The 57671-nt window shown below is 37.7% G+C and carries 56 protein-coding genes and 2 pseudogenes (1 of these 58 running past the window's edge); 4 read left to right on the forward strand and 54 right to left on the reverse strand.

The window, feature by feature from the left end; translation table 11 throughout:
* From NST05_RS00005 to NST05_RS00165, 33 genes and pseudogenes are all read right to left on the reverse strand, one after another.
* Positions 1-697 (reverse strand): ParA family protein (locus NST05_RS00005; RefSeq protein ID WP_340742851.1); only part of this gene is annotated, 697 nt, incomplete at its 3' end.
* A 144-nt stretch (positions 698-841) separates the two neighbouring features.
* Positions 842-1426: a hypothetical protein gene (locus NST05_RS00010; RefSeq protein WP_003045971.1), complete on the reverse strand. Its 585-nt coding sequence runs from the start codon at positions 1424-1426 to the stop codon at positions 842-844.
* Between the two features lie 12 nt (positions 1427-1438).
* Positions 1439-2776, reverse strand: coding sequence for a CHAP domain-containing protein (locus tag NST05_RS00015; protein ID WP_300976337.1), 1338 nt, complete (start codon positions 2774-2776; stop codon positions 1439-1441).
* Between the two features lie 12 nt (positions 2777-2788).
* On the reverse strand, positions 2789-3082 hold the full coding sequence (locus tag NST05_RS00020; protein ID WP_340742852.1) for a hypothetical protein: 294 nt from the start codon (positions 3080-3082) through the stop codon (positions 2789-2791).
* Positions 3083-4332 (reverse strand): annotated as a pseudogene (locus NST05_RS00025) (ISL3 family transposase).
* A 155-nt stretch (positions 4333-4487) separates the two neighbouring features.
* A complete protein-coding gene (locus tag NST05_RS00030; protein ID WP_003045965.1) occupies positions 4488-6437 on the reverse strand; it encodes a hypothetical protein in 1950 nt (649 codons plus the stop codon).
* A gap of 9 nt (positions 6438-6446) precedes the next feature.
* Positions 6447-7091, reverse strand: a complete 645-nt coding sequence (locus tag NST05_RS00035; protein ID WP_003045963.1) for a hypothetical protein — start codon at positions 7089-7091, stop codon at positions 6447-6449.
* A complete protein-coding gene (locus NST05_RS00040) occupies positions 7091-7396 on the reverse strand; it encodes a hypothetical protein (protein WP_003045960.1) in 306 nt (101 codons plus the stop codon). Before NST05_RS00040 ends, NST05_RS00035 begins: the two co-directional genes overlap by 1 nt.
* Positions 7397-7536: 140 nt before the next feature.
* On the reverse strand, positions 7537-7821 hold the full coding sequence (locus NST05_RS00045) for a BRCT domain-containing protein (RefSeq protein WP_003045958.1): 285 nt from the start codon (positions 7819-7821) through the stop codon (positions 7537-7539).
* A 5-nt stretch (positions 7822-7826) separates the two neighbouring features.
* The gene (locus tag NST05_RS00050; RefSeq protein ID WP_340742853.1) at positions 7827-10004 is read right to left on the reverse strand and encodes a pLS20_p028 family conjugation system transmembrane protein; all 2178 of its coding nucleotides are present in this window, start codon (positions 10002-10004) and stop codon (positions 7827-7829) included.
* A 117-nt stretch (positions 10005-10121) separates the two neighbouring features.
* Entirely contained in the window at positions 10122-10601 is a 480-nt protein-coding gene (locus NST05_RS00055; protein ID WP_193838266.1) for a hypothetical protein, read from the reverse strand.
* A 99-nt stretch (positions 10602-10700) separates the two neighbouring features.
* A complete protein-coding gene (locus NST05_RS00060; protein WP_340742854.1) occupies positions 10701-13850 on the reverse strand; it encodes a VirD4-like conjugal transfer protein, CD1115 family in 3150 nt (1049 codons plus the stop codon).
* Positions 13843-14100, reverse strand: a complete 258-nt coding sequence (locus tag NST05_RS00065; RefSeq protein ID WP_003045951.1) for a hypothetical protein — start codon at positions 14098-14100, stop codon at positions 13843-13845. Before NST05_RS00065 ends, NST05_RS00060 begins: the two co-directional genes overlap by 8 nt.
* A 284-nt stretch (positions 14101-14384) precedes the next feature.
* The gene (locus tag NST05_RS00070; RefSeq protein WP_003045947.1) at positions 14385-14795 is read right to left on the reverse strand and encodes a hypothetical protein; all 411 of its coding nucleotides are present in this window, start codon (positions 14793-14795) and stop codon (positions 14385-14387) included.
* 123 nt (positions 14796-14918) lie between these two features.
* Entirely contained in the window at positions 14919-16064 is a 1146-nt protein-coding gene (locus NST05_RS00075) for a glycoside hydrolase family 3 protein (protein WP_081587250.1), read from the reverse strand.
* A 103-nt stretch (positions 16065-16167) separates the two neighbouring features.
* Complete coding sequence (locus NST05_RS00080) at positions 16168-16602, reverse strand: single-stranded DNA-binding protein (RefSeq protein ID WP_340742855.1); 435 nt, start codon at positions 16600-16602, stop codon at positions 16168-16170.
* A gap of 95 nt (positions 16603-16697) precedes the next feature.
* Complete coding sequence (locus NST05_RS00085) at positions 16698-20969, reverse strand: SspB-related isopeptide-forming adhesin (RefSeq protein WP_340742856.1); 4272 nt, start codon at positions 20967-20969, stop codon at positions 16698-16700.
* Positions 20970-20999: 30 nt separating this feature from the next.
* Positions 21000-21782, reverse strand: a complete 783-nt coding sequence (locus tag NST05_RS00090; protein ID WP_003045938.1) for an LPXTG cell wall anchor domain-containing protein — start codon at positions 21780-21782, stop codon at positions 21000-21002.
* Between the two features lie 19 nt (positions 21783-21801).
* Positions 21802-22875 carry a hypothetical protein gene (locus NST05_RS00095; RefSeq protein ID WP_340742857.1) on the reverse strand — a complete coding sequence of 358 codons (1074 nt, stop codon included), beginning with the start codon at positions 22873-22875 and terminating at the stop codon, positions 21802-21804.
* A 10-nt stretch (positions 22876-22885) separates the two neighbouring features.
* Positions 22886-23233, reverse strand: coding sequence for a TrbC/VirB2 family protein (locus NST05_RS00100; RefSeq protein ID WP_000791789.1), 348 nt, complete (start codon positions 23231-23233; stop codon positions 22886-22888).
* A gap of 92 nt (positions 23234-23325) precedes the next feature.
* Positions 23326-25170 (reverse strand): ATP-dependent Clp protease ATP-binding subunit, encoded by a 1845-nt coding sequence (locus NST05_RS00105; protein ID WP_340742858.1) that lies wholly within the window; start codon positions 25168-25170, stop codon positions 23326-23328.
* Between the two features lies 1 nt (position 25171).
* Positions 25172-26920 (reverse strand): type IA DNA topoisomerase, encoded by a 1749-nt coding sequence (locus NST05_RS00110; protein ID WP_003045929.1) that lies wholly within the window; start codon positions 26918-26920, stop codon positions 25172-25174.
* Positions 26921-27101: 181 nt separating this feature from the next.
* A complete protein-coding gene (locus NST05_RS00115) occupies positions 27102-27290 on the reverse strand; it encodes a competence regulator inhibitor paratox (protein WP_003045927.1) in 189 nt (62 codons plus the stop codon).
* 142 nt (positions 27291-27432) lie between these two features.
* The gene (locus NST05_RS00120) at positions 27433-32562 is read right to left on the reverse strand and encodes a PBECR4 domain-containing protein (RefSeq protein ID WP_003045926.1); all 5130 of its coding nucleotides are present in this window, start codon (positions 32560-32562) and stop codon (positions 27433-27435) included.
* Positions 32563-32580: 18 nt separating this feature from the next.
* A complete protein-coding gene (locus NST05_RS00125; protein ID WP_003045923.1) occupies positions 32581-32838 on the reverse strand; it encodes a hypothetical protein in 258 nt (85 codons plus the stop codon).
* 121 nt (positions 32839-32959) lie between these two features.
* The gene (gene mobP2, locus NST05_RS00130) at positions 32960-35293 is read right to left on the reverse strand and encodes a MobP2 family relaxase (protein ID WP_398577107.1); all 2334 of its coding nucleotides are present in this window, start codon (positions 35291-35293) and stop codon (positions 32960-32962) included.
* Between the two features lie 56 nt (positions 35294-35349).
* A complete protein-coding gene (locus NST05_RS00135) occupies positions 35350-35805 on the reverse strand; it encodes a hypothetical protein (protein WP_003045918.1) in 456 nt (151 codons plus the stop codon).
* A 9-nt stretch (positions 35806-35814) separates the two neighbouring features.
* On the reverse strand, positions 35815-36606 hold the full coding sequence (locus tag NST05_RS00140) for a DNA/RNA non-specific endonuclease (protein ID WP_003045916.1): 792 nt from the start codon (positions 36604-36606) through the stop codon (positions 35815-35817).
* Positions 36603-36953 (reverse strand): hypothetical protein, encoded by a 351-nt coding sequence (locus tag NST05_RS00145; RefSeq protein WP_003045915.1) that lies wholly within the window; start codon positions 36951-36953, stop codon positions 36603-36605. Before NST05_RS00145 ends, NST05_RS00140 begins: the two co-directional genes overlap by 4 nt.
* Positions 36946-37278: a hypothetical protein gene (locus tag NST05_RS00150; protein ID WP_003045913.1), complete on the reverse strand. Its 333-nt coding sequence runs from the start codon at positions 37276-37278 to the stop codon at positions 36946-36948. Before NST05_RS00150 ends, NST05_RS00145 begins: the two co-directional genes overlap by 8 nt.
* 429 nt (positions 37279-37707) lie before the next feature.
* Positions 37708-37974: a hypothetical protein gene (locus NST05_RS00155; RefSeq protein WP_003045911.1), complete on the reverse strand. Its 267-nt coding sequence runs from the start codon at positions 37972-37974 to the stop codon at positions 37708-37710.
* 121 nt (positions 37975-38095) lie between these two features.
* Positions 38096-38932: a hypothetical protein gene (locus NST05_RS00160; protein ID WP_003045909.1), complete on the reverse strand. Its 837-nt coding sequence runs from the start codon at positions 38930-38932 to the stop codon at positions 38096-38098.
* 26 nt (positions 38933-38958) lie between these two features.
* On the reverse strand, positions 38959-39963 hold the full coding sequence (locus tag NST05_RS00165; RefSeq protein ID WP_222357231.1) for a hypothetical protein: 1005 nt from the start codon (positions 39961-39963) through the stop codon (positions 38959-38961).
* A gap of 78 nt (positions 39964-40041) precedes the next feature.
* On the opposite strand from NST05_RS00165, the gene NST05_RS00170 reads away from it, so the two are divergent.
* The gene (locus NST05_RS00170) at positions 40042-40998 is read left to right on the forward strand and encodes a hypothetical protein (RefSeq protein WP_003045905.1); all 957 of its coding nucleotides are present in this window, start codon (positions 40042-40044) and stop codon (positions 40996-40998) included.
* On the opposite strand, the gene NST05_RS00175 is transcribed toward NST05_RS00170, so the two are convergent.
* From NST05_RS00175 to NST05_RS00260, 18 genes are all read right to left on the reverse strand, one after another.
* Entirely contained in the window at positions 40991-41239 is a 249-nt protein-coding gene (locus tag NST05_RS00175; protein WP_003045903.1) for a hypothetical protein, read from the reverse strand. The two genes, NST05_RS00170 and NST05_RS00175, sit on opposite strands and share 8 nt — an antisense overlap.
* A 9-nt stretch (positions 41240-41248) precedes the next feature.
* On the reverse strand, positions 41249-41479 hold the full coding sequence (locus NST05_RS00180) for a hypothetical protein (RefSeq protein WP_003045901.1): 231 nt from the start codon (positions 41477-41479) through the stop codon (positions 41249-41251).
* Entirely contained in the window at positions 41454-41918 is a 465-nt protein-coding gene (locus tag NST05_RS00185; RefSeq protein ID WP_003045900.1) for a hypothetical protein, read from the reverse strand. Before NST05_RS00185 ends, NST05_RS00180 begins: the two co-directional genes overlap by 26 nt.
* Positions 41918-42328, reverse strand: coding sequence for a hypothetical protein (locus NST05_RS00190; RefSeq protein WP_003045896.1), 411 nt, complete (start codon positions 42326-42328; stop codon positions 41918-41920). The genes NST05_RS00185 and NST05_RS00190 overlap by 1 nt, the downstream gene beginning before the upstream one ends.
* 25 nt (positions 42329-42353) lie before the next feature.
* Positions 42354-42557, reverse strand: coding sequence for a hypothetical protein (locus NST05_RS00195; protein WP_003045893.1), 204 nt, complete (start codon positions 42555-42557; stop codon positions 42354-42356).
* Positions 42558-42731, reverse strand: a complete 174-nt coding sequence (locus tag NST05_RS00200) for a hypothetical protein (RefSeq protein ID WP_003045891.1) — start codon at positions 42729-42731, stop codon at positions 42558-42560.
* A 113-nt stretch (positions 42732-42844) separates the two neighbouring features.
* Complete coding sequence (locus tag NST05_RS00205) at positions 42845-44338, reverse strand: primase C-terminal domain-containing protein (RefSeq protein ID WP_003045889.1); 1494 nt, start codon at positions 44336-44338, stop codon at positions 42845-42847.
* Complete coding sequence (locus NST05_RS00210) at positions 44325-44513, reverse strand: hypothetical protein (protein WP_003045888.1); 189 nt, start codon at positions 44511-44513, stop codon at positions 44325-44327. The genes NST05_RS00205 and NST05_RS00210 overlap by 14 nt, the downstream gene beginning before the upstream one ends.
* Positions 44514-44613: 100 nt before the next feature.
* On the reverse strand, positions 44614-45108 hold the full coding sequence (locus tag NST05_RS00215; protein WP_003045884.1) for a hypothetical protein: 495 nt from the start codon (positions 45106-45108) through the stop codon (positions 44614-44616).
* 38 nt (positions 45109-45146) lie between these two features.
* Positions 45147-45335 carry a hypothetical protein gene (locus NST05_RS00220; RefSeq protein ID WP_003045882.1) on the reverse strand — a complete coding sequence of 63 codons (189 nt, stop codon included), beginning with the start codon at positions 45333-45335 and terminating at the stop codon, positions 45147-45149.
* A 252-nt stretch (positions 45336-45587) separates the two neighbouring features.
* Positions 45588-45986, reverse strand: coding sequence for a transcriptional regulator Spx (gene spx, locus NST05_RS00225; protein WP_002949058.1), 399 nt, complete (start codon positions 45984-45986; stop codon positions 45588-45590).
* A 176-nt stretch (positions 45987-46162) separates the two neighbouring features.
* Positions 46163-47302 carry a recombinase RecA gene (gene recA / locus NST05_RS00230; protein ID WP_011680606.1) on the reverse strand — a complete coding sequence of 380 codons (1140 nt, stop codon included), beginning with the start codon at positions 47300-47302 and terminating at the stop codon, positions 46163-46165.
* A gap of 35 nt (positions 47303-47337) precedes the next feature.
* Positions 47338-48609 carry a competence/damage-inducible protein A gene (locus NST05_RS00235; protein ID WP_100262628.1) on the reverse strand — a complete coding sequence of 424 codons (1272 nt, stop codon included), beginning with the start codon at positions 48607-48609 and terminating at the stop codon, positions 47338-47340.
* A gap of 95 nt (positions 48610-48704) precedes the next feature.
* On the reverse strand, positions 48705-49259 hold the full coding sequence (locus NST05_RS00240; protein ID WP_014621014.1) for a DNA-3-methyladenine glycosylase I: 555 nt from the start codon (positions 49257-49259) through the stop codon (positions 48705-48707).
* 6 nt (positions 49260-49265) lie between these two features.
* Positions 49266-49856, reverse strand: a complete 591-nt coding sequence (gene ruvA / locus NST05_RS00245) for a Holliday junction branch migration protein RuvA (RefSeq protein WP_011680603.1) — start codon at positions 49854-49856, stop codon at positions 49266-49268.
* A gap of 151 nt (positions 49857-50007) precedes the next feature.
* Positions 50008-50229, reverse strand: a complete 222-nt coding sequence (locus NST05_RS00250) for a hypothetical protein (RefSeq protein ID WP_011680602.1) — start codon at positions 50227-50229, stop codon at positions 50008-50010.
* 129 nt (positions 50230-50358) lie between these two features.
* Complete coding sequence (mutL, locus tag NST05_RS00255; protein ID WP_011680601.1) at positions 50359-52302, reverse strand: DNA mismatch repair endonuclease MutL; 1944 nt, start codon at positions 52300-52302, stop codon at positions 50359-50361.
* A gap of 51 nt (positions 52303-52353) precedes the next feature.
* Positions 52354-52659: a hypothetical protein gene (locus NST05_RS00260; protein WP_014621013.1), complete on the reverse strand. Its 306-nt coding sequence runs from the start codon at positions 52657-52659 to the stop codon at positions 52354-52356.
* A gap of 223 nt (positions 52660-52882) precedes the next feature.
* Between NST05_RS00260 and NST05_RS00265 the strand changes: the two are divergent.
* Together NST05_RS00265 and NST05_RS00270 are read left to right on the forward strand one after the other, a co-directional pair.
* A pseudogene (locus NST05_RS00265) lies at positions 52883-53274 on the forward strand (LytTR family DNA-binding domain-containing protein).
* Positions 53271-53726 carry a DUF3021 domain-containing protein gene (locus NST05_RS00270; RefSeq protein WP_084828414.1) on the forward strand — a complete coding sequence of 152 codons (456 nt, stop codon included), beginning with the start codon at positions 53271-53273 and terminating at the stop codon, positions 53724-53726. The pseudogene NST05_RS00265 and the gene NST05_RS00270 overlap by 4 nt, the downstream one beginning before the upstream one ends.
* Before the next feature lie 33 nt (positions 53727-53759).
* On the opposite strand, the gene mutS is transcribed toward NST05_RS00270, so the two are convergent.
* The 3 genes from mutS to argR are packed head-to-tail and all read right to left on the reverse strand — an operon-like array spanning position 53760 to position 57098.
* The gene (gene mutS / locus NST05_RS00275) at positions 53760-56318 is read right to left on the reverse strand and encodes a DNA mismatch repair protein MutS (RefSeq protein WP_084828413.1); all 2559 of its coding nucleotides are present in this window, start codon (positions 56316-56318) and stop codon (positions 53760-53762) included.
* Positions 56311-56670 (reverse strand): YlbF family regulator, encoded by a 360-nt coding sequence (locus tag NST05_RS00280; RefSeq protein WP_011225277.1) that lies wholly within the window; start codon positions 56668-56670, stop codon positions 56311-56313. The genes mutS and NST05_RS00280 overlap by 8 nt, the downstream gene beginning before the upstream one ends.
* Entirely contained in the window at positions 56670-57098 is a 429-nt protein-coding gene (gene argR / locus NST05_RS00285; protein WP_024704313.1) for an arginine repressor, read from the reverse strand. Before argR ends, NST05_RS00280 begins: the two co-directional genes overlap by 1 nt.
* Positions 57099-57252: 154 nt before the next feature.
* Here argR and argS point away from each other — a divergent pair, with 154 nt between their 5' ends.
* On the forward strand, positions 57253-57671 hold the start of the coding sequence (gene argS / locus NST05_RS00290) for an arginine--tRNA ligase (protein WP_084828412.1). The gene runs 1273 nt beyond the window's last position; 419 of the gene's 1692 nt are visible here — the first part of the coding sequence; the start codon lies at positions 57253-57255; the stop codon falls past the right edge of the window.

The raw sequence follows: 57671 nt of genomic DNA on the forward strand, positions 1-57671 counted from the left end.
TCTGGTTAATAACTAAACTCTTAGCCACTAACTCCTTTTTCTGAATAGATCCTAAATAAGCCTCATCTTCCTGAACCACATCCAAGAATTGCTTGCAAGTTTCTGTCACATTATTGCCGTAAAATTCAATCTTATTGCCAATAAGATAAGCTTCTGCCTTAACATAGCTTTTCTTTGTAATCACTTCTACTGCTTCACTCTTGATATAATCTACAAATTTTTTGAGAGCTAACCAGGCACGAAAACCGTTAGTAGAAGCATCCGTTACCCCCAGGACAATATCAGATACAGCAATAAAATTCGCTGTCACTAGACTTTCATCATTGTGCGTATCAATTAATATAATATCAAATTGTTCAGCTAGTTCATCGTAGTGCTCACTGAACCACATAAATAACTGAAGATACTTATTGTTTCGACTGGATAAGTCTAACTGTTCATCTGTCAGTCGCTCATCTCCACGGATTAAGCTAAGATTATCATTTATACGGCAGATTTCATACTCACCTGTTGTGAAAATATCATAAATTGTCTTTTCACTAGTCACATCAAAGGAGTGCGTTAAATTACATTCTCTTGCCCCATCAATTAGCAAGACACGCTTATTTTTAACACGTGATAACCAATCTCCTTCATTGTAGGTATGACTACTTTTTCCGCCACCACCTTTATCAAGGTTTGTTGTTTGAATCTTCATAAAAGCACTCCCATTCTTATATAATTAGTTGGATAAAAAGTTATATAACTTTTTATATATCTATTTTAGCTTATTATTTATTTTATGTCAACTAAAAATGCACAACTTGTTATATAACTTTTTGTGCATTTGTTTTCTTATTTACTATCCAAAAGAACCTCCAATATTCCCACCAACATAGGCTTTCAACTGAATCTGATTAACCGTTGTATTAAAGTTTCCTACAAAATAACAGTTATCTTCTCCCTTCTTTGTCAGAACAATCAAAAATTGAACAACATCCTCATTTTCAGATGGCATAACTTCTAGCTTACTTGATTGATACTCATATTGATTTACCAGGAGTGCCATCGCAAAGGTTTGAACCATTCCATCTTGACTCATTGAAAGATGATTTTCTAGTGTACCACTAACATTTGATAAATGTTCTGCTTTCTTAATAGCATTGATAGCCTCTTCAAATGCTTTAAGTACCTGTTGCTTATGTTCTTCACTACCTTCTGTATAAGGGTGCTCTAGCTTCAATTTTGCTGTCCGATAGTTCTTTTCATCAACTGTTTCTGGAGTTGATTGTGATACATCATCCTCCACTGTCGTCTCCGTCTGTTCGCTTTTAGGTTCCTGTGGTTTGCTACTGGTTAGATTTCTATGAATTGCAAATCCAGAGAAAATTAGTAATAGTCCAACCACGATAACATAAATCATATTATCTTTTATCCATTCTTTCATTGATTTATCCTTTTACTTTCCAAGTTTTGGTTCTTTTCCATCTGGATAAGCAAAGGTAGTAATTTCTGCCTTTTGTTGCTCTGGTGTCCAGATACGATAGTTCCAGGTATAAGATTTTTTGAAATAATCTGCCCCTGAAAGTGGTGTATTTTGCTCTACAATCAAAATTGAACCATTTTCAAAAACATGGCACACAATACCAGTATGGCCATAACCACCACCCCCGTTTTGTGTAGAAAAGATAGCTCCTTTTTTAGGAGTAGTTTTGACAGAATTGCCAAATATGCTAGCCCATGCTGCTGCTTGGTCTTTACCGTTTCCAGTAACCGACCCTGAATGTCCCCAAAGATGGTTTCCCACGCTAATTGTCAAATTAACACATTGACCAGCTAAATAATCACTACCTGGATTAAACCATCCAGAAGAGCTTGCATAGGCCATGCCAAGCGATTTAGGATCAATGATATACTGCTTTAGACTCTCTGGTAAGTTATCAGGACTATATCCCCAGGCTGTCGCATCAGCTGGAACTGTTCCTGTACCATCATTGGCACCACCTGAAGAAGAATCGCTACAATCTTTACTATTGCTTGTAAAAGTATCAGATGGGCCAGCATCTCCAGCTGAAGCTGTGACTGCTTTATAAGGTTTATCACCATGAGCGCTGATAGCTTCCTTATCCAGCCATTCATACTTTTTGCCAAGCGTATTGTACATGTCAATAAGCTTAGTTTTATAAGTACCGTCAGTAGCCCAGCCACCGTCTGCAATAGCACTTAGAGTCGCTATGCCATCCGTATTATTGATAGCCTTAGTATAGAGTGTTTGGTGAGCCATAAACTCTGCTTTACCAACAATGCCAGCATCATAACTGGAGAACCAGGTGTAAGCTCCACCTGTACCATCTCCTACATTAGCTCCTGGTTTCGTTCCTGTTAGGTCAACACTATCTTCACCATAAGTTGCTAGAGTAACAGGGAAGTTGCTCTTGCTCGAAGTTTTAACACCACCCATATTGTGTGCTTGCCAAAATGAGGTGCCATTAGGATTAGAGAAATTGAATCCATTTTCAATCATAGTCTGCGTGATCGATGCAGACGGTAAGAACCCACCAGCTTTCCAAGACCGGATATAAGCCTCTTTGTGTTCCTTAACAAATGAATCAATTGAGCCATCACCTGAAGAAATAGAGGATTCTGTAGAGGTAGAAGTTGCTACTTCAGTTGTACAATTCGTTTGAGAACTACTAACAGCCCCCAAAATACCTGCTAGTATGGTTACACCAATACTAATTAGAAACACAAGAGAAATAAGTGGTGCTAGTATCTTAAATAGAACTGCTTTTTTCACATATTCTCCCTTCTACCAAAGACCAAGAATTGTCTTTAGAATAGCGTAGAACACTAAGAAGACAATGAAACCAACACCAAGTTTCCTTAAACCTCTTAAAAATTCTTGATCACGTGCTTTCTGAGCTGCTAAGCGTTCTGGATCAGACTCACCATCCGAGGCAAAATAATCTCTAATTTCCTGACTCTTAATTTTTCGTACGGTCACATAGTTATTGATTGCTTGCTTCCGTCTTTCAATTGGTCCAAGTTTATTTGGATTTTTATGGCTCTTTGTCAACTGTAGTGGGTGACGAAAAGCTAACATCTAGAGAGGACCGGATAGGTCCTCTTTTTATGTATGTTCAGTGTGATGAAGACACGTTTCTTAAAGTTGATGAAGTTTCTAAAACCGAAGCCCAAGCGTTTAATGTCTTTAATTAACTTATTAGTCGCTTCAAGTTTTGCGTTTGAATAGTCTGTTTCTAGTGCATTTTGGATGTATTGCTTGTGTCTAAGAAAAGTCCTAAAGACCGTTTGAAAATAGTGATTGACCTTGCTTCTATTTTCCTCTATCAGGTCAAAGAACTCACCTACTCTCTTCTCCTGAAAGTGAAAAAGCAAAAGCTGATAAAGTGTATAGTAGTCAGTAAGCTCTTTTGAAAAGACTAGTGTCTTCTTAACAACTTCATGTGGTGCTAAAGTTTGGCGGAAAGTCTTTGAATAGAAAGAGTTGAGAGATAACTTACAGCTGTCCTTTTGGAAGAGTCGCCAGTGATTTTTCAAGGCTCGATAGGGTAGTGACTTCTTATCGAACTGGTTCATAATTGCAATTCTAGTCTTTAAAAAGGCACGTCCAAGGTGCTGGATGATGTGGAAACGATCAAGAACGATTTTTGCGTTTGGAAAGAGCTTGCGAGCCAGTGGAATATAAGCTCCAGACATATCCATCGTGATAAACTGTACCTGTTGCCGGACTTTCAATGGATACTTCAAAAAGTAGTTTCGTATAGTAGTTTGGCGGCGATTATCAAGGATGGTTATGAGTTGGTTTGTCTCATAATTCTGCGCCACAAAAGCCAATTCCCCTTTCTTGAACCCAAACTCATCCCAGGACATAACAGCAGGGAGTTTGTCATAATGTTCCTTGAAAGTGAACTGATCAAGCTTACGATAGACAGTGGACGTCGACACGCGAAGTCTTCTTGCAATATCAGTTAGTGACACCTTCTCAGTTAGAAGCTGTGTAACTTTTTGTCGGACTAGATTGGAGATTTGGCAGTTTTTCTCAACGATAGATGTCTCAGCTACCGTGACTCTTCTACAACTTTTACACTGGAAACGACGTTTTTTCAGACGTAGTAGAGTTGGCGTTCCCGCTTGCTCGAGAAGAGGGATTTTAGAAGGCTTTTGAAAGTCGTACTTGATCATCTTTCCATGGCAGTGAGGACATGATGGTGCAGGGTAATCGAGTTTTGCTTGAATCTCGATATGAGTATCAGTTTCAAAAACAAGTGAAATCTTGATATTTTGGTCTTTAATTCCGATTAATTCTGTGGTATTCTTAATAGGTCTCATAAGTTCTTCCTAATGGTAGTTTTGTCACTTTTCATTATAGTTCTTATGGGACTTTTAGTGTACACTCAAAAAGCTCTATAATCTCTACAGTAGTTTTACCCACTACAGAAATTATAGAGCCATTTTTATTTGACATATCCGTCACCTTTCTATTTCTACTGAATACCACCATATCTCTGTACTTCTGGCGTTAATAACTGCTGGTTAAAGACCAGATTGCCTACCCCAGCAATATTCATAAATAATTGCCCTTTTACTAAGCGTGGCAATGTTTCCAGCTCTGATTGATTCATAGAGCCTACCAAGGCATTAGCAAGCAAAGGAATACTTGTTTCATCAGTTTGAGCAAAGACACGGTACTGCATCAATCCAAAGATACGCTGAACAGCTGTGACATACGGATCTTTATGACTACCTGCTCCTGATTCAAATAAAATTCCTCGTAGAGAGTTAACCGATAGTACCACACCTGCAAAGTTCTCTCCCATCGAGTCAATCATATCAGCTAGTAGTTCAACGCTGCTTTCATACTTAGGATTAATCAATGTTTGAGCTTCACTGATATTAACAATATAATGCTCCATATCCATTTCTGTTAGATTAGGATTAGCTTTTAATAATTGCTTGCAGCGTTTACCATTATTGACGATATCAGCTGAAACCAGGGATAGCACTGAAAAGATTTGTGCATTAAGCAAGTGAGGGGTTCCTTTAAGGCCTGAGAAGTCAAAAGTAACAACTTGCTCAGACGAAATATCCTGGAACTCAGTTGTGCCTTCAAAGATCTCTGAGTTTGTTGTTAGCAGTTCATCAAAAGTATTATGAATACGGTTAACAGATTTAATTTCAATTTCATCTGGTTGACTTTGTGCCAATAAACTACGCTTATAGTCTTCCGCAAAGTGGATAAAATCTGTTAGGACTGGATACTCCTCATTTACTAAATCAGTCGCTTTTAACTTCTCTGGATTCAACTTGGGATTACGTGCCCACAAACCTTCTTCAATATAAAACTCATTGAGCATCTTACCGAAGGTTGTTAAATCATCCCCTGTTACTTCACTATTAAGTAGTTTCAAGATACTCTTTAATTTCTGAATATGTAGATTATAGGATTTCTTCTTATCAATCTCTGTTCCATCTTCATTTGTTACTGTTGGGAACACTTGGAAAATATTGATACGGTTAGCTTCACCTGATAAATCAAGAATCAGACCATGCTGGTGTCTCGTCTGATCGAGAAATGTCCCATTTGCATCAAAGTTACGAATATAATTTCCTTTGGCATAAAGGCCATCTGTATGCTTCAACAGAAAAGAACGCTGCCCCATCTTAGGGTTTCCTGAAATAATCATAAAGGAACGAGTTCGACGTTGATCACGTTGCAAAAAGTTGAAATTAACGGCTCCTTTGGTGGGTGTCCATCCCATGTAAACACCTTTAGAATCTTCTAGTTTGGTGTGATTGAAGAAATACCCACCGGCCAAATCATGCGCCCTAATAGGAATACCTCGTCTATGGTTGGGTAAATCAATTTGATATTGGGCTGGTATGAATGGAGCATGATATTCAAAGTCAAGTTCACCTGAAAGGATAGTTGACTTAAAGTTAGAAGTCTTGTCTTTAATATCCTCTACTTGCTTGAAGAGAGCTTCTTTAGTTGATGCAGAAGAATAGTTCCGAACATACATTCCTAGCATCGCAATATTCTTCTTGGTAATGTCTCTATCCAGTTGAGTTAAGTCTTTGATTTCATCTAGTTCTTGTTGGTTATCAACTATCTTACTGTTTCCAGTAATACGAGTTGATTTTTCCTCAATAGCATCTTTGATTTCTTGCTTCAGCTCTTTGTTATTTGCTCGGTAGAGAGACAAAAACGAACGTGTGCCTGGAATCAGCATTAAATCTGATAACCAGAAACGGTCTAAATCTTCTGAGGGGTATTCGTAATAATGAAGTGCTGTATGATAACCGTCCCCACTGATCCAGGAGCGATCATCCTTTTTGAAATCAATGTTACCTTGTGGTTGTATGCGACTGAGAAAAGCAAGATCATAACCTTGCGCTTTTAACTGTCTTTGTCTGCGTTTTGAAAGTTCTGGCATGTTATCCTCCTATACTTTTTCGTTCATGTTATTGAATTGCTTGATAATTTGTTCTTTCTTAACCCTGGTTATTTCTTGAGGAACAAAATCATTATTCCCATAAGACTTAGCCTTACGTACTAGGTCATCTAACTCCGTTGTAGTTGGTGCAAAGAGCCACAAAATAAACTCTGTATTGTAGATTTCTTGTTGAATACTCTCTTCAACTTGAATCTCATTGATCAGTAAGGCCTCACGATCAAGAAGCTGTAAGTACCGACGTGAATTAGGTAGTAATTTTGCCTTTTCTTGCCGAACGAGGCTCAAATGATGACGAAGATCCATAATCTGAGTATCTGTATTAGTTGGCAAGGTTGTTGTTTCAATCTGAATATCAGTGTTAAAGTCAGTCAACCATTTCTCAAAATTATCAATTGTTCGTCGAATTTCATTATAGGAAAGTGATCCTAAGTCTTTTCCTGGTATTTCCATCAACTGAAGATAACCGTAATCAACTAATTGAATGTAAGCTTGACGATTATCAATAATTGACTTTACATCAAGCAATTCTACACATGAATGAAGGTCAAAATATTCTTGACTGTGCTTTTTTTCCTGCTTACGCCCTAATTGTCGTTTAACTTCAGGCTGCTTTTGATTTTGTTTAATAGCCATTAACGTTTCTCTCCTCTCTGATAATTCAAACTAATGTATCGTTTCCGTCGTCTCCTGAAAAAGAGAAGCATGCTATGCCAATTTTTCTTTCCGCCATTGGCTGGTAAAACTAGATAGAGACACATAAGCGGTGTCAAAATAATAAAGGCAAGTAACTGTGCCCATTGACTCGTTGGGAATATCTTGGTTCCAATAGAAACCGCAGCAACCGCTGAGCCTCCTACAAAAACAATATCGGCCATGAATAGTCCTATGATTTTTACTTTGGCATAGATGTCACGTGGAACACCGTATTTTTCATCCATTTATCTAACTCCTTTCTTGTATAGTTCCATCATAAGAGATAATGAAAATTCTTGCGTTAAGCGGACAAATGGTATCATCTTAAACTGAAGATCCGTTTTTATACAAAAAGTTATATAACTTTTTACACAAAAAAGAAGCCTCAAGATTGAGACTTCTTAACCATATTGAAGAATGATTCTTCTGACAAAATTGTGATTTCTTGCCCTTCTGCTATTCTGGATATTGCAGCTTCATACTTTTTAGACCGTCTATCTGGTTCAAAAAGATCTAGTTGTTTATGACCTGCAAGAAGAATATTTGTTTGAGCAGAGACATATCCTTGAACGATTGCTCCCTTTTTCTCCAGGAAGGTAATCACATCTTGTCGGCTCATTGGTCGTAAACTTCCTGTAATCACAACAACCTTACCTGCAACATCACACATAGAGCTTACTCTTCACTTTCATCAATTTCAGCACCTCTTATATGAGATTGTCCTTGCATACGCTGACCTGCTTGTTGCATTTGTTGGTTCATGTACTGCATTTGGTTCATTGATTGTTGGAAGTTACGTTTAGAAACCGTTGAGCCTTCAGTTTTTTTGGGTGCTTCATGGGTAACATTGGGAAGTGGATTATTTTCAATAGATTGAGGAATGTCTCTAGCTGGTGGAGTTGGATCACTAATGCCACCGAAGGCCTCGCCAGACGGTTCTGCTGGTGTCACTGTTGGATCTGTAATACCACCACCACTTGGGCCACTATCTGTATTTTCAAATGGGCTAGGCTCATCTGATAATAAACTTTCCCCTCCATATTGTCCAGAAGGATTTAAGGTAAATTCTGCATTTGGATTGATTGTTGAATCAAATCCTGCACGTGGCGGAACTGCATCATTTTTCATGCCTTTATAAACAGCATCATGGGCAGCCTGCTCTTTTTGACCTAAGTTATCTGCTATACCACCTGCAAAGTCTTTCGCTTTACCGACAGCCTCTTTACCTGCAAGGTCAGCAGCACTATACATGTTACTCAAGCCACCTTTAACTGCATTCAATGCACCTTGATCTTTAGCAGCATTGAAAGCACCTCGAATTCCACCACCAGTTGTTGCCAGACTATTTCCAAGAACTTTACTTCCTGCTACCATTGCTCCAGGAGCTTTCTTAGCCATATCAAGTCCAAAGCCTCCCATAGCCATTGCTCCGTTACCGATAGCTCCAGCACCTGTCGCAAAGGCATTACCCATCATCATCGCTCCAAGCAGTTGTTGGGCTGTATCACTATGACCAGTAGAAACGCCAAGCCAACGTTCAATCATTGATACCCCTTGCATAGCAGCAAAGAAGACACCAATATAAACAAGTGAAGCTGCAAGACACTGTTCCCACATATTCAAACCATCAAAGAAACCGCCTGATAATTTTGTAACAGCTGATACTGATAACGTTGGTAAGTCACGTAGGATTTCCAGCGTCACACGCATAATCACCACTTCAAAGAAAATACCTGCAAGTGCTCCTCCTATTGTTCGTAGAAGTTCTTTATACTTCTTGGAATTAGACAAGGAAGAGTATCCTTGAAGTGGTGAAATCATAGTTTCTATCACGATATCAAAGACTGATTTAACCAACTTGATTGACATAGAAATCAATAGGACAATCAAGATAATGTATTGCATGAACATTCCTATCCAATTGACCTTATATCGCATATAAACTGGTTCAAAGGCATTTAATTCACCTACAATTCGATGCTTAGTAATAGTTTCAACACCATTTTGATTTGCATTTAGCTTATGCAGGAACAAACCTTCTAAACCTTTTTGCTTATCCTCCATTTCTTTTAATAAATCTGCATTTGAAGCTCCATAGGTTGCCCCAAAATCAATTCGTGTCGCAAAGTCAGTAGTATCTCTCTTGTCAATGCTATCTGTAATATTATTGACTGGTGTTGATCCTTCTTTAGGAGGCTTGATATACCCATAATCGTCCAGCGGAAAAAGCTCTGTTGAAAAATCATTATCTATCAATACTTTTAGATCCACTATATTATTCTTCATCGGTTGAATCGCTAATGATGAATAGTGTTCAGTTCCATCAGGTGCTTCACTAGATACAGTTTGAATATTCATTGCATCTTGAGCAATCACCGATGAAACAGATGTTAAAGCTAAAGGCAACACAGCCGTAACCATCGTTACTAGAAGGAAGTTAGTTATCACCCCTTTGTATTTGACTGGCTTAGTAAAAACACCAGCTATAGCTGAAACAACCAGAATCAAGCTAAATAGCGTTGTTCCTATAACCTGAAACCAGAAGAAAAATTGTCCGATAACAGTGTTGTTATCTCCTAAATATCCGAATAGTCCAAAGAGCTTAAACATATTATTAAAGACATGTTCTAGACTCGCTGTAATGGAATATAGAGCTTTGGCAATGGCACCTGGTATATAGGCTAAAAAGGAGAGAAAGGCTGGGGTTGAATCAAGATAGTTGCTCCAATATTTATAAAAGGAAGCCATCTTCTCCGCATTCTCTCCTGTGATATTCCCATTAGTCGCACCATTCCAATCTAGAAAACCAGTTTCTAGGTCATTAACTAAATCGGAATAAGTATCATATTTCACATAAGGTACCTACTTTCTTTATAAGATACCTCCATCATAAGGGATAATGAAAATTCCTGCGTTAAGCGGACAAGTCACAGGAAATATAAAAAGCCTCGCTTATGCGAGACTCTCTCATTATTTAGATGTTCCTGAAAAATCATAATAACCAAAACTTCGTTGGTCTCTTCCTAACTCAAAAATACGGATACTTTTTCCCTTGTCTGTTAACGCAATTTGATAAACACCTTCAGAATCTTTACGTGTCGGATTCTTTTCACGACTAACAATTATGGTAAAATTATCAGTTCCCTTTAATTCAGATTCTAACTCATCAATAGTATTTTTAATTCCTGAAGGAAGTTCCTGATCAGAAATAACTGAAAAATATTTCATATTCCCATAGCTATTAGTAATTGAATTATCTTTTTTATTAAAGGTTAATACATCATCACCAGCTCTAAATGGATAAATGCCACCTGGATTTTCTGAATACCCTGTATAACTGTTTTTTAATTCTGTTTTGATAATATCTTCAGCTGACTTTTGACCACAGGCTGCTAAAAGAATAAGCGCAAGACCTAACGTCAATAGACTAAACAATTTTTTCATTTTCATAACAACCTTCTCCTTGTTTAAGTTGATTTCATTATATCAGAAATATGGTTCTCAGACAACAATTTGTATAATTTGTTATATAACTTTTTATCTATCTTATTATATCACATCATCTACAAAGAAGATATCGTCTTCCTCTTCTTCATTAAAAACATCTGCAATAATAGCATGTGTAAGTTCATCTGGAGACGTGAACTGAGCTTGAGATAAAGGTTTTGGTTGCTGCTTTCTTGTAGCTAATTGAGGAGGTTCTCCGTTACTTCTCATACGATCAGTTAGTGCTGTACGCCAATCAATAATTTTATTAAAAGTGCTTTGTGCTCCTACTGCTATATCTTGAAGATCAAGCTCTCTATGCTCACTATTTACTGGAATATCAGCCAAGGTCATAGAGTGATCAAACTCATCTTGAAGGAACATATAACGGTAAGGAAGGCTGGTCTTCTCGTGCAAGAAAATTGGATCTGTCGTTACCTTACGACCAACGTTATCTCGACCTTTAACCCCACGTAGAATAACCGCTTCTCCTTCCTGGAGTTTGGCTAATTGTGTAGGTGTTAGCAATTCTTGCTTAGGATTTTCAATAGACACGTTAGGGTTAGCTTCATCTAAGATATTGCTAGAACGTCGGCGACGTGTGATTGTCCGTGTTCCTAAATCCTTACTGAAGCGTTCATTAGTTTTATTAGAGGTAGATTTAACATAGATTTTAAGCGAACAGTTATCTTGAATAGTTGCTGCGATATTTTCACCATATTTATCGGTCAATTGCTCCAGATTTTGAATCCAGAGATAGTATAAAATGTTTTGACCAAGCCCAATAGAAATCTTAGTATCCATATGAGGAACTGCTGGTATGTTTGTGAACTCATCCAGGATATGAAGAATCCTGTTAACGCACTTACGGCCATTTGACAGAGCTAACTCATAATTGGCATTAAACAGCTGATCCAAGAACAGCGACACAATACTATTATATTCAGTACGGTTTGGTGGTGTTACCAGGTAAATAACTTTAGGATTGTCTGAATAAATCAAATCAATATCTTCTTCTTGGAGAAGGTTATCATCTTGTTCATTGAGAACAGTAACTTTGATATAATCCAAAATAGGTTTCCTAGTGTATTCATCCAGCGCAATGATTTTACCACGCTTCTTATAGACTTTCTCAGCTGAGAATTGGAAGGTCTTGTTACGGATAGCTGAATCACCATTATTTTCATGGTTGAAATCTATCGTTACTATGAACCGATCAGGAAGTTTTGGTTCAATCACATAGGTAAGATAACCTTCACCATCTATCAAAGCCGTTGCAGCATCTACGTGAATAACTTGTCTAGTTGTTTTACCCCAAGCCGATTGACTGGTAATTGTTACCTTAGCAGTCTTATGAGCGTATTCGTTACGCATAGCTACATTAGAACTTGAACGAAACTTAACCGATAAGCGACGTGGGAAGCCAACTGATTCTAGGTCAATAGAATTTTTAGACGTGAGTTTAGCAATGTTATCTTGCAAGAACAGATTAATACCAGACATCATACTAGAGAATACGTTTCCTTTTGTTTCTTCTGAAGCAAAGTCAGACGACCTAAAGTTAAGGTCTGCCATATCTCTAAACTTAGAAAACTGTTCCTGATTGATTTTACGCAAGTTATCAAAGTAAACCGTGATTTTAGATTTCTTCTTAACTTGTTGCTCTCGATCTGGATTCTCAACGATTTCTCCAAAGTCATTAACAAAGACTTCTTCAGAACCCAAATCGGTTAAGAATTTGGCGATATTTCGAACTGTAACCGTGTCCCAGGCATCCTTTTCTCCATTCTTGAATGTTTCATTAGCTCGGTCAATGAGAGCCATAGCAATCGCATTAAAGAGCGAAATAGAGGTATCTTCCCAATATTTGGCATTTCCGTTGCCAACACCTGGTTTCGTTTTACGATAAATTGCTTCAGCAACCGCATTAACCCTTGTCTGTGTCATTTCATAGTAACCTTTCTTGGCCGCTGCTATTGCAAGAGCTAGAGGGTTATAAGACATAGACCAATCCATATTCTGGAAAGATAGGACATTAACATCATAGCCACGTCGGCGCATGGTTTTATATGATGACTGATAGTGTTCCCCTTTTGGATCGGCAAGAACCATCGACGGTTGAATTTCTGCACGACTATTGATATCAATAGTCGTTGTAATATGCCCTTCGCCTTTACCAGAACGTGTCATACCAATACCAAGCATATTAGTGGTGCTGTCATCGATGTAATAATCACCTGAAGCTTTCGCATAAATCCCTAAGACTCTTTCAGCATTCGTCAGATATCGGCTAAAAGTGCGGTTTTGCCAAAGCATTTGAGAACCTAATGTTAAACCTGTAAGATTCGTTCTCGTCTCATGTAGGACTGGTACACCACCTTCACCTGGATAAGTTTCTGTTTTATTGGGAACTTTCTTATACTGTTGGTGAATTTCCTTGACTGTCGCAAAGCGGTCATCACCTTCCTCATTATGGTTATAGTCACGATATTGTTCAAAATTGACCCAAGCTGAACGCCAGGCAATGATTAAACCAATGATAAAAATTGGTACTGCTAGAATCGGTGCTACCAGAAATACTCTAGCATTAAATAAATTCTGAATCAGTAAGCTATCAACATTAAAGACGACAACTTGACTGCTATCCCTCAACGTTATGAGTGAGAAATAAAGGAAGCGGATAGCTGCCCTTAAAACAGTTACCAAATAGTTCGTCAAAATTAAAGCAATAAAACTGAAGCCCAAACCCATGAATACAAAACTACGGTAGTTTTTGAAGTAGAGCAGAGGCTTCATTTCCTTGTCAAATCGCTTTCTGTCTTGCTTCACAAAGGGCAATTTATAGATAAGACGGAAGAGAAGGTTACCAATCAGCAAGAATAAAAATGAAGGAACAACTGTCATAAGTCGCTTCATAAGATTCCAGAACTGTTTACTCTTAACTTTACCAGCTGACTTCCAGTCAATTTCATGACGATTCTTCAAGATATGAGCTAATTCTGCACTCCTATTTATGAAACGTTCCCTGAAAAGTTCTCTATCATCTATCAAGCCTCTTATCAACCGGAAAAGATTTCTAAGTGGTTCTCTCACAACTTTTATTCCCTGATAACCCAGATAGCCTACAAAACTAACTAGGAGGAGAGCATTGAACCTATTGACTTTGGCTAATTGAATAAGCGTGTAATAAATGGCCTCTATCCAACTATACATACCGTTCACCTCTGATTTCTTCTAAGAAACGCTTGATTTTCTCACCGTAGAAACTTGAAAAGAGGAATATTTTAAATTTTAATTGAGGTGATGCAAGCTGGTATCTTTCCAGATAGGAATTTATCCCCTGCTCAATTCCTAATTGAACGGTATAGCGATGACAACCTCTCCCCTGTTTCAGATAGTTTTCCACCTGAAGAGACTCAGCCATCAATTCATCTGATTGATCATCTGTTTGTTTTCTTTCCATAAACAATTATCCTTTCTGATGTAATTTTGAATACACTATTAGTCTAAGGGATAATTGCTTTTTCTGCGTTAAGCGGACAAATTAGGAAGTTGTATAAAAAGTTATATAACTTTTTAGCTCTCATTCTAAGAGCATTTCATAAAGAAATACCCACAAAACAAGTTGAAAACGTCTTAAAATTAGTATATTAGCAAGCCTTATGATATACTTAAATAGGCATAAAGCTCTAACCAAAAATAGCACGTGAACTAATCTCACGTGCTATTTTTGTCTATTAAATCATGTTATCGGATATAACGTTCTTTCCAGCTATTCAAAATAGCATTAAAATCAATTTGTTTTAAATCATACAAAAAATCACCTAAATGTTGAACTGCTTGATTACTATCGTTAGTTATCTCTAAATGCTCTCCAGAATCGTTAGAGCGCTCCAATCTTAAATCATTAAGTACTTGTCCAACAAATAAGTGAAATTTAGAAATACCAATATGATATCCACCATCAAATGTTAAATTCATTGAAATAAATTGATTGCCACTACCTAAAGTCTTCGATTCCACAAATGGATATTGAATATCACGCACACTCAGCTCATTCAGTGTTGTTAAAATGGACTCATGATTAGCTTGGATAATGGCGAAAATTTCACTTCTAAGAGCATCTACAGTTGAATTAATGATTGTTTGATCTGCCATATTTCACCTCTTTGTATATTATGTATTTATTATAATTATATCATACTGTCCCAGTATTTCAGTAAAACTACAATTCTTTTTTGACTTTTTTTAATAGTGACATAATATTGCCAAATATTCTCTTTATTTCTCTAGAGTTGATAACAATCCCAATTCATATTTCCATGATAGGATTCGTTTAACAGATTCATCAATCCGTTCTTCAGATAACTCACCTGAGGAAACTTTCTCTAGTAGGTATGGAATTTGCGTATGGTAAGAAGAACCTAGGATCAAATCATTTCCAGCTGAAATCACCTGATGAGCTGCTTCATCCTGATTAACAAAGTTAGCTAATCCTGCCATATCCAGATCATCTGTCATGATAACACCATTGAAGCCTAATTCTTTTCGCAGGATCTTATTGATTTTAGGTGAGATTGAAGATGGTACATTATCAAGCTTAGATAAGATATTATGTGAAACTAGAACACTATCTGCGCCAGCAGAAATCCCAGCTTCAAACGGTAAGAAGTCCGATTGGCGCAATGCCTCCAAAGAACGGTCATCTCGAATGATGGCTGTATGGCTATCCCCATTATTTCCGTAACCTGGGAAGTGCTTTAGGGTGGAACCAACCTGATTTTTATCAAGTTCTTGAACAACAGATTTGACATACTTAGCGGTTGTTTTGGCGTCTTCTCCAATTGTCCGGTTATAAATAAAAGCTGATGAATCCGTTGCTACATCCGCAACTGGGAATAAACCAGCATTGATTCCAACTGATTTTAGTGTCTCTGCTTTCGTTTTAGTGTCAGCAACAACAGCCTCAAGCCCTCCACTTTGATACAGAGACATTGGCGACTGGAAAGGAGCGTTTAGGATAGAACTGATACGTGTTACTGTTCCCCCTTCTTCATCAGATCCAATTAACAGTGGAATTTCAGCAGCTGACTGGTAACTATCCGTTAGCGCCTTAATACCTTCCAGTGATTGCCCCTCAAAATCCTTACCAAATAAAATGTACCCCCCTAAGTGATAGGTCTGAATATCCTCTATTTGGTTGCCATAAGGTACTCTTGCCCAAAATAGCTGACCTATTTTTTCTTCTAAAGTCATAGCTGCTAATAAATTCTGAACGACCTTAGTTTTTTGATTTTCTTTATTGTTTTTAGTTGTTATCACATTCTTTTCTGTTCGTCTTTCTGATGTTACTTTATTCTGATGGTTCGCAAATATCAGTCCACCTATTATAAACAGGAAGAATACATAAACAACAATAGGTTTCAATCTTCTTCTCATAACAAATCCATTATATCATGTATCTGGCCACAAAAACACACTTACAAAAAATAAAGCACTCAAGGTGAGTCCTTGAATGCTTTACCATTATTTAAAAGGGTTCATCTGCATCCATTGGTTCTGGATGAGCCGACGTTGGTTGAGGTGCTACCTGAGAAGTATTAAAGTTTCCTTGCTTACGTCTTTGAGCCGCTTCTTTACCTTCTAAGAAAGTAATGCCATTCTGCTGATTTGGAGCAATGTATTGATAGCTGCGACGTTGTCCTTGTTCAGTCGTATAAGGACGCTGAACAATTTCTCCGTTAACTAAAATTGGAGAACCTTTTGATAAGCTTTGTGCCATAACTTCAGCCTGTTTACCATAAACTTGCACGTGGAAGAAACTCGTCAACGGTTTTCCATCATTCCCCTTTAAGCTAGAATCACAGGCAAAATCAAACTTAAAGCTGACATGCCCATTAGCTGTTCTACCAACTGCATCAGATGGAATATCTGACACTCGCCCTTGTGCAATAAATGCTTGCATGTTATTAACCTCCTTGATAATAAAAGGCCACAAGTGTATAACGTATTCTTCTTGTGGCCAATTTTTGTTATATACGAGCTTTTCAGTTACCTGAATTAGTTTTCTTTACGTTTACGAACGCCTGCCAAACTTAATCCAGAAAGCAGGAATCCACCTAATACTGTAAGAATGCTACTTGCTTCACCAGTTGAAGGAAGACTAGCTTGTTTAACTGGTGTATTTGGAGCTGGTGGAGTTGGTTTTGGTGGCTCTGGAGTGTGAGTTGTGACTTTTGCAGTCATCTCTTTGCCATTCACAATATTTACAAAAGTATTTTCAACGTCACCTGCTGCAATACGTTCTACTTCTAGGTAGAAGTCTGCATCGAAGGTTCCCTCTACACCAAGTGAACGGAGAAATTCCTCATCAATGCTGTATGCCCATTCACCTTTTTTATCGTCCCAAGTTACTGTTACAATCTTCTTGATAAAATCGTTATTAGTATCTTGGTCAAATTCAAAGGTAAAGGCATACTTAGAACCAGATTTGATAGTATCACCAGCTTTAACAAGTGTCCCATCTTCAAGCGTTACATCATAGGTTAGTACGAGGTCTTCTTTAGCTGTATATTCAGTTCCTTTGATAATACCTTTCCAATTACCAGTATAGCGGTCATGTGCAATGTCAAGCTTATCTTTACCATCATATTGCCACAACGTATCATGTTTCACTGGAACAGTTACACCATCAAGAAGATAACGAATGTACTCACCAATTTGAACCGTTTGATCATCTAAGATAATGTTATCATCTTTTTGATCCAAAGCGTGTTTTTCTGGGGTCACATCTGGTACTTCAACAGTAACAAGATTAGACTGATAGCTGTTTCCAAAATCAATTTGGTAGAAGTCATTTTCAACTACTTCTCCTTCTGGAACAAGTAAACGTGCTGGAAGATCAATTGTGACGTTCTTAGCTTGTTTAACATAGTTTGCGTAGAAGCTAGCTGGATCTTTAGCTACCCAGAGATAGAACTCTCCAACTGGAGAAAGATTAGCATTGTCCAAGATAGCTTGGATAGCTTCTGTACGAGCTTCATCTGAAAGAACATGATACATGGTAAATAAGTCTTTAACATCTGTACCATCTGTAGCTGTTGCAGTAATACCATCTTCATTTACAGTAAAGGCACCATCTTGAACATCATCCATAATCGCAAAGCCCTTAGCAATCGCAAGAGTTGAGGCTGTTACTTTCGTGTATGGGCTGTAGTCTGTAGTCAAATGGAAGTTAACGTTACGGTCAAATGTTTTCGCACCATTAATGTCTGCACCAGAGTTATCAGTAATTGATTTAACTGGATCTGGAGTTGGTGGGGTATAAGTCGTTACTGTATTTGAAAAGGCCTCATAATCATTCTTGAACACTTTATAAGTGTTATCATAGAATGCTTTATCGTAGATAGGAACCCATTTAATCGTTGGTGCCTCAAGTTTTTTACCTTGGTAAACAGCTGTGTAAGTGTAAGTTTCTTGAATTTCATCGTAGTTGACTGTCCAACCTTTTGCCTGAGCATCAGCTTCATTTTCAGCAACAACTGGTGTAGCACCTGCTTCCAAAGGATCCACAATAGTGATAGTATCTCCAACTTTGATATTAGCATAGATATTATCGTGGTCTAGAGTATAAACTTGCGGAGTATTTTTAGCAACTGTTGCACCATCTGTATTTTTCTTATCAGTGTCCGTAACAGTCTTAGTCACCGTCGGTTTATAGGACAATTTGTAATCATGATAAGCAACGGATACTTGTTGATTTTTAGTATCAGCTAGTTTGGTTAATTCAAGAGTCGGTTTCTCAGGATTTTTAGCTTTAACCAATTCAGCTGAAACTGGATCAGGGGAAACAGGGTCAACCGTTGTCTTAACAATGGAAACGTTAACTGGTTTAACCTCAGAAGGTTTAACTGTTGTTTTAATTAGTGAAGCACTAATTGGTTTAACTTCAGTTGGTTTGACCGTAGTTTTGGTCAATCGAGCACTTGTTGGTGTTTCAACAACTGGTGCTACCACACGAGTATTAATCGCAAACCAGTAAGTTTGACCTGCTGGATCAGCTGGCCCATCCCATTGCACAAATTCAGTCGTAAAGCTTGAACCTTGAGTGAAGACACCAATCGCAGCTCCTTTGTATTGGTAAGCGGAATCTGTTGTGTCCCAGTTAAGTCCTGTTTCTTCTTGACGGTTATAGTTGTCAGAATATGCAAATTGGTCACCATGAACGCTAACCGTTGAACCGTTAATTTCAACCATTGAACTTCCATCACCTGTTGCACGTGCCCCCTCACGACCAATTGGGTTATTATTAAGTGATGAATAAGTTAAAGTAATAGGTGTGTCTTGTGAGGCTGAGTACACAACTTCTTTTCCATTTACAGTGTAGTAATAAGAATCTGTAACAAGGAAATTCATATAATCTGAATAACTGCCTGTACCATTGTTACGTGCTACAATGAAACCTTCCGTTGGATCGTTTGGAATATAAACATCATTTAAGCCTGTAGCTCCAGTATTTACCAGTTGGAAAGTACGGTGGATACGTGAAATATCATGCTTTTGACCATCAGTTGTCGTAACAGTTAAACCTTTAAGATTAGTGTAATCAATTTCTGTTGTCCAACCTTTGTCAACATTCGCATACTTGAAAACTCCAGTTGAGTCAAGAATACGTCCATATCCAGAACTTCCTGTTGTAGAGCCAATATCACGAGTACCTACAATTTGAGAACCAGCAGCAGAAGAGCCATGTGTTGCCTGTGGGTTTGATGCTGATAAATCTAGTGCTTGAAGAACAACTTGTTTTGTATAGCCTTCTGTGCCTGTTTTAGATTGTAGTTCATCATATTTTTTCTGCCAATCTGCTTGTTTCTGTTTTGCTTGATCATAAGCAGATTTATTTTGAGAAGTAATTTTTTCTGCTTCTTCTGCTGAAGAAACTTCTTTTGATGAAGTCGTTACGACAACCCCAGCACCTTTAAGCTCATTAACTTTAGCTTCGGCATCCGCATTTGTGGTATCACTAGCTTTTTTAGTTTTATTATACGCTTCTAAAATAGCATTATCTGAAGTGACTTGCTTTTCTGCTAAAGCAACGGCATCTGCATTTTGCTTACGGATAGATTCAGCTTCTTCTGCTGAAGAGACTTCTTTTTCAGCAGTTGTTACACTAACGCCTTTACCTTGAAGTTCTTTAGCCTTAGTATCGGCATCCGCATTTGTAGCATCACTGGCTTTTTTAGTTTTGTCATGCGCTGCTAAGACGGCGTTGTTTGAAGCTACCTGGTTACCTGCTGAAGTTGCTGCTGCTTCATTTTGTTTACGTAGTGTTTCAGCCTCTTCAGCTGAAGAAACTACTGTTGTAGTTACATTTACTGTAACACCTTTTTCTTTAAGATCTGTAACTTTGCTATCAGCATCCGCATTTGTAGCATCACTGGCTTTTTTAGTTTTGTCATGTGCTGCTAAGATGGCAGTGTTTAGGGTAATTTGTTTTTCAGCTGAAGCAATCGTTGCTTCATTTTGTTTACGTAGTGTTTCTACTTCTGCAACCGAAGTAACAACTTTTTCAGTTGTAGTTACTGTAACACCTTTATCTTTAAGAGCATTAGCAGCTGATTCTACTGCTTGATTTAATGTTTTAGCTTCTGCAACTGTCGCATCATAAGTGGCTTTGTTTAATTCGTAAGTTTTAACACTTTCTTGGTTACCTTTTAAGGTTTTCTTAGCCACTTCAGTAGCCTGTTTATTTTTGGCAGCTGAACCATCTGTGGCTGTTGAACCATCTGTTGTAACAGTTACCGTAGTGTCTTTTTCATGCTTACCTTTTGCATCTTCTACAAAATCATTATTTGCATCGATAGCACCTTGTGCTTCACTATATGCCGCATTATTGTCAGCTTGTGTTTGTGTAGCTACTTTAATCTCTTTAACTTGCTTTTCTTGATCTGACTTAATATCAGCCTTAGAAGCGTCCAAATCAGTGCTATTTGTATCTGTACCTTGATCAACGGTTGCTTCTTTTGTGACCGCTACTCCTGTTTCTGTAGCAGTTTCTACAGCTGCTTCAACAGTGCTATTATCAATAGCTACTGGTTGAGTTCCAGTTGACGTGTTTGCTTGTGCTGCATAAGCATTATTATCATTAGTGCTTTCTGGTTGTGTAACAACTGTTGTTGCTTCAGATTCAGTCACTGGCGAAGTCACTTCATCAGCTAAAACTGCACCTGATGAGAAGGCTACTGCCCCTGCTAGAGCAATTCCTGATACAAGACCTTTTGCCCATTTTTTCTTACGGAAGTAACCATGTCCTTTAGTATTGTTTGTTGTCATTTTATTTTCTCCTATTTCCGTTTTAATTTATTAAACTAATTTCTTTTTGAAAAGAAATCCTACCAAGCCCAGCAAACCAGTACCAACGACCGCTAAGAAGCTTGCTGCTTCACCTGTTTCAGGAAGTGTCGCTTTCGTACCATCTGCTTTAGTTACGGTGATTGTTTTATCAGTATTAGTCACTGCTCCAATCGCTTCAGGGGCAACAGTAGAGCCATCACTAAGAACAACTTGACCATTTTGTGTGCTAACAATTGAGGCACCTGTGTTAGTTTGTACTGGGGCATCAGGCGTAACATTTTGCACGACCTGACCAGTGGAAGTTGAAACAGTTCCTACTTGAGAAACTCCTTGTTGGTTGGCTTGCTCTGTTGTCTTTGGTTGTTCTGATGGCACATCTAGGTTCTCTCCTGCATTGTCCTTACCTTGTTCACCTGAAGGAGCTGGTTGTTCTCCTTGACTTGGATCAGTAACTTCCAAGTTATCACCTGCGCTATCCTTTCCTTGAGGCGCTGGTTCTGGAACATCTACGTTATCGCCTGCATTATCTTTACCTTGTTCATCTGAAGGTGGAGTCACTTCAGTTGATGGAGTTGTGGGATCAACTGGTGTTGTTTGTTCTGTTGTTGTAACATCTACTGGCACAGTTGTATCTGTTGTAACTGCTGGAGTAGAAGGTTCTACTGGAGTTACAACTTCCGTTGAAGGCGCTGATGGATCAACTGGTGTTACTTCATCAGCTGATACAAATCCAGCTTGAGCTAACGCAAGTGTTGATAAGGCAAGTGCTGATAATAATTGTTTCTTTTTCATGTTTTTTTATTCCTTTTCTTTATTTGATATAGTCTGCTTCTTTAGGTTCAGTTGTCACAACAAAACCATATTTTGCAGAATCAGATTTTTTAGCAGTAAAACTTAAACGAATACTTCTAGCTTTATCACCTTCTTTAACTGATAGAACGTAAGTCGGCTGATATTCTTTAGTTTCTGGTTCATAGGTCAGTTGTTCAAGAATAACTGACTGTAAAGTTCCTTCTTTGGGAACAGTATATTTGGCATCTCCATCAGAAAGAAATTCCTCAAGATTTTCTTTCTTACCAGAATAATAATTTGGTAAGAAATAACGACTGAACACATCAATCTGATGTTCTTCATTAATGACATTCTGAGTATTCTTCAGTTCTTGATAAAGATAAGTAACTTGCTCATTTTGCTTAGTTAGTTGCGTATATGCAATAACAGATGAAACGATTCCTCCAATAGCTAAAGTTGCTAAAAGCCCCATCAGCAAGTAAACCTTTTTCAGAGATTTCTGATCAGCAACATTTACTACTGCTTTTGGAGTAGCACCAACATTAATATTAGGTACTTGTTGATGTTGAGTAAAGGGAGCCAACACTTGCTCTCCTTCTTCTGGGAAAAGGGGTAAGGCTGATTCCTGAATTCCTAAACTTGCTTTATAAGCTGGGTAAATTTGATTAACAAAATACTCACGCTTTTCTTGATAAGTATAGTTTTGGAAATCTGAACCTGTCATAATAGATTGAATCAGCGGTAAGAGTAAATTCTGATACCGTTGATCAATGATAAATGGACTGGCAAAGACTTCTCCTTCTGAGATAGCCTCTTTACCCTCCAAATGACAGATAGCCACTTTTTTCAATTCCATGTGCCCATAAGCATCTTTTAGCGCTTGAAATAGCAATTCTGCTTGATAAAAGGTCACATAAGGCAATGATTCTTCAATTGTATGATCAAAGTCCAGGTACTGTTGATCCAGCCCATCAATAATGCCAAGCAACTCACTATCATCTTCTGGAGATTTCCCTTCTTCCCAAGTTACCTCAAGAAATAGATCATCTGTTACTAAGCATTTATTGCTTTTCTTAAAAGGGATAAATGCCATAGCAACCACCTTAACCTTTCACAAAGTTAAAGCCCCATTCAACAATACTTGGACCAGCAGAAACAGCAATAATTGCCACTGCGATTGCTACCCAGTGTTTTTTGATTGCAGCTTTAACTTCACGACCACCGAAACCGTAGATTAAACCAGTGACAACAACGGCTAATCCCAAAGTTACAATACCAATTCCTTGAACTTTAGAAATACCTTGTTGAGCTAGTGCATCTGTTTTGGCAAAAGGATCATCCGCATAGACGGTATTCGTCAGGACTCCTGATAAAAAGAGCGATAAACTAAGCAAATACCCTTTGCTTTTAGTCCTCACTTCACTGATAAAATTTGTTAACTTGTTCTTCATAGAAGACCTCCTTTATTTTATTGACATTATTAGTGTAAGGGATAATGAAAATTCCTGCGTTAAGCGGACAAGTCATGGGAAAAAAGTTTTTTTCAGCTGAAAAGAGCATCAACTTCTTCTCCAATTTCTCCTTCAACATCTAGCTGAATTTGTCTCAAATCTTTTCGATGTTGGCTATCTGGTGCCTCTCCCTCAACCCATAGATGAATATTGTAGGTTTGCCTACTTTTATCTAAAGAAAGACTTTTAGCTGAAATAGGGGCTAAAACTTTTCTTTTAATCAAACGCTCTAAGGGACGTGCGCCATTTTTTACATCGGTTCCAACATCAGATAAATACTGAATTAAACTAGGCTCATATGAGAGTGTCATATTTTGACGCCTCATTCTATCTTCAATTTCAGACAAGTTTTTTTCTGCTATCTTTTCAATAATTTCTCGTTCCAAAAGATTGAAGATAAGCTTATTTTCAATACGATTAAGGAACTCTGGTCTAAACTCAGTTTCAAGTTCACTAATCATTGACTTCTCAAATTGTTGCCTATCACGTTCTGTTAAATGCTGGAAACTCCCCTTCAACTCCCATTTATTGATAATCTTTTTGGCTCCAATATTAGTGGTCATTATGACAATAGTATTTTTGAAGCTAATCAAACGTCCTGAACTATCTGTTAAACGACCATCATCTAGCACCTGAAGAAAAAGATCCAGAACTTCACCATCAGCCTTTTCAACCTCATCTAGTAATACAACGCAATAAGGCTTTTGTTTTACAGCCTGTGTCAGCTGCCCTTTTGTTTTCGTTGCACGATTACCAATCAGTTTAGCTGCATCTTCTTTCTCTTTGAACTCAGACATATCAAAACGAATCATAGCATTTTCATCATCAAAGAGCGCTTCAGCTAAAGCCTTTGATAACTCTGTTTTACCAACACCTGTTGGGCCCAGGAACATGAATGACGAAATCGGTTTATTCTCATCTTGCAATCCAGCTTGAGCAATAGTGACAGCATCCACAATAGCATCAATAGCATCCTCTTGCCCCTTGACACGATTCATTAATTTTTCCTTCAGACCATCTAAGCGTTCCTGATCACCTTTTAATATTGTAGTGACAGGAATACCAGTTTTATCCTTCAAGACCTGGGCAATATCCTCTTCTGTAATACTGTCTTTTCCTTCAGCTGAAGCAATGGTTGCTGCTTCATCAATCAAATCAAAAGCTTTGTCTGGCAGAAAGTGATCTGTTAGATAACGAACAGATAAACGTACAGCTTGTTTCACAGCTTCAGAAGAAATTTGAATCCCATGAAATTTCTCATAAATTATTTTGGCCTGATCAATAATGGATATGGCTTGTGGAATGGTGGGCTCTTCTACCATGACTGGTTGCATCCGACGTTCCAAGGCTCTATCAGTCTCTACATAGTCATGAAACTCATCTAAGGTAGTCGCACCAATAAGCTGAATATCCCCACGTGCTAAAACTGGTTTAATCACATTTCCTGCATCGAGGGCTTGACCATCTTGGCTACCTGCACCAACGATAGTATGAAATTCATCTACAAAGAGAAGATTACGGCCACGTGTCGCAACCATCTCTTCAATAATCTTCTTAAACTTGGCAATAAAGCCACCATCTTCTTCACTCATCAAGCTAGAGAGTTCCAGAGAGCGAACTGTTAACCTTTTTAAAGGTTCAGGAACTTGACCACGCATAATAGCAAGCGTTAGGCCTTCCACAATAGCTGTTTTCCCAACTCCAGCTTCTCCTACCAAGATAGGATTATTTTTAGTTCGTCTGAGAAGAGAGATAATGACCGCTTTTACTTCCTTATCACGGCCATAAACTTGGTAATCATCTGATTTTTTAGCAACCTTAGCTGACAAATTATCAGTGTATTTATCAAGATAGGGGGTCTTCAATTCATCGTCCACTTCAATCACTCCTTTCCTTTGCAGCAGCAACCTGGTTCACCAACTTTTCTTTTATGGCATCGACAAACTCACGTGGGTTAATCTTACCCTCACCAATTTGAGAGAGAAACAACTCCCATCCTCCTGTCGTTTCAGGACTAGCAAATTCATTATCATAAAGGTAATGAATCAAGAGATAGGCTTTATTTGTTGGGAATAGCTGACCTGTCTTTTTATCTTTGGTCACATAACCTCTATCCTGAATTGTTTTTAGCATAGCAGCTCTGGTTGCTTGCGTGCCTAATCCATACTTCGGCAAAATCTCACTAATCAGTTGACTCTCAGTAATTCTCTTAGGAGGCTTAGTCACTCCTTCTACAATGATTGTTTTAGTTTCAATCTGATCTCCTACGCGGTAATCAGGTAGCTCAACATCTGCTTTTAATTTTTGCTGACTATAAGCGACCCACCCCAAGTCAATCATTTGTCGTCCAGTCGTTTTGAAAACTAATTCTTGATTTTCCACTTCAACTGTTGTCGTTAAATAACGACAATCTGCCGCAAACATCAGAAGAGTTCTGCGAACAACTGCTTCATAGATTAACCGCTCATCTGGCTTCAAAGTCACTAGATTAGGAATGTTTTCAGTTGGTATAAGAGCGTAGTGGCTTGTTTTATCCAATTTTTCTGGATTAACATAATCTTCCCTAGGATTTAAATTTACTGCCTCAAAAGAGCAATTAACAACCTCTTGATAGCTCTTCAAATAGTTTTTCAAGTAGTCAAACTCATCTTCCGTGATAAAGCGAGTATCGGTTCTAGGATAGGACAGATATTTTTTTAGATAGAGACCTTCAATCAAACTTTCTGTTTTAGAAGAATCAAATCCCCACTGTTTAGCCGCTATCCCCTGAATATCCGATAAATTAAATAATGAGGGTGCTGCCTCCTGATTTTCTTCTGTTTCAACTGAAGAAATGGTAGAGACAGATTGAAGTTGTCTTGAAGTTGATAAGACAATATCACTATCAGAATATTTCTCTTTATTTGAAAAAGTAATTCCTAAATCTTTGTCCTCTAAACGAAGCTTCCAATATGTTTCTGGTCTGAAGTTTTGAATAGCCAATTCATTCTCACAGATTAAACGTACTCCTGGTGTTTGAACACGGCCAACGGATAAGCTATTGCCTTTTCCTTTAGGAAGTCTCCCTTTATTTTGTAATTCTAAGGTGACTAAAGGCGATAGGTTCATCCCGACCAACCAATCTGATTGTGCACGTGCCTCGGCCTCTAGATAGTAGTTATAAGTCTCTAGCGGTTCCCTTAGATTTTGAAAGGCTTTTTGTAGTGCTCTTGTTGTCAATGAATTGACCCATAAGCGTTTGGTGACTTTTTTCTTTCCATCAGGAATATGAGACAGAATTGAGTAAGCAATCCGCTCTCCTTCACGGTCTGAATCCGTACCTATAATGACTTGATCAGCTGATGTCACTTCCTGGTAAATCTGTTTGAAGATATCTTTAGAAGTTTTATCTTGTTTCAAGGTTTGCTTAAAAGAAACGTCAATCAGGGGCAATTTTGTTAAATCCCAATTATCTTCTGGTAATCCGTATTCAAATAAATGCCCTTCAGCAGCAATAATGTGAACTTCATCTGAAAAATAAGGGGTTTGTTTAACAATGTGTACTTTACCTTTTTTACTAGCCGAACCAAGGCTTTCCGCATACGCAGCAGCTTGATTTTCTTTTTCAGCTAGAATAACTGTTACCATATTTTCTCTCCTTTCCTGTAGTAATTTCATCATAAGGGATAATGGCAATTCTTGCATTAAGCGGACAAAGTATCGGATAGGTATGCCAACTCAAAAAAAGTTATATAACTTTTTGTGCCATTTTATGTACAATAAAAGGTACTCTCAGATGAGAGTACCTTACAAATGTGAGATACCAGAATTATTCAGACTCAGAAAGCTCAGACAGAACTTCAGATAAGGATTCTACTGTTACAACTTCCCACGGTCTCACAGGTTCATTTGGTAAAACATAATCAAAAATCTTCCCTTCTTTTCTGACCACACTAACCTCATCCCCTTTAACATAACCATTATCTACAGCCTGCTTCAATTCATCATAATGTAACATACTTTCCACCTCCTTACTTAATTATTCGTAAAGAAATTTTTAAATACAGCAGGAAATTTCAAAATTGTTAAACACAGCACAAAAATACCCTCAGCAATTGCTAAGGGTATCTGATACATAGGGAATCTTTTCCCTGATTAGATTACCGACTAGGCCCTTTGGTTGGAGCTTTAGGAAAATTTGGCGCTTGTCCTCTATTTTTTCCTACTTGATGTGGTTTGGTATGAGATTCAACTTTCTTCAACATTTTAGAAACAGTTTTATGAACTCGTTTCAACGAATCAGCTAGTTGTTTATCATCTAAAGCTTTGAGATTATTTGTCCAACCTGCCATATAGTCAATAGCTTTTTCAGAAGTATCTAGCCCAAAATGTTTTGAAAGCAGATGACTTGTCATCTCAGCTTCTAGTTCTTTTTGATCTAAAGGAACATTTTCTTTATACTGCTCGGTCATTTTAGGATTATGCAGCGTTGCATGGGCTAACTCATGTATGGTAGTTGCAATTTTTTCTCCAGGTGTGTTATCTGGATTGATTAAAATAATCTGTTCATCTGGGAAAAAGGCACCTTTGGCATTTCCTAAAACATGAGCTTCATCTTTCATCATCTTAACACCAATACTATCAGCATAGTCACACAAGCCCTCAAGTACCTCTTTAGTCTTAACTTTATCCACGTTGAAGTTATAGTGACGGTTTGGCATTGCTTTAGGATAACTTTCTGGTTTAAGTGTAGTTTGTGATAGTTCAAAAACCTTGTAAGTGGTAAAACGAGGATACCCTGTTTTCGGATCCCTTTCTTGGAATTGACGTACAGGAAGTTTGCCCTCTTTCACAAGAACTTTTTCTTGTGGCGTAGCATCAGACAATTTTTTGTACTTTGGATTGCCTTTATCATTTTTTAGCTGTTGGCCATGTTCATCTAGAACTGGAATCATCTTAGCCATAACTGGCCTAAAAAGCGTAATTTTAGACTTCTCGCCTGTTTTAACTGACAGTCCTTGGTGTACAATTTCTTTCGTTTCACCAGTCCTCTTGTTGGTGTACGTCGCTTTTGTCTGGATAACATCGTCTGGTTTAATACCTAAAGTTTCTCCCATAGCTTGCCACTGATCATAGGTTGCAACAGCATTAGCACCGTTCCACTGCTCATGAATTAAGGCAACGTTTCTAGGAGATAGCTGTGGGAATTTACTCATGAAATCCATATACTCCATTAAATCTTCAGGTGACTGTGTGTATTCACGAATTTTTTGGAAAGCATGTTCACTGATTTCAAAAGCGGATGCGCTGGTATAATCAAATGGTTCATCAGATGTCACAGGATGCTCCTGCTCATTTTCTCTGACTGGATTTTTAACTGATTCTTCAGCCATAATCTCTTCAAGCCTTTGAGCTAAACTAACTTTCATTTCTTGATTAGGAGATTGGAAATGTTCTCTAGGATTATTTGTTTCATCTAAAAGAATGTCTGGCATCTTTAAATTCTGCTCATTAGCTTCAGTTGCAATTTCCTGATTCACTTCTTGCTTTTCCAGCTGAGAAAGAATCTTTTCGTCGATGGCTGCTAACTCAGGCTGTCCTTCTAAACGACGATAGCCTAGCCCCAACAAGCGTGAGATAGGTTCCGTTTCATCACCAATATCATAGCGGATATTATCTTTGATTAGTATGCCTCCAGGAGCATACACGTCAAATTTAACTTTAGTAAACGGTACATAATCTGCTTGATTTCCTGTTGCCAAACTTTCTTGATGACTGTCGTATAAGGCTCTATTCTGCTTGTAAAGCTCTTCAGCAAATGTTTGATACTCTACAAGCTCTGTTTCCTTAAATGGAATCTGAGGGCCATCTGGCCATATTTCAGACCATTGAAGACGTACATGGTAAGTTTCATTATAGATACGGTCTTGATGCCACTCTTGATAGAAATGTGACGATTTATCAACTAGCTCTTGCTGGTCAGCTGCTGCAATCACAGCAGTAAAGTTTCCATCATGACCATCAGAAAGTTCATAGTAATGCTCCCATGCAGCTTTTGACTCTTCAGGTAGTTCTGTTCCCAGTTGTCTAGGATCTCCTGCATTATATGCAGCATCTAGCACCTGTGTGAAAAGTTCAGCTGAGATAGTATCGCTTTGAACAATTTCTTGACTCGGTTCAAGAGCCTCTTCATATTGCTTATTTTCTAAAATTGATAACATTTCTTGACCACCATCTTTGACAAACTCTTCATTGATTGACAGTTGATCAATTTGCCCATTTCTTTCTCTATAAACACCCAAAATAATGTTTTCGTCAGCTGATTGTGCTAACTGATTTTTTAATCCTGTACGTAGCTTCATCAAACTAGCTGGAAAAGTAGTATTATCAACAGTCCTAAGTGCCAAAATAATATCTTCATCCCCAGATTTAATGGCTTTATCCAAATCTAAAGAATGAAGTTTTGGAACTTCAGACAGATCACCAAAATAAAATGAATCTGATTCTACAATTGCTGGCAATTCAGGCAAGACTTTTAACTTATCAAACGCTGCACCTTTATTTGCTAAGAGAATTGTGTCAAAAGCACCATTACCATTAGCAAAATCTTCCAATGTTTGCTCTGCTGACTGACCTTCCTTATATGGAAAAACTCCTGTTAAGTGCTGAAATTTATCTTTATCAAATAACACTTGAAGTGTCTGTATAGAATCATTTTGTTGATAAAAGTAGTATATTTTACTATCTGCTAATTCATTCAGATACCAATTCGCAGCTTGTTGTAGCGTAGGAGCATAACGATTCAATTTCACTAAATCCTTGTTACTAATAACATGATAATGGCGCTTATTAATTGACTGACCATCCTCATTTATGCTAAAATGTAATAAAGGCTGAGGCTGAGTTTGGCTTGGTGACAAGTCATTCAAAGGTTGCGATACGTTCGCTTCAGGTAGAGGTGCTGCCTCCTGATTTTCAGGAAAATCCCCGATTGTACCCTCAGCATTTTTTTGTTGTCCAAAAATACTATCCGTCTCTTGAACATTATCAAGGGACTTTTCTTTTTGTTCTAAAACAACTGAAGATAAGGAATCAGCATCCTGATGAGCAATATAGCTGATTAAATCAAACTTATCACTACTCAATAATTGTTTTAATTGAGAACTATCTACCTCTTCATTGATCATACGATCAATAAGACCATCTACCTGTTCCTGGCTAAGCTGTATGCCTGCAATAGAGACGGAATAGGTACCAGGTATCTCGTTAAAATCTGTATGACCTAGCTCGTTTGCCATCATTTCTAAATCTGTATGATTAAAGAGGTCATTAAAATCTAACGTATCAATCTGTTCTTGATTATTGTAGAGCTTTACTTCTATTCCAGAATCTTGATTACTTTCTACAGAAACTGTACTGAACGAAATATCAGAATCAATTTGTTTAGCATACTCTAAATATTCTTCTGGAATGACTCTATTCAAACGTTCAGATAGTGGTGCAAATTCATATCCTACATCGTAAATACATTCTTTGACCAAGGTATTCCCTTGTTCGTCTCTAATCGCAAACCAAGTCCCCTCGGAATGATCAAAGTGCATCCTGGGATAAAGACCATCTTCTGATTTTCGTTTATAATCCTCATTATTAGCCACATACAAATCTTTAACGAAAGAAACATACGGTACAATGTCACCTGATGAATATTTTTCTGCAATCGTTGGGTTATTTGAAGTCTCAAACACAATATCAAGCCCAATACTTTGGTTCATTCTAGGGTCTTTTTGATTGCCTGCAAGATTGTACTTCCCAATAATTGTCTCTAGTTCCTTATCATAGTGAGTAAGAACCTTATCCCAAACACTAGGGAGTTCTGCCTGTAATTTTTCCAAAAACTCAACTTGTTCTACTTCTGAAAACTCTTGATTAGATAGATAGTCACGAATGCCGTTCTCATCTAACGCATGCCCTTCAAGAGAGAGATAGCCTGTTGCCCCATCGTTGATCGACTCTTCAACGTAGAGCTTGGCACCAGCAATTTGATACTGTTCCTCTCCAAGATTATGATGGAATTCTTCTAGAACAGCATCGTCAACTTCAAGACTCTTCAGTTCTTCATCGTGCCATAAATAAAATCCCGTATCGTCTTTGGTGATATCTAAAATGAGGTCATTAACCTGTTCTCGGTAATCAACCATAGGCCGTTCAGAGATAGTTTCGCTATTTTTAACTTCCTCAACCCACGCTTTTAATCTCTTGAGAGTATCATTCCAGTCTGCCTTTTCGCCTGGAATACGTTCAGGAGGCAAGGCTTCTATGACAACAGCCCCCTTTTCACGCAGTGAACTGATAAAGTTTCGTCCTCCTTCATCGTTATCTACTGCAAGAGTGATCCAGTTTGCATGTTTTCCATCTGTAAAGAAATTATTATCAATAGCTGTCTGTAATCCTTCTGCTAATTGATCATGAGTCCAACGCAGCGGACGACCTGAAATATCTGCCTGAAGCTGTGCTAAATGCCTTCCTACCACAGATTCTTTCAAGCCGTCCATCGATACTAATCTGACATCTTGTAGTTTTTCTCTATTCAACTCATAGTAAGACATCAAATCAATAGCACTTTCTGCAAAGATAAGGCGATTAGGTTGCCCAATGTCAACGTGCATACCAGTAATACCATCTGAATTTCTGACAATATTCTTAGCATATCCACGTTCTGGCCATTTCTCCCAATTTTCTTCAATACCTTGCAGCGTAGCCCCTACAATTTCACCTGAGAAATCAAATGACTTAAAAACAACTACTGGCTCAATACTGCCATTAACCTTAGCATTAGCTTGGGCAAGGACTCCCTTTTCTAAGAAAAAATCAATCGTTTCATCAGAAAGGCCACGTTGTTCTTTTAGATAGTTTCTGGCAGCTTCAAATGGCTGCTCATAAGGCTGCAAATAGTAGGTAAACGGCTCTTGTACTCGTTCTACATGAGTAAATTCTTTAAAGGTACCATCATTGAGAAAGTCAATTGCTTGATTAAAGTTGACTTCTTTCATAGTTTGAACTAGAGCAATAACATCACCACCTTGATGACGTGAAAACCAATTCCACATGTTTTTTTCAGGTGAAATCACCATAGAGTCGTGCTCTTTCCAGCGATAATCTCGGCCTGATTGAACCAATTCCATGCTAAGTTCATTAGCAACGTCTAAAATATCACGAGATCTGGCATGCTCTACTCTCTCACGACGGCTTTTCCCACGTGGAGATTGTTGTTGTGTATGTTCTTCTGCCATAAAAACTCCTTTCATTCACTAAAAACACTCATATGTCGGCTGATATGGTGCTATTTCAGGAACAACAAAAATTTCTTTTGGTAATTGAACTAGCTCTCCAACCGAAAAATTTTCAAACTGCTCTGCATTATCTTGAAAATCAAGTTCTAATTCTAGATCACCATTTTTTCCTTGTCCGGAAAAAAGAATTTTCTTTTGAGTATCATCAATGGCCCTAACCAACCACTCAGCTTCAAAATCAAATTCCTCTTCTGAGACACCTGGGAAATGTAACATTGTCTTCACCTCCTTTTCTACAGTTACTTTTAGTGTAAGAGATAATGGATTTTCTTACATTAAGCGGACAACTCACAGGATTTTTCAGCAAAAAAGCCATTGATAGCTTATCAATGACTTATTAGCGTTGAGCTTGTCTGCGTTCCTCTTGCTCCTCACGTTCATCGCTTCGTGCACGTTCCATCAGTGCTTTTTTACTTGCTTGTTGTGACCGTTTAAGAGAAGCTGTTAGTTGTTTCATAAAGTCGGTATTGATTCTACCACTTCCCTGTGACTGTTGCATTTGAGCTTTTTTGATGACTTTACGCTCTTGTAATTGCTTAGAAACAGCTTGAGTAATCTGACTTTGATTCTCTTCATTTGGTTGTAATTTGGCATATAAACGCTTTAACTCTTTAAAACCTTGTGCATTAGCGATTTTTATCTCTTTGATAGCTGATTCATCAGATAATTGATTCATCTGTTGATTTCTCGTGTTGATTTGATATTTCAACTGAAAAATAGAGATGTGAGTTTGAAGTTCCTCAACATAAGCCTCTTTTGAGGTTGTCACCCCTTTCAGAAGCGTTAAAATCCCATCATCTTGAAGTTGATTGACAAACCCTATCTCAGATCTCAGCTGCCTAATAGGGAGCTGTATCGTGCCCGCAGTAGCTTTATTGATAGGTAATGCAACACTATCCTCAAATTGACCTTTTAACCGCTGCTTAAGAAACTGCTCCTCTTCAGATAACTTATAGTTAGGAGTGAGTTGTAACTGTATAGCCTGCAACTCCTGAGTTATTGATTGTTTCTTGAAATCCACAAATGGTTGATCAGAAGCTAGTGGCTGGATCTGTTCAAGTAGTTTTTGACGAACTTGCAGCTCCTTCTGACTAGCTTCTAACATACTGAGTTTCAGCGCATAACGATAAGTACCTAATTCACGACGTTCTTTCTCTGTAGGGTTAGGCTTTAACTTAGCAGCATCCACCAACTCTTTTAATTCATTTGATGACAATAAGGATAAGTCTTTTAGTGTCAAGGTTTTCATCTGAATATTTTCTGTTAGCTGGCTAATGTCATAAACATAATCTAGGACAAACTCTGGCTGACCAATTCCCTTACCATCCGTATCGTAAGCTTCATAGACTGGCTTTATAATTTCAAGTGGTTGTTCTCTAGGTTTCACAAAATAACCTAACTTCTGCCAAGCTTTCTGACTTTTTACTACACTTGCTTTAGGTAGTTGTTCCAAAATTTTTTTCTGATTCAAAACAGAAAAGTCCTTCAAATTTTTTTCCAGCTGAACGTCCTGAATTTGTGGCGCTGCCTCTCTGAACGATCGTAAGATATTATTAGCTAAACGCTCCCTTAAATCCATCACACGACGTGCTAAATGATGTTCTAAATCATATCCTTTGGATTCAGCCAATGTCCGAATTGTTTGTCCATCAACCTTTCGGATTTTTTCATAGACTTGATTTTTTTCAGCCGAATAGACCCCAGCGTAGGTCTTTAGCAATTCCCTAGTCTCTTGAAGAAATTCTTGATAGGCAACACTCCCCTCATTTTGCAAATAGGAATCTAAATAACGATCAAGAAAAAACTTACTAACCGCAAAATCTCTGGCATTAGATCCATAACGCCACCTCTTGTTTAGCGGCAAGTGATTATAGGCCTGTTCCAAAAAATTTTTTTCAGCTGAAGAGGTGATTTTGTCTTCCTGGTAAACTGAAGTCATTAAGTCAGTTTTTAAGTTAGCAAGAACCTGCTCTTTTCTGATAAGGTTTGATCGTGTTTCTTCTTTCAGAAGTCCATGATAGATACCACTCTTAAAACGGTTGATTGTTTTCTGGGAAAAATTTCCTTTGTACTCCATACGTCCACGAGGCCGATAGAAAATTTTGTCACGATTAGATTCAACCTCAGACAGTCCAAAATGAATATGAATATTATCTGTATTCAGATGAATATTCCCCCACCAAAAAGCAGAATCAGAAAGCCCCTCTTTTTGGATAAGTGTTGGCATCATGTCACGCATAACTGCCTTAATTGCCTTTTGATCCACTTGACCAGTAGCCACATCATACAGACCTTGTTCCGCTAGAAAAGCATTATCAAATGAAATAACACCCTGCCAAAGTAGAGATCCATTTTGATAGGCTGTTTCCAGTTGATTTTTTAACTCTGTTAACCGCTGCTTTTGAAGGTAGTCTGCTTCTTGAGTAAAGACCGCAGTCAATTCTTCAGACTGTTCTTCTGTAGCATAGGAGCGATTCATATAATCAATGTATTCTCTAAAATTCAACTGTGTTTCAGGGACAGCTTCTTGAATACGAATCATCTCATCTTCAGTCAATCCTTCTATCATTTGTCGGCTCGTTTCTAAAGATAACTCATCATCAATTTTGACAGCTTCATCACGATTAGTATAATCCACATATTGAGCATTTGCTTCTGTATATTGGATCATAAATGTGATGCCAGGACTTTTTTGTTCACTCACCACTGTCTCCTTTCATTTATTGATTAGTGAGAATGTTTAATCGTTTGTCCTCGACTAACATCTTCTTTGATAAGATCTTCAATACGTGCAATTAGTTCATTTTGTTGTGGATCAAAGTGGGAATGAATAGACTCTAAATCTTGAATATCAAAATCATTTCCTTTTGTGATAGCATGGAAATTAGTTAATTCCAAATAGAGCAATTGATCCATCTGATGCCTAATTGATTTTAAGAGTTTTTGTTCATCCGAAGAGCCCAAATTTTTTTCCAGCCGAGACAGTCTTTCGGAAAATGGTTGTCTTTCTCCTGTTTCCAAAAAGAGTTTATGAAAGGCATGAATCACTTTAACTACTGTCGCTGAGTTGTTAGGACTTTGACGATTCAGACTTCCTCCCATTTCTTCTTCTAAATAACTTTTGATTTCAGTAAACTTCTGTAATGTCTCTTCGTTAAAATAGACGTTGATTCTTCTAGTCATTGCTTCTCCTTACTCTGATTTTTTTGAAGTTCCTGTCAGATAGTTAATATCATATCCTGATTGAACATTAAAGATATAAATATCAAACGACACTGTTTCATCTTCTACACTCTGTGCTTCCATACGAATACCACGAGCAACTAATTCTACATTTTTGAATAGTGGTGTAATCCGATAACGAACATGATGCCCTGTTTCCTTGATATAGGTAGCGACCATATTTTCGTAATAAACCATAGATGATTTTTCATCATCAAAGTTTGCATTAAGGGCACGTGTTCCTGTAAATAGATTTTTTACATTAGCATTCTCACCACTTAGTTGAAATCCAATCAAGTGTGACCGATTATACAAATAATCTTGTTTTCCATTAAACAGGATTTTTTTATTCTTCCATCCAGTCGGTTTTACTGATGAAATATCTTCACGTTCATTTGTTGGCATCAACTCTTGGCCCAACATTGCTTCAGCAACACCAACACGATTCAAGAAATCTAGGTTACTGTATTTTACCCATGAACCATTTTCTAGACTCAACTCTTCATCAGTAAATTGTGCTTTATCATTCACTACAATAACCTGATGTTTCCCATCAAACACCTTACCTTTCAATTCTTCATTTTGTGTCTGATGAGCATTGCCTAAATCACCATTTTTTTCTTCAGGTGAATCTGCAATATTTAACTGACTAGCCAGATCATTTTGAGTAAATGCACTTTTGAGAGATTGAAAATTTTGTGGCTGCACTAGCAATATGACAATAAATAAAATACTGACTAATAAGAATTTGTTCTTTTTCATGAGCGCCCTCCTGCCTCTCTTTCAGCAGCAAGCGCATCAACATCATCCATAAATCGCAACCAGTCTGTTGTCAACTCTTCAACAATTTCTTGATTAGCACTGTAAGCTAATAACTTGATTTCATTTTTTAGTAACAGTTCCAATATCTGTGACTGTTGTTTTTTAATATCTGCCAGAGTTTCCGCAAACTTATTATCATATAAATCCAGTCCTCTATTTTCGACAATCCGTTGCAGTTGAGCAAGCATGAATTCATTAAAAGACGGATACTCATATTCTTCCGAAATCATATGTAACTGAGTAAATACTTTTTCAGGAACGTTACGGATAATAAAATTTTTAGTCACTACTTTCTACCTCTCCTTCATACTCAAGCCATCTCGAAATATGATCTGCATAGCGAGCCATTTTCGTTTCAAAGTCAGATAATAGATTTGTCTGTTTTTGAGTCAATACTAAAACATGATCTGATGTCAATTTCATATTTTCTAAATACGAAAGATAGTTCGATTCAACTAAATTGAATTGACCTTTTTCAATTTTTTCACGACACATGGCTAGTAAAAATTCATTAAATGATTTTGCTTTAGTTTCTCTTGCAAGAGCTTTTAAGTAATCTATCTCTTGAATAGATAGCCCTCGAATTTTTAATTCTGTTTTTTTCGATACCATACAGTTATGCTACTCTCCTTTCAAAAATAAAGCGCCCTTCTTTTTTCTTTTGACGAGGCAAAAGCTAAAAGAAGCAAAAAAGAAAACCTCGACCTCGCAACGTCACGAACCAAACTGGTTCTACTTTTGCGGTTTTTCCACACACAAACGCACACTACTGCGGCTAATGCCTTCTAGGGTGTGTTGTGTTAGAAAAGAGCATAAGGGAAACTGATATCACGTGCCGTGATATGTTGATAGTATCAACGTTTCCTGTGTCCCCAATTTTCTCGGCTACGCCTACTTACACACACATAGGTTACACACCTAAACACAATGTATCTTCCAATATACACACTTAGACACACCGTAACAGCCACAAACACACACAGTATTCAACTGTCAAAATGTGGTAACTATTCAGCTGGAAAGGTAGTAAGTTAAACTATTTTATTCTCCTTCTTCTCGCTCTTTTTTAGCAGCCTCACGTCTTGCTTTTTCATCTTCTTTAATAATTGCAAGCTCTGTTTTTAAATCATCAAGAATTGATTCATAGGACTGATTCTTGTCCTTTTTCAATTGAATCTGAACGTAAAATTTACCAATTTGTTTTTGAAGATTTTCTTCCACAAGCTTCCGTTCATTTTCTAAAGAAGCAACTTTTTTCTTTGCTTCCTCTAGTTCCAAATCAATTTTAGTAAGATCTTTTTTTGCCATTTAATAGCCTCCTTCATTTTGATAATTTTAGTATAAGGGATAACAAAATTTCTTGCGTTAAGCGGACAAATCACAGGAAATACAAAAACTCCCTAATATCAAAATTAGGGAGCTCCATATGTTAAACTTTCTTCAGTACGCTTAATTCACCTGTTACAGTAAAAGCTGCTTTTCGGCTGAGTTTAAGTTTAATTAGCTTATGATAAAAGTCTGATTTTCCTTCCAAACTTCCAAAAGGATGAACTGTAAAAATTGGATAATAGATGGTATCATCATCTATAAAAGTACGTTCAGTTTCTTTTTCAAATGGAACTGCTTTATAGCTAATACCTGTTAACACTTCTCTATTCAAAAAGCTCAATTCTACTACTTCTTGATAAGCTGGTTTAACAGCATTTTTGTTAATTCTTTTCATCCGTTTATTAGCATCTTTTTCATCTGCATCAACATCATCCATAAATCGCAACCAGTCTGTTGTTTTTCGGATTCCTAAATAGTCTTTGTTAATAACATTTTTGAAGAGATAGTGATTAAACAATATTGGTAGAATAAACTTAGCAAGAAGCATAATAACAAGACTGATTGACCAAAAAGTAAGCAAGCGATCAACCATAGATTCTGATAACGTATGCTGACTAACATACTGTATTCCTAACTCAAAAAATAGCAATAATACTAAAGAATAAAATGCAGACTTCATTCTTCTAAACGCTTGTAAAAGAAAGGAATAAAATAAACTTCCCACACCACTTGCTAAGAAAAAAAGCACTAAAATATCCAATGTAATTTTTCGTACTTCCTGAGGTATGTAGTAAGTCAACACACCTGCAAAAGCAGCTGAGAATAGATAAAACTGGCTTTTAGAGATAAAACCAACGAGCCAATTTAAGCCACAAATAAGAGATAATTTAAGACCAATTTTGTTTAATGATTTCCATTTTTGAACGAAGTTTTTCATAAGATTTTTCCTCTTTTCTTTTTTTATTATTTCATTTCGACAGTTTCAATTGGGTTTGAAAATTCAAAGGTTCCATCTTTAACTGCTGTTTCTTTTTTCTCAAGACTAACAATCTTAGCCTGAACTTTTTCAATATTTTGAGTTGCAGTCTCAATAGATCTATTCTTAGTTTCTATATTACTTTCGATAGTCGCAACATCTTTTTGATTAGATTCTAAGTCATCACCAGAGAGATATTCTGCCTCTTTGAGTAAACCATTTTTCCGAGATTCATCATCCTCGATAGAGGCTTTCAGTTGCTCTATTGAGTTATTTAATTTCTCAATCTGTCCTTCCTGAAAATCCTTTTCTTCTATGATTTCTGATAAAGCAAATTCTTCACGAGAAACACTTTTAATTATCTCTTTTTTCAGTTTACTATTTTGAGTTGTCACATAAAATTGAACAACATTATCATCGTCATCATCTTCTTGATTAACAGTTTTTTCCTGCTCATCTGAAGGAGTAGAAACATCAATATCAATATCGCTTGTAGCAACTGTCTTATTAGTAATATCAATCGCATAAGCCCCAAAATTTTCTGGAACATTTCGGATAATAACAGAGATTTTATTATCTACAATTGGCACGATTTCCATAATGGTATCAGCTGTCTTATTCTGTGCGTATAGATTCCATTTAAGACGTTTGGTATCAATACCTCGATCAACTGGAGAGGTGGAATCCTTAGTTTCAAATTGAAGAACAATAATGCCTGTTTCAGGAGAATAACTTTGACTAGATAGTCTAATTTCTCCTGTACCATTCTCAAATGTTCGCTTTGTTTTGAGTTGCTCATCTGTATAAGTTTGTCTTTGTGGGGAGTAGATAGCTCCCAACAATAAACTAACCCATGCTGTAAACAGCATGGAAAAAATAACCAATTTACGCTTAATCACATTGTCTTGAAACCATCTTTTGATTGTTATAAATGGTTTAGCAATTACACTAGATTTTATTTTTTCAATCCAGCACTTAATCGTATCTATCATAAGTGACACGTCCTTTCTGATTTTAGATAATAAATGTTAAAATAAAGATAAGAAATTATCATTGAGAGGTATAAATATATGAGTTTTCCATCTGCTTATAGCCTTGAGTTAAAAACTGATTTATCTGCTAAGGAGGCCTACGATTTTTCTCGTACTCCAGTTGGGTCATCTCATCGTTTGACTGATGCCAAACAGTTTCAATGTGGTGAAAAATGTTCCTTCAAATTGACCTTAGCAAACTTCAACAATCCAGACTTTAACAAAACACCTTATTTTACTCCTGGAGCACGTAATCAAAAACATGATTCTAATTATTGTCAACGCATGATTGAACATTACCATCAAAGAGAACAAGAGGTAACAACAGAAAACCACGGTTCGTTTTCTCGTGAGAAAAACAAACTCATTATCGATCTAGATCTTGTTAAAGGGTCACTAGCTATTGTCACTAAGCCTAGACAAAAGAATGAAAATACCCCTTCATCTGAAACAAGTGATACTGAGGTTGCACATCGACACTCTCATTCATCTTCTACCGCTGATACCAAAACTTTTCGGAGTCATATCAAACAACTTACTGCCCTTATACGCTATTTTTTAGAATACCAATCAGGCGAAAAATTCACATTTTACTCTAAAAATAAACAAGAAATTCAACTGGAAAGGTACTTCGTCAATCTAGCAGAAGCTACCAAAAGAGGAATTAACTTGGAGGATGTTCACATCTACTATGATACCGCCACAGTAGATTATCATTTGGATAAAGATAACCCTGATAATAGTTATTTTTTAATTAGATTTCATCATGTCTGCTCAATTGATAACGTCAATAACCGTCCAACAATAATCATCAATGAAACCAAGTCTCAACATCATGGAGTAGGTTATAAGATAAAGATATTAAAACGTGCAGCTAAAGATGGTGAGCCTTTAAAAGTGTTCTTTTTTGGAAGTTTTATAAAACATCCAAACAGAAAATTTATAAACCCAAACGTTAGCCCAATTGATATTTTAGATTATCTTGTCTTTAGCTAGTTGCAATAAGAAAATCATCTAACTCCTCTATAGAAAACTCTATTATTTTATATGAAGCTATAAATTCAAAGACTGATTGCATATGTGCTTCAGTCTTATTTTTGGCTTCCTCATAGGATAAAAAGGGTTTAGCTTGTTTTATTTCATCTGTCCACCCAATACTTCCATCTTCCCTAGGAATAAGCCAAACAGTTTGAAAAATACTGACTTCCGCCAAAACCAAATAATATTTTTGTTCCATTTTGTCCTCCTAAATACAATCCATCTTTTCTGGAGCCAGCTCCAGCGTTAGCCACAAGGCTTCACTTTCTGAAATATGTGTCAGCTTTCCCCCTTCATCATTGAAACGCAACAAGGTAAAAATATCATCAGAAAGTTTGCCTAAGATAACCATTCCTTCGGTTGTTTTCGCACGCCACAATTCATCATCAAATTGAAAAGCCGTTTCTGTCCACTTACTGAGCTTCGTTTTTTGAGTCATCTAGTGCCTCCTCAATGGTCTTCTCGTCAGCTGTAATCTTCCCCTGCTTATCCTTAACAGCATAGAGATAGAGCTGATATTGGCCGTCTCTTATCGTGACAAGGGACGCTGCTTTTTTAACCTGGTATTTCTTCACAAGAACTTGTCCTTCTTCAGACTCCACGTTAATATAAAACGTTGGATAAGCACTTTTTTCAGCCGTTGTGATAACGGCTTTTTTGCCTGCTTGACAATAAGGGCAGCCATGTCTATAAAAGACTAAATTAGCATTCTGATTGATCACAGCATCCACATAAACTTGTTCCGTAAGGTGTCTATCATAGTCTTTGACAACGTACCTAGTCCAAACTGTCTGTACACCAATAACTGTGAAAAATAGCAAACTGACTGCTGCTATCGTGCCAAAAATCATTTTAGCCCATTCAAATCTATTAGCCACTATCCTTCACCTCCTTGCATAAAATCGAATAAGTCTCCTTGAACATAGTTCACTTTGGCCAAACGCTTGATCTCTGATTTTAAGTTATCAAAAACAGTCATCATGGTACTAAATTGTAACGGATCGAACTGTTCATACAGAGAAACAAGTGGCAGCATAGGAAAATGGTCCTTCTTTTCACTTTTAAGAAATTCTAAAACCTGTTTTTCTCCCTCAATAACAGCATCTACTCTAATCAACGCAGGTATGCTTGTAATAGCATCTCCATTTTGATAAAAGGTCAAAGCAATGTCTCCAGCTTTCACTACCTCAAACTCAGGAAAATCATCTGTAATCTTAAAATAATAAGCTAATGGTTCCTGACCTAAACCAGTAAGATAATAGCCACGTAACACCTTGATATTATCCATTTTCTTCCTCCTCGTTATCCATTTCTTAACAAACTCTATGAACTTTAAACGGTGCCTGGTAATAATTGGGATAGTGAATAACTTTCTTAGTCTTCTGAACTGGTAAAGGAATATGATAATGCACCTGCATGTACTGACAAGCTAATCCTCTACTCTCAAAGACTAATAAATTTCCCTTGTTGTCATAGAGATAATCTCCATCTTCAAAACTAAAAATAACGTATCCCATCTATTCTTCTCCCTTTCTAGTTTGATCTACAATTGCCCTATAATCATTTTCAAATTCCATATCATAACCTTCTGCATATCTAATCTGATGACTACTGATAAGCCATCCTAATAGAAATAATGCCAAACAGAATATAGATATAACTAAACTAACTACAATAATCCACGTCCACATAAAATTCTCCTATCAATTATTTAACTACAGTTTCATATTAGTTTTTACCCCTTTTCAAACCTGCTCTCATTATCGTAGATATAAATGTAATGGCAGTTTGCGGGTTTTATCAATTATCCAATGTCAGCCTCAAATAGAGATAGTTGTCTTGCTTGTTTAAGCCCATTTTTAACCCCTTCTATCACCCTTTTGGTGAATCCTATACTCTCTTCAAAGAAAGTAGCAATGTTTGCAAAATAAGCCTCCTGACGCTCTTTTTTCACCTGAATAAGGGAAAGAACAATAGCTTTAACAGAAGCTAATCTAATCCCACCACCACGTCCAGCTTTAACCGCAAAGAAAATCTTACGATCAGCTTTAAGAGCCTTCAGAACTTTATCTAATGAACGTTCAGGGATATTTAACTCTTCCCTAATAGCTTTTTTAGTCGTCTGAACAAAAGGATCCTCAGACTGATAAAAACCTTCTAAATAAGCCATAATATCAGCTTTCCACTCATGTAGGTGGCTATGCTTACGATCTGCACGTTTCTTCTTAAATTTATACCAGCGTTGCTTGATAAACAAATCTGAGCCCTTCAGATTCTCATTGACCCAAGCTTTGCATAGTAATTTGATGTAATCTCGACTAGCAGCTTCATATTTCCCTGAATAAGCTGAGCCAACGACTTTTAGGAACTCGTCCTGAGAGAGTGGTTCGGCCAAGTGCTCATTGAAATCAGCTAAAACAGCCTCACAATCGCTCTTAGAGACACCACTTGAAAAGTTAGCCAGTGCCAAAGTAAAGAGTACATTGTTTCTTCCCATCAATGCTTTAGCTCCTCTAATATTGGCTTCTTTCAGCAGTAAACCATACCAGGGTTCATCTACCTGTTTAACGCCTTCAGAACCAGCAATAACCGTTAAATTAGGTTTCTTACTTGGAAACGGTAGATCAGACTGTTTCATAGACCAATCTAGCCATTCCTGGAATGAATAAGTATAGTCAGCATGAAAGAACTCTACATTGTTCGCTCGGGGCATACGTGCAATACCAAGGTGGTTACACGTCATATCAACTGGCAATGTTTGGCCAAAATAGTTACGTAAATTTTGAGAGATTGCCTTGGCCACTTTTACTACTTTGAACTGTGAATGAGTTGTCACATATGCTGCTTTATCCAGTACAAAATAAGCTTGATACCCCTTATCAGATTTTAAAATCAATGTAGGCATGAATCCTAAATCAATAGCAGCGGTTAAAATATCTCCAGAAGTCATCTCTTCAGCTGAAGATGTGATGTCAAAATCAATATAGAATGTATTAATTTGTCTCAAATTATCTTCAGAGTGTCCACGTGTAATTTGACGTTTGGGATCGCTGTAACTACCAAAACGGTAAACATTTGGTGTCCAGTGAGTGAAACTATCCTCATTCTCAGAAATAGATTCCATCGATGTCAAAACAACGCCACGTGCTTTTATCATTTTTTCTTTTGTACGATATCCAAAGATTGCTCCTCGATTTCCTTCTTCAACTGAAGAAACTGGTTTTAAGTGACTATTCTTAAATTTATAGTTTCTTAAACCATCTTTTAGAATCAAACTGTAAATGTTAGTTAAGTTCATCTGTTTCCTTACTATTAACGATTTTATAAGCTAATTTTCCCTTGAATTCAGTTAGTTCTAGACCTAGCATTACAGCCATGTCTTTATATTGACCAAATTCATCTACGAGAATCCCTCCATCAGTAATTGGAAGTCTTTTGTGAAGCTCTCTTATCTTTTTAGATTTGGTATCCATTTAATAATTCCTCTGACAGCAACTTTGTTTCCTTTGACTGTTCAAGACCAGAAAGATACGCCTCATAATCAACGTCAAGTGCCATTTTAAAGCTTCTACTTTAGTTAATTTTCATACTTCTGGGAAGAGTCGTATTCGGAACGCTGTAACCATCCTGTAAGTCTCTCTTCAAATAAAATTCAGGGCTTATTGTTGTAACGTAGTCACTTCTTTTCCAGTTACTTCGTAAGCGTGTATTAAATAGTGAAATCCTAGCTTCAATCTCTTTGAACCTGAATCCAAGCTTTAGATAAGTTGTAACAATCTCATTAACATGCTCTTTAGATTCTTTATTCCTAACTCTGTTGTGAACACCTTGTTCCTGATCTTCCAATATCAAGCTTTTCTGATACTGAATATACAGTGCTCTCATCTGTTCTATTTTGTTCTGCCAGTTTAAACTGTAAGGTTTACCTGAATATTTGTTTTTCAAATTCCTAACAGGTTCACAGAACTTCATCTGAATAGAATCGAACTCTCCTAGATCACTCAGAGGATCAATAAAACCTAATGGTTCACTATTGATTAATTGATCATAAAACTCATTCCTAACCATCATGTCCTCCTAGCTATGTTATACATTAACTAAACTATTCAAGATGTATTAAGTAAGTTCATTTCTTCAAATAGATCCAACTGATAAACTTTAACAATACCACTATGATTATCAAAGACTAATTCTTTTTCTTCCTCAGTTGATTCTGAACTCACTTCTTGATCGTGATCAATGACTTCATAGACTTCTAAAGTCTCAATATCCATCACTATTTCCAATCCCTTCATGGTAAAGACTCCCTTCTTTATGAAATTTTAAGCGAACAAAAAGGAGAACAGATTTCTCCGTTCTCCTCATAAATACAGGATTATTTTCTATTTCTAAAAACTCTTACCACTTACTTTAAAGTTTTGGAACCTTTTTTATTGCTGAACAAGTTATTTGGGACTTTACTAGTTTATCAAGTTTAAGTAATAAAGTCAATAAATTCTTCTTTTTAAAAAACAAAAAGAAGATACTAGTAACCTTCTTTTAGAATTTTATAGTGCTGCACGCATGCGTGCTTGTGAATTTTCGACATTACGGATTGAACGTGGTAAAAAAGCACGAATATCATCTTCTTTATAACCCACTTGTAATCTCTTATCATCAATCAAGATTGGACTCTTCAAAATTCTAGGATTTTCTTGAATCAAATCAATTACTTCACTGACGCTAAGCTCATCAATATCACAATTTAGAGCTTTGGCATAGCGATTTTTTTTTGAAACGATGCTCTCAACACCATTCTCTGTTTTTGAAAGGATAGTAAGGATTTCTTCTTTTGTAAGTGGTTCTTTACCAAGATTTTGTTCTTTATAAGGAAGTTGATGCTTGTTCAACCATGTTTTTGCTTTTTTACAACTTGTACAACTTGAAATTGTATAAATCTTAATCATGTTAATTCTCTCTTTCTGTCACATGATACTATTATCTTATCACCTTCTTTGATTTATTAAATCGGTCTAGCGACCTATTTTGAATCTGGGGTGTATTCGCTTTTTTAACTTGTATTGCTCATATTTTCTTCTTAATTCAAATCAAAAAGAAAAGAACCTTTTGGGCTCTTTGACATTTATTCTTCGATTTCAATGGTTGAATCAAGATCTAGAATGAGTTCATCAGACGTGTCTTCAACTTGTGTATCTTCAACAACATCGTCCTCATCTAGCTCAATCAGACCGTAGTGTACGCGTACTTTATGATCGATTTCTGCAAAAATCTCAGGATGATCTGCTAAATACTTTTTAGCATTTTCAGATCCTTGACCAATTTTCTCCCCATTATATGAGAACCAAGCTCCGGCTTTCTGAATAATGCCTATATCACTTGCAATTTTTACAAGTTCACCGGTTTGTGAAATTCCTTCGCCATACATAATTTCAACAAAAGCTTCTTTAAATGGTGGAGCAACTTTATTTTTAACAACCTTAATCTTGGTTTCCTTACCAACATTTTGGTCCTTTTTGTCACCGGTTCCTTTAATTTGTGTATTACCACGTACATCAAGACGTACTGATGCATAGAATTTTAAAGCACGTCCACCTGGGGTAGTCTCTGGGTTACCAAACATGATACCAACTTTTTCACGCAACTGGTTAATAAAGATAGCAATCGTTTTTGTTTTATTAATAGATGCAGAAAGTTTACGCATGGCTTGACTCATCATACGTGCTTGAAGTCCTACATGACTGTCACCAATATCTCCATCAATTTCTGCACGTGGTACCAAGGCCGCAACTGAGTCAACAACAACTAAATCCACTGCACCAGAGTCAATCAGCTTACCTGCAATTTCGAGACCTTGCTCACCAGAATCAGGCTGCGACAAAAGAAGCTCATCGATATTAACACCTAGAGCTGCTGCATACGCAGGGTCAAGAGCATGCTCGGCATCGATAAAAGCTGCGATGCCACCTTCTTTTTGAGTCTGAGCAACTGCATGAAGGGCAACAGTTGTTTTACCTGATGATTCTGGTCCGTAAATTTCAATAATACGACCTTTAGGGTAACCACCCGCACCAAGAGCAATATCCAAAGCTAGCGAGCCTGAGCTCATAACCTGAACTTTTTGCTCTGCACGCTCACCAAGACGCATAACTGCACCCTTACCAAAATCTTTTTCAATATTTTTTAATGCATCGTCGAGTGCTTTGCGACGCTCATCACCAAACTTCTTTGTGATTTCTTCTGTTTTCTTTGTTTTCTTAGCCACTTAATTTCCTCTTCTTTCTGTGTTAAATGACAAACTTAAATTGAGTTGTCCTCTTGTAATAAAGCTTGGCGAACTAGGTTAAAGGCATAGAGTGTACTGATATATCTAACATCAGATCGACTTCTTCCACCTATAACAACCTTAATTGACCGCACTTGGTTTCTATCGGCAATACCAATAAAGACTGTACCTGCTTGATGCCCTTCCAAAGCATCTGGTCCTGCTACTCCAGTAAGCGCAATTCCGTAATCACTATCTGTCTTAACTCGGGCACCCTCAGCCATTTTTTCTGCTGTAAAATGACTAACAACACCATGCTCTTCTAATTTAGATAAGGGAATACCCAACATTTTAGCTTTTTCTTCCATGCTATAGGTGACAAAACCACCCTTGAATACTTGTGAAGCTCCAGGAAAATCAGCAACACTAGCTTGAAATAAGCCAGCTGTTAAACTTTCAGCTGCAGTAATAGTTTTGCCATATTTCTTAAGCAAATAGAACACTTCATAAGCTAAGCTATTTGATTCTCCATATCCATAGATGAGATCAGACAAGCTTTTTCCATCTAGAGTTTTAGTAGAACGAATTTGTTCTTCTAAAACATCTAGTTTTCGATCCGCTTCTTCTTGCGACGATGCCTTTGTTGATAAGCGAAGGGTCACTTCTCCCACTTTAGCATAGGGCGCAATGGTTGGGTCTGTTTGGTTAACAATGAGATCTTTAATAATAGTCACCAATTGACTTTCTCCAACACCAAAAAACCTTAGGACTCTAGAATAAAGCGTAGTATGATTCTCTGTAAGAGCTGGAATAAGCTCTTGGTTCACCATAGGTTTGAGTTCACTTGGCGGACCAGGCAAGACAACATAGGTCACTCCTTCAACAGTAATAATTCCTCCAACTGCCAGACCTGTGAGATTTTGCAAGGGGACAGCCCCCTCAACAATTTGCGCTTGGCGTTCATTATTAGGCGTTCGTGTATGTTTAGGACGAGTAGCAAAGAAACTATCCAGTTTTTTACTTGCCTCCTCATCAAAAATGAGTTCTTTGCCTAAAAACTTAGCCAATGATTGTTTGGTTAAGTCATCCTCAGTAGGGCCAAGTCCTCCACAGAGTATAACTAAATCGCTACGTTTACTAGACTGGTCTAAGACTGAAAGTAGACGGTTTTCATTGTCTCCTACCGCTGTGTGAAAATACACGTCAATTCCTAATTCAGCTAGTTTTTCAGATAAAAATTGGGCATTGGTATTGGTGATTTGCCCTGTAAGAATTTCAGTTCCTACTGCAATCAATTCAGCTTTCATTGGTTCACCTATATTACTATTCGTAAAATAATCTCAGAAACATGTTTGTTTATAAACTAACACGTTTCTTCCGTCTTGTCAATCAAATCTACTCATTATTTGAAGTCGCAATCATTTTCATGATCATTCACAAATCCAGCTGCTTGTAAAAACGAGTACATGGTAGTCGGTCCTAAAAATTTGAACCCTCTCTTTTTTAGATCTTTTGCAATTTGTTTAGAAAGGTCAGTTAATGATGGAACATCTTTATATGTGGGAACATTATTTATCAAGGGTTTTCCGTCAAAAAAATGCCAAAAATAATGAGACAGGGAGCCAAATTCATCTTGGAGTTTAAGCACTTGTTTGGCATTATTTACGGTTGCTTCTAACTTAAGTTTGTGACGGATGACATCCGGATTTTGAAGCGCTTCTTCCAGTTCACTTAGGCTAAACTGGGCAACTCGACTAATATCATAGTTATGAAAAACACGATTAAAAGCCTGGCGTTTTTTTAAAACCGTTAGCCAGGAAAGCCCTGACTGATAACTTTCTAAGCAAAGAAGCTCAAAAAGTTTTTCATCGTCACCAATAGGCTTTCCCCACTCCTTATCATGATAATCACAATAAAGTTTATTGTCTGTCGGAACCCAACGACATCGATTGACCATTGCTACTCACTTCATCAACATTTTAAGAGCGGACTTAATATATTGCTCTGCCGTTTCATTGGTATCCTCAAAGAAGGCTTTCACTTTCTTAAGCTCTGTGGCTTTGTACCCAAGAGCAAGCAAAGCTTCCATAGCTTCATCCAACTGTTGATTTCCTGCAGTCTGATTTGCCGTAGTATTGGTCGTTTCTGCTGGTAACTCTGCAAATTTTCCTGCCAGATCAAGAACCATTTGTTGAGCAGTCTTTTTACCAATCTTTGGAAATTTCATCAGGTATTTGATGTCACTATTATCAATAGCGGCAACAAGTCCCTGATTATCATCCACAGCCACTATGGCTAGAGCAGTCGTCGGACCTATCCCAGAAACAGAAATCAACTTAAGAAAAACTTCTTTCTCATCTTCAGTATGAAAACCAAAAAGTAGGTGGGCATCATCTCTAATAACTTGATGAAGATACACTTGGATAGTCTGATTCATTTGATCAGAAAAGCTGTAGGGATTAGCCACAGTGACAATATATCCTAGACCATTTGTTTCTATGACAATGTGTTTGGCTGTGATTTTTACTAGGGTGCCCTTGATATAATCATACATAGCTTGCGAGTTCCTTTCTTTTTAAATGTTACATGATGGTTATATAGTTTTTAAACCTACAAAACTTACCTTGTTTTTTACTAATCTCAATCACTGCTGTACTATTGTAACAAAAAATCCACTCGAAAGTGGATTCTATTTGCTCCCTTTTTTAAGAATGGCTACTCATCTTTAAAGTATCGGTAATCATCTCCAATCCCAAGAGAACATATGTTGAAATACCTAAGGTGAAGGCAATGCTAGAAACATTTACTAAGGTATTCTCCAAACTTGGTCGACCTAACCAAGCCAAAATATAGAAAATCAAACTAATCGCTAAAAATGTTAAGCCAACAAGTAAAAAGTTTTTATAAGTTTTTGTTAGGTGTCTCATCACTCTATCTCCTAACTTAAAGATCAGACCATCATCCTACAATGATATGCTAAAACATTAGAAAATTCCGTATCTTCACCACGATTATAAAACTAACATCTCTATTCGTAAAGCAAGACGAAAAAAGTTTTAATACTTTCCTAAATCACGTAGGCTGGTATGGTTTTCTTGAATACGACGGAACATTTTTTCCATATCAGACTTGGTAAAGTTGACAAGTACTGGACGGCCGTGAGGACAATTATAGGGATTTTTGCACTGTGCAAGCTGTACTAGAAGGTCACGCGCAGAGTAATCATCAAGAGCATGATTGGCCTTTATTGAACGTTTACAACTCATCATGATGGCTAACTCAGCACGATAGGTCTTGACGGATACTTCGTTCGTCAAAAGAAGCATATCACACATCTCATAGACTGCAGATTCGATTTCTTCTTCCTTCATCCAGATAGGGTGCTCTCGAAGAATGAAGGTATTATTCCCATAAGGCTCCAAATAGATGCAAACTTGGTTAAGAAGAGGCATTTTTTCTTGTAAACTAATGTAATCTGAACCTGAAAATTCAAAAAGATAGGGAACCAAAAGTTGTTGTAAACTACTATCAACCACACCTATCTTTTCGCGATAGTACTCATACTTGACACGTTCTTGGGCAGCATGCTGGTCAATGATGTAAAGGCCACCTTGTCCTTGGGCAAAGAGGTAGGTTCCATGCATTTGACCAAAGAACTCCAATTCAGGAAAGGTTGATGTTTCCTCATTGGTCAGATTTTCAAGCATGCGCTTCAATTTCGATTTATTTTTATAGTCAAGTTTTCCGTGTTCGCTATCACTATCATCTGCTGAACGTTTTGCCTGTTTAACAGTAGGTTGCTGTTTGTTTGCTACCGATGAAACTGAAGACTCTGACTTTGATACAAGAGGTTTGATATCCTCTTGAACTGTCTCTGGCGTGACAAAGAAATCATTACGGCTACTGTCATAGTAAAGATTGGTTTGTTTGAGTGGGAGACTCGTCTGAACTGACCTAGTTGCACCTCTAGTACTTGACTTTGCTAGATTTTCAAGGGCATCAGGAATCAAATCCTGCTCTCTAAGGCTTTGAGCAATGGCAGATTTGATAAGGGCCATGAGCTCCTTTTCTTTAGAGATACGTACTTCTTGCTTTGTTGGGTGAACATTGACATCTGCCAAATAAGGATCAATCTGAATATCAATAACTGCAATTGGGAAGCGTCCCACCATAAGTTTAGAACCATAACCATCAAAAATAGCACGGTTAAGGAGGAAGTTTTTTATATAGCGTCCGTTAATAAGAATCGTGATATAGTTACGGTTAGCACGCGTTAATTCAGGGAGACTGACATAACCAGAAACTTCAAAATCAAGGTCGGAATTTGAAATTTCCACCATTTTTTTTGCTGTTGTTAAGCCATAAATCCCTGCAATAGCTTGGCGAAGGTCTCCAGTACCTGATGTCTGTGTCAACTGACGACCGTCATTAAGCAAGGTGAAGGCTACTTCGGGGTGGGCTAAACTCAAACGGTTGACAACATCGACAATATGAGCCAACTCAGCCTGTAAACTCTTCATATACTTGAGACGAGCTGGGGTATTATAAAACAAGTTTTCAACTGTAATCTTTGTTCCCACTGGGGTTGAAATAGGATCTTGACTCTCAATTTCTCCACCTTTAGCAACAAGTTTGGTCCCATAGACTTCTCCATCCGCTGCTGTCACAATGGTAAGGTGACTAATAGAAGCTATAGAGGGTAGGGCTTCACCTCGAAAACCAAGTGTTCGAATACGAAAGAGATCTCCTTGATTTTTGATTTTACTCGTTGCATGACGGCGCAAACTCATAGCTACATCAGCTTGAGCCATTCCTTCGCCATTGTCTGTGATTTGAATTTTTGAGAGGCCTGATTCTTCAACTTCAATAGTAATCTGGGTGCTGCCTGCATCAATAGCATTTTCCACCAGCTCTTTAACTACACTAGCTGGTCGCTCTACGACCTCACCAGCAGCAATCTGATTGGCTAGAACTTCAGGCAATTCGATAATTTTTGGCATAATTAGTTTTTCTCCCTTCTAAAAGGTTGATAGATCACTGGCGTTGACTTGTTACTTATGCTGACTATAAAGCCACAACTCACACACAACTGTTAGCCAAGATAAGGCTGTAGCAATAACAATCATATCTCCATGACGAAGGTTGAACCAAATGAGTCCAGAAAAAATCAATAGATAAATAACTTGAAAAATCCATTGATAGGTTCTAGGAGAGCTTGTCGAATCCAGAAACTGCTTCACAAAGAAATAAAGCAAGAGCAAATTCAGTGTTAGTACTTTTTCAAAAGGTGTAAAAAAGCTCAAAATCAGGCTAAAAGCAAGAAAAATTCCTGCTATCCATTTCATTATCGATTTCATGTGATTACCTCGTCAGTGCGTTTTCATTAAGTATAGGGGTTTTCTAGAATATTTTCAACCACTTAAACACCATATAGGACCACATAGACAAGTGCTATTGCTGTGGACTAGTAAATAGTGTTTAATGAAGATGTGAAAGGGAGGAGGCCTCCTCAATCAAAAATAAGAAAGTATAGTTATGAAAATAAAAATTTAGACTGACTCGGCATTTCAAGAAGAAACGTTGCAGGTTCAAGCACCTAGACGGACACCAAAGATTCAACAAGTCGTCGAGTTTGTCGAATCTTTGGATGACAACCACCGACTCAAGGGAAAAGAGGATGGCGAGACTTATCTCATCGAGCCTAATGCTATTTCCAGAATTTACATCGAAAATCGTCAAGTTCTATCTGAAACTACTCAAGGAGACTATCACTTAGGCCTACGTCTCTATCAAGTTTTAGAAATATTACCGTCCTACTTCATCAAAATCTCACAGTCAGAGATTGTCAACCTCAAAGAAATTGAACGCTTCAACATCACCCCTAACGGACTCGTAGAAATTCACCTAAAAACAAGAAAACTACCTACTCATCACGCCGTTACCTCAAAGCAATAAAGGAGAAACTACAATGAAAAAACAACTCTTTAAATCAGGCACAAATGGCATCCTTCTCGGACTTGCCGTATCCATGGTCATGTTTCTTATCTTGGCGCCAAGCTACATGCATCTAAATCCCCACTCAGCGGTTGGACAATGGATGACCTCTCATCAGATTCATGGATCTATTATCTTAGCCTATTGCCCCATCACTTGGTTTGCTATCGGTATCCTCTTTGAAGTCGCTAACTATATTTTCCGTAAGGCTGAGTGGAGTTTACTTCGTGCAACCCTCACTCACTATGCTTTGACCTGTCTTGGTTTCATTCCACTAGCTACCCTCAGCGGATGGTTCCCTCTACGTTTGACTTTCTACTTGGAGCTAGTCATTGAATTCAGCCTTATCTATCTGCTCGTTTGGGCCTTCTCTTATTGGAAAATGAAAAAGGATATTGAACAACTCAATCAAGAATTGAAACACCTATAAAAGACAAGAAGCCTGTCAATCGACAAGCTTCTTTTATAGTTTCTGTTTTAAATCTGCTACAGCCATCATGACTTGCATCGGTGTCATGTTGTAAATGTCCAAATCACGCAACTCTTGAAGAACCGGATTTTCAGTAAAGTCATCAAAGAGAGAGATTTGCTCGTTGACATGCGTTTCAATGGCAGGCTTTTCTTGAGACGATACCTTTTCCTGAGGTTGGATTACAACTGTCTCTCCTTCTAATTGTGTCAATATGGTGTCAGCACGGTTCAATAAATCTGTTGGTAAACCTGCAATTTTAGCTACATGAATACCATAAGATTTATCGGCTGGACCATCGACAATTTTGTGGAGGAAAGTCACTTCGCCATCCTTTTCAAGTGTCGCAACATGGACGTTGACAAGGTGTGTCAAACTGTTTGACAGCGCAGTCAACTCATGATAATGGGTAGCAAACATGGTCTTAGCCCCAACCTTGTCATGAATAAACTCAATAATAGACTGGGCCAAAGCCATACCATCATAAGTGGCTGTCCCACGCCCCAACTCATCAAAAATAATCAAGGAATTAGGTGTCGCTCGCTTAATGGCCTGATTAGCCTCCATCATCTCAACCATGAAGGTCGACTGACCTGAAATCAGGTCATCTGCGGCACCTATACGTGTATAGATGGCGTCAAAAACAGGTAAATCAACACTATCTGCTGGTACGTAAGCCCCCATTTGAGCCATAACTACTGACAAGGCTAACTGCCGCATATAGGTAGATTTACCACTCATATTTGGTCCTGTGATGAGCTGAATATTGGTCTGACTGTCAAAGGTAATCGTATTTGGAATGTATTCCTGAACGCCCATAACCTTCTCAACCACCGCATGACGGCCCCGATCAATAGCGATACGATGCTCATCATTAAAAACAGGACGAACATAATGATTTGTCTCCGCTGTAACAGCCAAACTCTGAAGCACATCAACTGTCGCAATGACCTTAGCCAAAGACTGCAAACGGTCGATATAGCGTTCAACTTGCTCACGGACACGCATGAAAATATCATACTCTAGGGTTGACGATTTTTCACGCGCTTCTAGCATTTCACCTTCAATCTTAGCCAACTCAGCAGTTCCAAAACGCTCCGAATTTTTCAGTGTCGCCTTACGGAAGAAATGGTCAGGAACCAAGCTAAGGTTAGAGTTGGTCACATGGAAGTAATAACCATCTTTACGGTTATAATCAATTTTTAGTGTTGTAATACCAGACGCTTCACGTTCTTTGGCTTCGATATCCGCAATCCATGACGTCCCCTCGCTCATCACTTTGCGATACTTGTCCAAGGTATCATCAAAACCATCACGGATAATACCACCTTCTGTAATTGTTGCTGGAGCATCAGGATCAATAGCCGAACGAATCAAACTCTCTAATTCTGGCAAAGCATCTAACTCTTGTAAAAGACCTGACAAGGCATCGTCATTAAAGGACTCCAAGATTGCCTTAATGACCGGAACCTGAGCTAAGGTATGACCTAGCTGAATTAAATCTTTAGGATTAGCCTTGCCAAAGGAAACACGACTGGCCAGACGCTCAATATCGTAAACACCTTTTAGACTCTCGGTCAAGTCACTACGCTCAAAGAAATTGTCCAAGAAAACTTGGATAATATTCTGACGCTCTATGATGGTGGCTTGATTCACTAAAGGCCGATCAATCCAAGTTCGCAAGAGACGCATTCCCATGGCTGTCTTGGTTTCATCCAAGAGCCAGAAAAGAGAACCGTGTTTCTTGCCCGTTCTAGCATTTTCCAGTAAATCCAAGCTTGACTTGGTCGCATAGGACATCTGCAAGTAATCCTTTATCTCATAGTGCTGAGCTTTTTGTAAATGACTGAGCTCACGCATCTGAGTGCGATGAACATACTGGAGAAGTTTACTTGCCACACTGCTTTCCAAATCTGTCAAGCTATTACCAATCAAGTGAACATCATCGTAACCTTCTGTTTCCTTGGAGAGAAGTAGGTTAAGTTGGTTCACTAAAATTTGTTCGTCAGTTTCAAGTAGATCATATCCAACCACTACTTCACGTGCCTTAAGGTTCTGAATTTCACTACAAACTGAACTAAAATCATCCAACTCTGTCGCAAAAAATTCACCCGTTGACACATCCATATAGGAAAGACCAAAACGACTTCCAACCTTGTCAATGGCCACCAAGAAATTGTTGGCACTATCAGGTTTAGAGCTGTCAACCACTGTACCTGGTGTGATAACCTGAACAACCTCACGCTTCACCACACCGACAGCCTGCTTAGGATCCTCCATCTGCTCAGCAATGGCTACCTTGTAGCCCATCTCAACCAAAACATCAATGTATGCTTGAGCTGAATGATAAGGCACACCTGCCATAGGAATGGGATTATCTGCATTCTTATTACGGCTAGTTAGGCTAATTTCCAAAATCTGGGCAGCCTTGACAGCATCATCGTAAAATAATTCGTAAAAATCCCCCATCCGAAACAGCAAAAAAGCATCTGGATAATTTTTCTTGATATCCAAATACTGCTGCATTCCTGGAGATATTTTTTCCTTAGCCATGTCTTAACTCCTCGTTAATCCTTTCTTCGATAGACTTGGTCACATATTGAATCAAGTCACTGGCATCTTGCATCTTTTGACGGTAATCCTGAACAATGGGCAAATTTTCCAACTCATGCTGAATTAAATCTGCCTGCTCACCAGCCTCCTCATAGGCACGTTGTTTCTCGATCTTTTGAAAAAGAACCGCTTCTTGTTGATAGGCCTTCATCTGTCCAGCCAGATCGCTGATCTGAGGAATCTGTCCAATAGATTCCTCAGCCTCTTGAAAAGCAAGAACCGCCTCATGGTGTTTGAGGAGGTCAATTAACTCTTCTTTGGCTTTTTGGAAATCCTGATGAGGAGTGTTCATCAGTGAAACTCACTTTCCAATCTTTCAGCAACCACTGCGTCCTTACAGATTACCAATAGGGTATCTGCGCCAGCAACGGTTCCTAAAATTTCAGGATTTTCATCACTATCAATTATGTTTGCCAAGACATCTGCTTCACCCAATTCTGTATGGAGAACCAGCATAAACTGAGCACGGGAAACTGATTTAACATAGTCCTTAACCGTAGGATCCAAACTTGGAAGCACATGCTCAGACAAACTATAGTAAAGTTTACCTTCCTCATCACGAAGCTTCAACAGGCCAATCTCACGTAAATCACGTGACAAGGTAGCTTGGGTAACCGTGATACCTTCCGCCTCTAGGCGTTGCTTAATTTCCTCTTGTGTCCCAATCTTATCTCTTGAAATCATCTGTTTGATAACAGCTTGACGATCTCTCTTCATTATCTTTCCTCTTTTTATGTATATTCCTTGCATATTATAACAAAATTTTTGTATTTTTTCATGGAATACTTCTTAAGAGATACTTTCTTGTCTCTACCCTATTAACTAAAATAATGGTAAAATAGATTTGAATGACAAGATTTGAAATGGAGTACCTATGAATACTAAAGAACTCATTGCAGCAGAAATTGCTAAAGTTGTTCCTGAGTTGGAACAAGAAAACATTCAAAATCTGCTTGAAACCCCTAAAAATGCTGACATGGGAGACCTCGCCTTTCCTGCCTTCTCATTGGCAAAAGTCTTGCGCAAGGCTCCTCAAATGATTGCAGCAGACATCGCTGAAAAAATTGATGCCTCAAACTTTGAAAAAGTTGAAGCTGTTGGTCCTTATATTAACATCTTCCTCGATAAATCAAAAATTTCAGCGGACGTTCTTGGACAAGTCATCGCTCAAGGTAGCCACTACGCTGACCAAAACATCGGTAACGGACGTAATATTGCCTTTGATATGTCTAGTCCTAACATCGCCAAACCTTTCTCTATCGGTCACTTGCGTTCAACGGTTATCGCTGATGC

Origin of the sequence: Streptococcus sp. FSL E2-3494, assembly GCF_038007085.1 — a bacterium.
GTDB classification, from domain to species: Bacteria; Bacillota; Bacilli; order Lactobacillales; family Streptococcaceae; genus Streptococcus; species Streptococcus thermophilus.

Coding starts and splice junctions, on each gene's coding strand:
- NST05_RS00010 (WP_003045971.1), bottom strand. CDS start 1,426: ATGAAAGAATGGATAAAAGATAATATGATTTATGTTATCGTGGTTGGA.
- NST05_RS00020 (WP_340742852.1), bottom strand. CDS start 3,082: ATGTTAGCTTTTCGTCACCCACTACAGTTGACAAAGAGCCATAAAAAT.
- NST05_RS00030 (WP_003045965.1), bottom strand. CDS start 6,437: ATGCCAGAACTTTCAAAACGCAGACAAAGACAGTTAAAAGCGCAAGGT.
- NST05_RS00035 (WP_003045963.1), bottom strand. CDS start 7,091: ATGGCTATTAAACAAAATCAAAAGCAGCCTGAAGTTAAACGACAATTA.
- NST05_RS00040 (WP_003045960.1), bottom strand. CDS start 7,396: ATGGATGAAAAATACGGTGTTCCACGTGACATCTATGCCAAAGTAAAA.
- NST05_RS00045 (WP_003045958.1), bottom strand. CDS start 7,821: ATGTGTGATGTTGCAGGTAAGGTTGTTGTGATTACAGGAAGTTTACGA.
- NST05_RS00055 (WP_193838266.1), bottom strand. CDS start 10,601: ATGAAAATGAAAAAATTGTTTAGTCTATTGACGTTAGGTCTTGCGCTT.
- NST05_RS00060 (WP_340742854.1), bottom strand. CDS start 13,850: ATGTATAGTTGGATAGAGGCCATTTATTACACGCTTATTCAATTAGCC.
- NST05_RS00065 (WP_003045951.1), bottom strand. CDS start 14,100: ATGGAAAGAAAACAAACAGATGATCAATCAGATGAATTGATGGCTGAG.
- NST05_RS00070 (WP_003045947.1), bottom strand. CDS start 14,795: ATGGCAGATCAAACAATCATTAATTCAACTGTAGATGCTCTTAGAAGT.
- NST05_RS00080 (WP_340742855.1), bottom strand. CDS start 16,602: ATGCAAGCATTTATTGCACAAGGGCGAGTGTCAGATATTCCATCTGAT.
- NST05_RS00085 (WP_340742856.1), bottom strand. CDS start 20,969: ATGACAACAAACAATACTAAAGGACATGGTTACTTCCGTAAGAAAAAA.
- NST05_RS00090 (WP_003045938.1), bottom strand. CDS start 21,782: ATGAAAAAGAAACAATTATTATCAGCACTTGCCTTATCAACACTTGCG.
- NST05_RS00095 (WP_340742857.1), bottom strand. CDS start 22,875: ATGGCATTTATCCCTTTTAAGAAAAGCAATAAATGCTTAGTAACAGAT.
- NST05_RS00100 (WP_000791789.1), bottom strand. CDS start 23,233: ATGAAGAACAAGTTAACAAATTTTATCAGTGAAGTGAGGACTAAAAGC.
- NST05_RS00110 (WP_003045929.1), bottom strand. CDS start 26,920: ATGGTAACAGTTATTCTAGCTGAAAAAGAAAATCAAGCTGCTGCGTAT.
- NST05_RS00115 (WP_003045927.1), bottom strand. CDS start 27,290: ATGTTACATTATGATGAATTGAAGCAGGCTGTAGATAATGGTTATGTT.
- NST05_RS00120 (WP_003045926.1), bottom strand. CDS start 32,562: ATGGCAGAAGAACATACACAACAACAATCTCCACGTGGGAAAAGCCGT.
- NST05_RS00125 (WP_003045923.1), bottom strand. CDS start 32,838: ATGTTACATTTCCCAGGTGTCTCAGAAGAGGAATTTGATTTTGAAGCT.
- mobP2 (WP_398577107.1), bottom strand. CDS start 35,293: ATGATCCAATATACAGAAGCAAATGCTCAATATGTGGATTATACTAAT.
- NST05_RS00135 (WP_003045918.1), bottom strand. CDS start 35,805: ATGACTAGAAGAATCAACGTCTATTTTAACGAAGAGACATTACAGAAG.
- NST05_RS00140 (WP_003045916.1), bottom strand. CDS start 36,606: ATGAAAAAGAACAAATTCTTATTAGTCAGTATTTTATTTATTGTCATA.
- NST05_RS00150 (WP_003045913.1), bottom strand. CDS start 37,278: ATGGTATCGAAAAAAACAGAATTAAAAATTCGAGGGCTATCTATTCAA.
- NST05_RS00155 (WP_003045911.1), bottom strand. CDS start 37,974: ATGGCAAAAAAAGATCTTACTAAAATTGATTTGGAACTAGAGGAAGCA.
- NST05_RS00160 (WP_003045909.1), bottom strand. CDS start 38,932: ATGAAAAACTTCGTTCAAAAATGGAAATCATTAAACAAAATTGGTCTT.
- NST05_RS00165 (WP_222357231.1), bottom strand. CDS start 39,963: ATGATAGATACGATTAAGTGCTGGATTGAAAAAATAAAATCTAGTGTA.
- NST05_RS00170 (WP_003045905.1), top strand. CDS start 40,042: ATGAGTTTTCCATCTGCTTATAGCCTTGAGTTAAAAACTGATTTATCT.
- NST05_RS00175 (WP_003045903.1), bottom strand. CDS start 41,239: ATGGAACAAAAATATTATTTGGTTTTGGCGGAAGTCAGTATTTTTCAA.
- NST05_RS00180 (WP_003045901.1), bottom strand. CDS start 41,479: ATGACTCAAAAAACGAAGCTCAGTAAGTGGACAGAAACGGCTTTTCAA.
- NST05_RS00190 (WP_003045896.1), bottom strand. CDS start 42,328: ATGGATAATATCAAGGTGTTACGTGGCTATTATCTTACTGGTTTAGGT.
- NST05_RS00195 (WP_003045893.1), bottom strand. CDS start 42,557: ATGGGATACGTTATTTTTAGTTTTGAAGATGGAGATTATCTCTATGAC.
- NST05_RS00200 (WP_003045891.1), bottom strand. CDS start 42,731: ATGTGGACGTGGATTATTGTAGTTAGTTTAGTTATATCTATATTCTGT.
- NST05_RS00205 (WP_003045889.1), bottom strand. CDS start 44,338: ATGAACTTAACTAACATTTACAGTTTGATTCTAAAAGATGGTTTAAGA.
- NST05_RS00210 (WP_003045888.1), bottom strand. CDS start 44,513: ATGGATACCAAATCTAAAAAGATAAGAGAGCTTCACAAAAGACTTCCA.
- NST05_RS00215 (WP_003045884.1), bottom strand. CDS start 45,108: ATGGTTAGGAATGAGTTTTATGATCAATTAATCAATAGTGAACCATTA.
- NST05_RS00220 (WP_003045882.1), bottom strand. CDS start 45,335: ATGAAGGGATTGGAAATAGTGATGGATATTGAGACTTTAGAAGTCTAT.
- spx (WP_002949058.1), bottom strand. CDS start 45,986: ATGATTAAGATTTATACAATTTCAAGTTGTACAAGTTGTAAAAAAGCA.
- NST05_RS00235 (WP_100262628.1), bottom strand. CDS start 48,609: ATGAAAGCTGAATTGATTGCAGTAGGAACTGAAATTCTTACAGGGCAA.
- NST05_RS00240 (WP_014621014.1), bottom strand. CDS start 49,259: ATGGTCAATCGATGTCGTTGGGTTCCGACAGACAATAAACTTTATTGT.
- ruvA (WP_011680603.1), bottom strand. CDS start 49,856: ATGTATGATTATATCAAGGGCACCCTAGTAAAAATCACAGCCAAACAC.
- NST05_RS00250 (WP_011680602.1), bottom strand. CDS start 50,229: ATGAGACACCTAACAAAAACTTATAAAAACTTTTTACTTGTTGGCTTA.
- mutL (WP_011680601.1), bottom strand. CDS start 52,302: ATGCCAAAAATTATCGAATTGCCTGAAGTTCTAGCCAATCAGATTGCT.
- NST05_RS00260 (WP_014621013.1), bottom strand. CDS start 52,659: ATGAAATCGATAATGAAATGGATAGCAGGAATTTTTCTTGCTTTTAGC.
- NST05_RS00270 (WP_084828414.1), top strand. CDS start 53,271: ATGAAAAAACAACTCTTTAAATCAGGCACAAATGGCATCCTTCTCGGA.
- mutS (WP_084828413.1), bottom strand. CDS start 56,318: ATGGCTAAGGAAAAAATATCTCCAGGAATGCAGCAGTATTTGGATATC.
- NST05_RS00280 (WP_011225277.1), bottom strand. CDS start 56,670: ATGAACACTCCTCATCAGGATTTCCAAAAAGCCAAAGAAGAGTTAATT.